The sequence below is a fragment of the Kocuria sp. SL71 genome (genome assembly GCF_026672465.1).
Taxonomy (GTDB): Bacteria; Actinomycetota; Actinomycetes; order Actinomycetales; family Micrococcaceae; genus Kocuria; species Kocuria palustris.
The window spans coordinates 795,152-852,822 of record NZ_JAPPRE010000001.1 but is presented as its reverse complement, the minus strand read 5'-3'; the positions used below and the strand labels follow the sequence as shown (position 1 = coordinate 852,822).

The 57,671-nt window shown below is 71.5% G+C and carries 48 protein-coding genes and 2 pseudogenes (2 of these 50 running past the window's edge); 9 read left to right on the top strand and 41 right to left on the bottom strand.

What is annotated here, in order from left to right:
- Positions 1-115: the 3' end of an alpha/beta hydrolase gene (locus tag OVA15_RS03950; RefSeq protein WP_268143228.1), read on the top strand. It extends 968 nt beyond the left edge of the window; only the last 115 of its 1,083 coding nucleotides appear in the window; the start codon falls outside the window, past its left edge; the stop codon is at positions 113-115.
- Between the two features lie 8 nt (positions 116-123).
- Here the strand turns inward: OVA15_RS03950 and OVA15_RS03945 are convergent, their stop codons facing one another.
- The 10 genes from OVA15_RS03945 to hrcA form a co-directional block, all read right to left on the bottom strand.
- Positions 124-909, bottom strand: a complete 786-nt coding sequence (locus OVA15_RS03945) for an isoprenyl transferase (RefSeq protein ID WP_268143226.1) — start codon at positions 907-909, stop codon at positions 124-126.
- 21 nt (positions 910-930) lie between these two features.
- Positions 931-1,686, bottom strand: a complete 756-nt coding sequence (gene recO / locus OVA15_RS03940) for a DNA repair protein RecO (protein WP_268143223.1) — start codon at positions 1,684-1,686, stop codon at positions 931-933.
- Positions 1,687-1,693: 7 nt separating this feature from the next.
- The gene (gene leuA, locus OVA15_RS03935) at positions 1,694-3,448 is read right to left on the bottom strand and encodes a 2-isopropylmalate synthase (protein WP_268143221.1); all 1,755 of its coding nucleotides are present in this window, start codon (positions 3,446-3,448) and stop codon (positions 1,694-1,696) included.
- Positions 3,449-3,703: 255 nt separating this feature from the next.
- Positions 3,704-5,242, bottom strand: a complete 1,539-nt coding sequence (locus tag OVA15_RS03930; protein ID WP_268143219.1) for an LCP family protein — start codon at positions 5,240-5,242, stop codon at positions 3,704-3,706.
- A 41-nt stretch (positions 5,243-5,283) separates the two neighbouring features.
- Positions 5,284-6,336: a GTPase Era gene (locus tag OVA15_RS03925; protein ID WP_006213241.1), complete on the bottom strand. Its 1,053-nt coding sequence runs from the start codon at positions 6,334-6,336 to the stop codon at positions 5,284-5,286.
- 67 nt (positions 6,337-6,403) lie between these two features.
- Positions 6,404-6,910 (bottom strand): rRNA maturation RNase YbeY, encoded by a 507-nt coding sequence (gene ybeY / locus OVA15_RS03920; protein ID WP_006213242.1) that lies wholly within the window; start codon positions 6,908-6,910, stop codon positions 6,404-6,406.
- Positions 6,907-7,926, bottom strand: coding sequence for a PhoH family protein (locus tag OVA15_RS03915; RefSeq protein ID WP_231861304.1), 1,020 nt, complete (start codon positions 7,924-7,926; stop codon positions 6,907-6,909). The genes ybeY and OVA15_RS03915 overlap by 4 nt, the downstream gene beginning before the upstream one ends.
- Positions 7,927-8,208: 282 nt before the next feature.
- A complete protein-coding gene (locus tag OVA15_RS03910) occupies positions 8,209-8,973 on the bottom strand; it encodes a 16S rRNA (uracil(1498)-N(3))-methyltransferase (RefSeq protein WP_058870927.1) in 765 nt (254 codons plus the stop codon).
- Between the two features lie 10 nt (positions 8,974-8,983).
- On the bottom strand, positions 8,984-10,141 hold the full coding sequence (gene dnaJ, locus OVA15_RS03905; protein WP_006213245.1) for a molecular chaperone DnaJ: 1,158 nt from the start codon (positions 10,139-10,141) through the stop codon (positions 8,984-8,986).
- Positions 10,142-10,241: 100 nt separating this feature from the next.
- Positions 10,242-11,255 carry a heat-inducible transcriptional repressor HrcA gene (gene hrcA / locus OVA15_RS03900; RefSeq protein WP_268143212.1) on the bottom strand — a complete coding sequence of 338 codons (1,014 nt, stop codon included), beginning with the start codon at positions 11,253-11,255 and terminating at the stop codon, positions 10,242-10,244.
- Positions 11,256-11,451: 196 nt separating this feature from the next.
- Between hrcA and OVA15_RS03895 the strand changes: the two are divergent.
- Positions 11,452-12,317 (top strand): annotated as a pseudogene (locus OVA15_RS03895) (DUF3097 domain-containing protein).
- Between the two features lie 147 nt (positions 12,318-12,464).
- Entirely contained in the window at positions 12,465-13,058 is a 594-nt protein-coding gene (locus tag OVA15_RS03890; protein WP_268143210.1) for a DUF4870 domain-containing protein, read from the top strand.
- A gap of 117 nt (positions 13,059-13,175) precedes the next feature.
- Here OVA15_RS03890 and hemW read toward each other — a convergent pair whose 3' ends face one another.
- The 3 genes from hemW to lepA form a co-directional block, all read right to left on the bottom strand.
- A complete protein-coding gene (gene hemW / locus OVA15_RS03885; protein WP_268143208.1) occupies positions 13,176-14,420 on the bottom strand; it encodes a radical SAM family heme chaperone HemW in 1,245 nt (414 codons plus the stop codon).
- Positions 14,421-14,508: 88 nt separating this feature from the next.
- Positions 14,509-15,363 carry a protein phosphatase 2C domain-containing protein gene (locus tag OVA15_RS03880; RefSeq protein WP_268143205.1) on the bottom strand — a complete coding sequence of 285 codons (855 nt, stop codon included), beginning with the start codon at positions 15,361-15,363 and terminating at the stop codon, positions 14,509-14,511.
- 2 nt (positions 15,364-15,365) lie between these two features.
- Positions 15,366-17,213 carry a translation elongation factor 4 gene (gene lepA, locus OVA15_RS03875; RefSeq protein WP_024290505.1) on the bottom strand — a complete coding sequence of 616 codons (1,848 nt, stop codon included), beginning with the start codon at positions 17,211-17,213 and terminating at the stop codon, positions 15,366-15,368.
- A 189-nt stretch (positions 17,214-17,402) separates the two neighbouring features.
- Here lepA and OVA15_RS03870 point away from each other — a divergent pair, with 189 nt between their 5' ends.
- Together OVA15_RS03870 and rpsT are read left to right on the top strand one after the other, a co-directional pair.
- Positions 17,403-17,993, top strand: coding sequence for a type II toxin-antitoxin system PemK/MazF family toxin (locus tag OVA15_RS03870; protein ID WP_268143203.1), 591 nt, complete (start codon positions 17,403-17,405; stop codon positions 17,991-17,993).
- Positions 17,994-18,165: 172 nt separating this feature from the next.
- A complete protein-coding gene (gene rpsT / locus OVA15_RS03865; RefSeq protein WP_058870931.1) occupies positions 18,166-18,429 on the top strand; it encodes a 30S ribosomal protein S20 in 264 nt (87 codons plus the stop codon).
- A 219-nt stretch (positions 18,430-18,648) separates the two neighbouring features.
- On the opposite strand, the gene holA is transcribed toward rpsT, so the two are convergent.
- Together holA and OVA15_RS03855 are read right to left on the bottom strand one after the other, a co-directional pair.
- On the bottom strand, positions 18,649-19,656 hold the full coding sequence (gene holA / locus OVA15_RS03860) for a DNA polymerase III subunit delta (RefSeq protein WP_268143200.1): 1,008 nt from the start codon (positions 19,654-19,656) through the stop codon (positions 18,649-18,651).
- 241 nt (positions 19,657-19,897) lie between these two features.
- Positions 19,898-22,396 (bottom strand): ComEC/Rec2 family competence protein, encoded by a 2,499-nt coding sequence (locus OVA15_RS03855; RefSeq protein ID WP_268143198.1) that lies wholly within the window; start codon positions 22,394-22,396, stop codon positions 19,898-19,900.
- 530 nt (positions 22,397-22,926) lie between these two features.
- Between OVA15_RS03855 and OVA15_RS03850 the strand changes: the two genes are divergently transcribed.
- Together OVA15_RS03850 and OVA15_RS03845 are read left to right on the top strand one after the other, a co-directional pair.
- On the top strand, positions 22,927-24,771 hold the full coding sequence (locus OVA15_RS03850; RefSeq protein ID WP_268143196.1) for a calcineurin-like phosphoesterase family protein: 1,845 nt from the start codon (positions 22,927-22,929) through the stop codon (positions 24,769-24,771).
- Between the two features lie 214 nt (positions 24,772-24,985).
- A complete protein-coding gene (locus tag OVA15_RS03845; RefSeq protein ID WP_268143194.1) occupies positions 24,986-25,198 on the top strand; it encodes a hypothetical protein in 213 nt (70 codons plus the stop codon).
- A 57-nt stretch (positions 25,199-25,255) separates the two neighbouring features.
- Here OVA15_RS03845 and OVA15_RS03840 read toward each other — a convergent pair whose 3' ends face one another.
- The 3 genes from OVA15_RS03840 to leuS all read right to left on the bottom strand — a co-directional run bounded on the left by OVA15_RS03840 (position 25,256) and on the right by leuS (position 30,006).
- Positions 25,256-26,368, bottom strand: a complete 1,113-nt coding sequence (locus OVA15_RS03840; protein WP_268143192.1) for a ComEA family DNA-binding protein — start codon at positions 26,366-26,368, stop codon at positions 25,256-25,258.
- A 133-nt stretch (positions 26,369-26,501) separates the two neighbouring features.
- Positions 26,502-27,491, bottom strand: a complete 990-nt coding sequence (locus OVA15_RS03835; protein WP_268143191.1) for a DegV family protein — start codon at positions 27,489-27,491, stop codon at positions 26,502-26,504.
- Between the two features lies 1 nt (position 27,492).
- A complete protein-coding gene (gene leuS, locus OVA15_RS03830) occupies positions 27,493-30,006 on the bottom strand; it encodes a leucine--tRNA ligase (RefSeq protein ID WP_268143189.1) in 2,514 nt (837 codons plus the stop codon).
- 235 nt (positions 30,007-30,241) lie between these two features.
- Between leuS and OVA15_RS03825 the strand changes: the two genes are divergently transcribed.
- Complete coding sequence (locus OVA15_RS03825) at positions 30,242-31,243, top strand: alpha/beta fold hydrolase (protein ID WP_268143188.1); 1,002 nt, start codon at positions 30,242-30,244, stop codon at positions 31,241-31,243.
- Positions 31,240-32,361: a glycosyltransferase family 4 protein gene (locus tag OVA15_RS03820; protein WP_268143186.1), complete on the top strand. Its 1,122-nt coding sequence runs from the start codon at positions 31,240-31,242 to the stop codon at positions 32,359-32,361. Before OVA15_RS03825 ends, OVA15_RS03820 begins: the two co-directional genes overlap by 4 nt.
- A 44-nt stretch (positions 32,362-32,405) precedes the next feature.
- Here OVA15_RS03820 and OVA15_RS03815 read toward each other — a convergent pair whose 3' ends face one another.
- The 23 genes and pseudogenes from OVA15_RS03815 to alaS form a co-directional block, all read right to left on the bottom strand.
- Positions 32,406-34,013, bottom strand: a complete 1,608-nt coding sequence (locus tag OVA15_RS03815; RefSeq protein ID WP_268143184.1) for a primosomal protein N' — start codon at positions 34,011-34,013, stop codon at positions 32,406-32,408.
- A gap of 41 nt (positions 34,014-34,054) precedes the next feature.
- Positions 34,055-34,747, bottom strand: coding sequence for a hypothetical protein (locus OVA15_RS03810; RefSeq protein WP_268143182.1), 693 nt, complete (start codon positions 34,745-34,747; stop codon positions 34,055-34,057).
- A gap of 108 nt (positions 34,748-34,855) precedes the next feature.
- Positions 34,856-36,040 carry a methionine adenosyltransferase gene (metK, locus tag OVA15_RS03805; RefSeq protein ID WP_024290517.1) on the bottom strand — a complete coding sequence of 395 codons (1,185 nt, stop codon included), beginning with the start codon at positions 36,038-36,040 and terminating at the stop codon, positions 34,856-34,858.
- Between the two features lie 124 nt (positions 36,041-36,164).
- A complete protein-coding gene (gene coaBC / locus OVA15_RS03800; RefSeq protein ID WP_268143180.1) occupies positions 36,165-37,418 on the bottom strand; it encodes a bifunctional phosphopantothenoylcysteine decarboxylase/phosphopantothenate--cysteine ligase CoaBC in 1,254 nt (417 codons plus the stop codon).
- A gap of 143 nt (positions 37,419-37,561) precedes the next feature.
- On the bottom strand, positions 37,562-38,032 hold the full coding sequence (gene rpoZ / locus OVA15_RS03795; protein ID WP_053447330.1) for a DNA-directed RNA polymerase subunit omega: 471 nt from the start codon (positions 38,030-38,032) through the stop codon (positions 37,562-37,564).
- A 119-nt stretch (positions 38,033-38,151) separates the two neighbouring features.
- Positions 38,152-38,751: a guanylate kinase gene (gene gmk / locus OVA15_RS03790; RefSeq protein WP_006213269.1), complete on the bottom strand. Its 600-nt coding sequence runs from the start codon at positions 38,749-38,751 to the stop codon at positions 38,152-38,154.
- Positions 38,752-38,905: 154 nt separating this feature from the next.
- On the bottom strand, positions 38,906-39,220 hold the full coding sequence (mihF, locus tag OVA15_RS03785; RefSeq protein WP_006213270.1) for an integration host factor, actinobacterial type: 315 nt from the start codon (positions 39,218-39,220) through the stop codon (positions 38,906-38,908).
- A 182-nt stretch (positions 39,221-39,402) separates the two neighbouring features.
- Complete coding sequence (gene pyrF / locus OVA15_RS03780; RefSeq protein WP_268143176.1) at positions 39,403-40,311, bottom strand: orotidine-5'-phosphate decarboxylase; 909 nt, start codon at positions 40,309-40,311, stop codon at positions 39,403-39,405.
- On the bottom strand, positions 40,304-43,639 hold the full coding sequence (gene carB, locus OVA15_RS03775) for a carbamoyl-phosphate synthase large subunit (protein WP_268143174.1): 3,336 nt from the start codon (positions 43,637-43,639) through the stop codon (positions 40,304-40,306). The genes pyrF and carB overlap by 8 nt, the downstream gene beginning before the upstream one ends.
- Positions 43,639-44,874 (bottom strand): glutamine-hydrolyzing carbamoyl-phosphate synthase small subunit, encoded by a 1,236-nt coding sequence (gene carA, locus OVA15_RS03770; RefSeq protein WP_268143172.1) that lies wholly within the window; start codon positions 44,872-44,874, stop codon positions 43,639-43,641. Before carA ends, carB begins: the two co-directional genes overlap by 1 nt.
- Complete coding sequence (locus OVA15_RS03765) at positions 44,871-45,431, bottom strand: PH-like domain-containing protein (protein WP_024290524.1); 561 nt, start codon at positions 45,429-45,431, stop codon at positions 44,871-44,873. The genes carA and OVA15_RS03765 overlap by 4 nt, the downstream gene beginning before the upstream one ends.
- Positions 45,432-45,436: 5 nt before the next feature.
- The gene (locus OVA15_RS03760) at positions 45,437-46,807 is read right to left on the bottom strand and encodes a dihydroorotase (RefSeq protein WP_268143170.1); all 1,371 of its coding nucleotides are present in this window, start codon (positions 46,805-46,807) and stop codon (positions 45,437-45,439) included.
- Entirely contained in the window at positions 46,804-47,805 is a 1,002-nt protein-coding gene (locus tag OVA15_RS03755) for an aspartate carbamoyltransferase catalytic subunit (protein ID WP_024290526.1), read from the bottom strand. Before OVA15_RS03755 ends, OVA15_RS03760 begins: the two co-directional genes overlap by 4 nt.
- Complete coding sequence (gene pyrR / locus OVA15_RS03750; RefSeq protein ID WP_006213277.1) at positions 47,802-48,428, bottom strand: bifunctional pyr operon transcriptional regulator/uracil phosphoribosyltransferase PyrR; 627 nt, start codon at positions 48,426-48,428, stop codon at positions 47,802-47,804. Before pyrR ends, OVA15_RS03755 begins: the two co-directional genes overlap by 4 nt.
- A 377-nt stretch (positions 48,429-48,805) precedes the next feature.
- Positions 48,806-49,213: pseudogene (gene nusB / locus OVA15_RS03745) on the bottom strand (transcription antitermination factor NusB); the annotation flags it as partial.
- Positions 49,210-49,773 carry an elongation factor P gene (gene efp / locus OVA15_RS03740; protein WP_006213279.1) on the bottom strand — a complete coding sequence of 188 codons (564 nt, stop codon included), beginning with the start codon at positions 49,771-49,773 and terminating at the stop codon, positions 49,210-49,212. The pseudogene nusB and the gene efp, both read right to left, overlap by 4 nt.
- 112 nt (positions 49,774-49,885) lie before the next feature.
- Complete coding sequence (aroB, locus tag OVA15_RS03735) at positions 49,886-50,971, bottom strand: 3-dehydroquinate synthase (protein ID WP_006213280.1); 1,086 nt, start codon at positions 50,969-50,971, stop codon at positions 49,886-49,888.
- 75 nt (positions 50,972-51,046) lie between these two features.
- Positions 51,047-51,634: a shikimate kinase gene (locus tag OVA15_RS03730; protein WP_053447324.1), complete on the bottom strand. Its 588-nt coding sequence runs from the start codon at positions 51,632-51,634 to the stop codon at positions 51,047-51,049.
- Positions 51,631-52,878 carry a chorismate synthase gene (aroC, locus tag OVA15_RS03725; RefSeq protein ID WP_137802368.1) on the bottom strand — a complete coding sequence of 416 codons (1,248 nt, stop codon included), beginning with the start codon at positions 52,876-52,878 and terminating at the stop codon, positions 51,631-51,633. The genes OVA15_RS03730 and aroC overlap by 4 nt, the downstream gene beginning before the upstream one ends.
- 99 nt (positions 52,879-52,977) lie before the next feature.
- Positions 52,978-53,868, bottom strand: a complete 891-nt coding sequence (locus tag OVA15_RS03720) for a shikimate dehydrogenase (protein ID WP_024290530.1) — start codon at positions 53,866-53,868, stop codon at positions 52,978-52,980.
- Positions 53,865-55,049: an endolytic transglycosylase MltG gene (gene mltG, locus OVA15_RS03715; protein ID WP_268143164.1), complete on the bottom strand. Its 1,185-nt coding sequence runs from the start codon at positions 55,047-55,049 to the stop codon at positions 53,865-53,867. The genes OVA15_RS03720 and mltG overlap by 4 nt, the downstream gene beginning before the upstream one ends.
- Positions 55,046-55,645, bottom strand: coding sequence for a Holliday junction resolvase RuvX (gene ruvX, locus OVA15_RS03710; RefSeq protein ID WP_053447320.1), 600 nt, complete (start codon positions 55,643-55,645; stop codon positions 55,046-55,048). The genes mltG and ruvX overlap by 4 nt, the downstream gene beginning before the upstream one ends.
- A gap of 10 nt (positions 55,646-55,655) precedes the next feature.
- Positions 55,656-57,671 carry the 3' portion of an alanine--tRNA ligase gene (alaS, locus tag OVA15_RS03705; RefSeq protein ID WP_206390135.1) on the bottom strand. 672 nt of this gene lie beyond the right edge of the window, so 2,016 of the gene's 2,688 nt are visible here — the last part of the coding sequence; its start codon lies beyond the right edge, outside the window; its stop codon occupies positions 55,656-55,658.

Genomic DNA, 57,671 nt, shown 5'->3' with positions numbered 1-57,671 from the left:
CTACGACAGCGGCCTGCACGACATCCACCGCTCCGCCCCGCAGGTGCGCGAGCGGGCCTTCGCCGATCTCAGCGGGTGGCTGCGCGAGATCGCACAGCGCCTGCCCGGCGGCTGAGGACCGGCTCAGGCGCCGCCGGTCACCTTGTCCACGGCCCCGCCGTAGCGGCGGTCGCGACGGGCGAACTCCTCGACGGCGGCCCACAGCGTCCGACGATCGACGTCCGGCCACAGGACGTCCTGGAAGACGAGCTCGGCGTAGGCCGACTGCCACAGCATGAAGTTGGAGATCCGCTGCTCTCCGGAGGAGCGCAGGAACAGATCGACGTCCGGCAGATCCGGCTCGTCGAGGTAGGCCTGAAGGGTCTTCTCGTCGATCTTTTGAGGGTTGAGGCGGCCGTCGGAGGCATCGCGGGCCATGGCGGCTGCGGCATCGGCGATCTCGGCCCGTCCGCCGTAGTTCACGCACATGGTCAGCGTGGCGACGTCGTGGTCGCGGGTCTCCCGCTCGGCGGTCTCGAGCCGGTCGATCACCGAGCGCCACAGGCGCGGCCTGCGCCCCGCCCAGCGGATCCGCACGCCCCACTCGTGGAACGTGTCGATCTGGCGCTGCATGACCTCGGCCGTGAAGTTCATGATGAAGGCGACCTCGCTGGGCGAGCGCTTCCAGTTCTCGGTCGAGAACGCGTAGGCCGAGACGTACGGGATGCCCATCTCGATGGCCCCGGCGACCACATCCACCAGGGCCCGCTCCCCCGCGCGATGGCCCTCGTTGCGCGGCAGGCCCCGCTCATTGGCCCAGCGCCCGTTGCCGTCCATCACCACGGCCACGTGCTTCGGCACGAACTGCGCGGGGATCGCCGGAGCCACGGCACCGGAGGGGTGTGCCGGGGGCGGGGAGAAGCGGCTCACAGGGGTCCTCTCGACGGGAGGTCAGTCGCGCTCGACGAGCGGCAGCGACTTCACGGCGTGCTCCAGGTGGAACTGGACGTAGGCGCCGATGATACCGGCGGCGGCCCGGGCTGTGCGGGGATCGACCGCATCCACCTGGGGCCAGTCACCGTCCAGCAGCGCCTGCAGGTGGGCGACCACACGGACGTCCGGCGACAGCGAGCCGGGCGGGCGGCAGCGATCGCAGACCATCCCGCCCAGCTGCGCGCTGAACGACCGATGCGGACCCGGGTCCCCGCACTGGGCGCAGACCGTGAACGACGGCGCCCACCCCGCCGCGGCCACGGCCCTCAGCAGGTACGAGTCCAGCAGCTGATCCGGGGCGTGCAGCCCCCGCGCCAGAGCGGAGAGGGCGCCGATCAGCAGGTCGTACTGCGGCCGGGTCTCCTGGCCGTCGTCGGTCGAGAGCTGCTCGGCCGCCTCGACCATGGCCGCTGCCGCGGTGAACCGGGAGTAGTCCGAGGCGATCGCCGTGGACCACGTCTTGCGCGCCACCGCCTGGGAGACGATGTCCAGGCTGCGGCCGTGCACGAGCTGCAGGTCCGAGAGGGTGAACGGCTCGAGCCGGGAGCCGAACTTGGAGCTCGTGCGCCGCACGCCCTTGGCCACGGCCCGGACCTGACCGTGCTCCCGCGTCAGCAGAATCACGATCCGGTCGGCCTCCCCCAGCGGGTAGGTCCGCAGCACGACCCCGGTGTCCCGATAGGACGCCGAGGCGAACGACGAGCCACGGGCCACGGCGGTCTCAGGCCTCCTGCGACGCCGCGCGGGCCGCGCGGTTGACCGCCGAGACGACGGCCTTCAGCGAGGAGCGCGTGGTCGAGGAGTCGATGCCCGCGCCCCACAGGACCTGCTCCCCCACCGCGAGCTCGACGAACGAGGCCGCGTGGGCGTCCGAGGCCGCCGAGAGCGTGTGCTCCGAGTAGTCGAGCAGGCGCAGGTCGACGCCCTCGGCGCGCAGGATCTGGATCAGGGCGTCGATCGGGCCGTTGCCGCTGGCAGTGCGCTGGCGCGCGACGCCGTCGATCTGCAGGCCGAGATCCAGGCGGGTGTCGCCGTCGCTGTCCGAATGCGTGCTGATCGAAGTCAGACGGTAGCGGCCCCAGCGGTTGCCGTCGTGATCGGCAGGCAGGTACTCGTCCTGGAAGATCTCCCAGATCTGCTCGCCGCTGATCTCGCTGCCGCTGTCCTCCGTGTGGCGCTGGACCACGCCGGAGAACTCGATCTGGGCGCGGCGCGGGAGGGTGAGCCCGTGCTCGGTCTTCAGGAGGTAGGCCACCCCGCCCTTGCCGGACTGCGAGTTCACGCGGATCACGGCCTCGTAGGACCGGCCCAGGTCCTTGGGGTCGATCGGCAGGTACGGCACGGCCCATTCGAGCTCGTCGACCGAGACGCCCTGGCGCTGAGCATCCGCCTGCATGGCGTCGAAGCCCTTGTTGATGGCGTCCTGGTGCGAGCCGGAGAACGCGGTGAAGACCAGGTCGCCGCCGTACGGGGAGCGCTCCGGTACCGGCAGCTGGTTCGCCGTCTCCACGGTGGAGCGGATGTGCGCGATGTCCGAGAAGTCGATCATGGGATCCACGCCCTGGGTGAGCATGTTCAGGCCCAGGGTCACCAGATCCACGTTGCCGGTGCGCTCGCCGTTGCCGAACAGGCAGCCCTCGATGCGATCCGCACCGGCCAGGTAGCCGAGCTCGGCGGCGGCCACGCCGGTGCCGCGGTCGTTGTGCGGGTGCAGGGACAGGATCGTCGAGTCGCGGTGGTACAGGTTGCGCGTCATCCACTCGATCGAATCGGCGTAGACGTTGGGGGTCGCCATCTCGACGGTGGCCGGCAGGTTCAGGATCATCTCTCGGTCGCCGCCGATCTCGAAGGTCTCGGCGACCTCGTTGGAGATCCGCGCCGCGAACTCGAGCTCGGTGCCGGTGAACGACTCGGGCGAGTACTCGTAGACGATCCTGGTGTCGGTCGTGGCCGCGAGCTGCTCCTCGTACTTCATGCACAGGCGCGCACCCGTCAGGGCGATGTCGACGATCCCGTCCTCATCCGAGCGGAACACCACCCGGCGCTGGAGGACCGACGTCGAGTTGTAGAGGTGCACGATCGCCTGCGGGGCGCCGGCGATGGCCTCGAACGTGCGCTGGATGAGGTGCTCGCGCGACTGGGTCAGGACCTGGATCGAGACGTCCTCGGGAATGCGGTCCTCGTCGATGAGGCGGCGCACGAAGTCGAAGTCGACCTGCGAGGCGGACGGGAAGCCGACCTCGATCTCCTTGTAGCCCATCTTCACGAGCAGCTCGAACAACATCAGCTTGCGCTGGGAGTCCATGGGGTCGATCAGGGCCTGGTTGCCGTCGCGCAGATCCACGGCGCACCAGCGCGGGGCCTGCGTGATGATCTTGTCCGGCCAGGTGCGATTCGGCAGGGAGAACGGGATCTGTTCGTGGAACGGGCGGTACTTGTGCGTGGGCATGCCCGAGGGCTTCTGGCGATTCTGCATGGGTGTACCTGTCTCTGACGCCGCGCGGGAGCACCGCGCGGCATGGGTGAGAAGTGGACCGGGCCGGGCATGACGAGCGCCGCAGCGGGATCCGGCCCTTCCTGGCGATCTCGGCGCCCCGGCGACCGTGGCGGTCAGGGGCGGGATCAGGCCAGGATCAGGACCCGCTGCGGCAGATCAGCAGTAGCTTCGCGGCCGTGCACATGGCCTCGACCGTATCACCACGGACCGGCCTCTGAGGCACTGCCCGCGGCATCACTGCTGGCAGGTGAACTGCTCGGCCGTCTGACCGCTGTACTGCTCCGGGACCTCGGAGTCGACGGCCATGGTCTCCCCCTGGGCGAAGTCCTCGCCCACCGTCAGCGAGAGGCCGCTGAGCAGGTCGTCGCCGGGGGCGATCTGCGATTCGGGGATGCCGAGCTCGTCGGCGACCTGCTCCGCGGCGCCCTGCCAGCCCATGGCGTAGTGCAGCTGGGTGCCCGGCAGGTCCTCCTCGGACTGCTCGCCGAGCTCGGCGAGGTCGTAGCCGGCCTCGCCGAGCCGGTCGACGAGCTCCTGGTCCCGATCCTCGGCGCCCGAGGCGTTGTTCACCGTCACGGGCACCGTGTCGGGGCTGAAGGCCGCGCCCGTGGGCTCGGCGGTCGCATTCCCGGTGGGTGCGGCGGTGGCTGTGGCACTGGCGCCGGCCGAGGCCGACGGCGACGCGGAGGCCTCCGGCTGCCCGTCCTCGGTCAGGGAGCCGTCCTGGCGCAGGACCTCGAAGAGCTCCTCGGCCGGCTCCTCGTCGAGCTGCAGGCGGTTGGGATCCTCCGGGTAGACCTCGGCGGGCACCGACACGAAGACCACGCGCGAGAGGTCCACATTCGCCAGCTCCCCGGCCAGCCCCACGATGCGCGTGACATTGCCCAGCTCCTGGTCCACATGGAGGTTCTGGGTCATGACATCGGCGATCTCGTAGAGCGCCGGCAGATTGCTCAGGGTGCCCTCGGCCTTCAGCTTGCGCGCCAGCGAGGACATGAACTGCTGCTGCGAGCGGATGCGGGACTCGTCGCCGCCGTCGCCGAAGGCCGCCCGGGAGCGCAGGAACGCCAGGGCCTGCTCGCCCTCCACCGTGGAGGTGCCCGCCGACAGCTCCAGTCCGGACTTGGGATCGTCGACCTCGTGGTTCACGCAGACCTCCACGCCGCCCACGCTGCGCGACAGCTCGGTCACGGCGTCGAAGTCGGCGAGCATGAAGTGATCGATGCTCAGGCCGGTGAGCTCGTTGATCGCTGCCACCGTGCAGCCGGGGCCGCCGTTCTCCCCCGCCGAGTTGAGCATGGCGGCATCCTGCGCAGGGTAGGTCTGGCCGGTCTCCGGATCCGTGCACTCGGGGATCTCCACCATCAGATCGCGGGGGAAGGACACGACCGTGACGTCCTCGCGGTCCTCCGAGATGTGGGCCAGCATCATGACGTCCGTCTTGCCGCCGCCGTTGCCCTCCTCGACCTCCCCGTAGCGGGAGTTGCCCTCACCGGCGCGGGTGTCCGAGCCGAGGATGAGGATGTCGGTGGCCCCGGAGTCCTCCGCCTCTTCCTGCCCCAGGTTCAGCGGGCTGGTGACCAGGTTCTGCTGCAGCTTGAAGATGCTCAGCCCGCCGATGCCCACCACGACGGCCAGAAGCATGGCCGCGATGATCAGTCCCCAGCGCCGCCCCTCCGGCGGCGCGGACGCGGCACTCCAGTGACGACCGAGCTGCTCCGGCTCGGTGGTGCGCTCGTCGGCTGCTGCGTCATCTCGGGGGTGTGTGCTCACGTGCTCTGTTCCGGTCGATCTGGGGGGGTGGCCTCGGGGCTTCAGAAGCCGAGCCGTGACATCTGCCGCGGGTCGCGCTGCCATTCCTTGGCCACCTTCACGTGCAGGCTGAGGTAGACCCGGGTGCCGAGCAGCCGCTCGATCGAAGCACGAGACGTGGCGCCGATCTCCCGGAGGCGGGCCCCTTGCTTGCCGATCACGATGGCCTTCTGCGACGGGCGCTCCACATACAGCGAGACGTGCACGTCCAGCATGGGATCGTCCTCGGGCCGGTCCTCGCGCGGGATCATGTCGTCGCACACGGCAGCCAGTGAGTGCGGCAGCTCGTCGCGCACGCCCTCAAGGGCCGCCTCGCGCACGAGCTCGGCCACGAGCGTCATCTCCGGCTCGTCCGTGAGGTCACCGTCCGGGTACAGGGGCGGGGAGATCGGCATGTGCGAGATCAGCAGCTCGGCCAGCTCCTCGAGCTGGAAGCTGTCGACCGCCGAGACGGGGATGACATCGGCGAATCCGATGTCCTCGGGCACCGGAGTCGGCGTGTAGTCGCGCCCGCGCTTCCTGGCCCTGATGCCCTGACGGCGCTGGAACTCCACATGCTCCGCGGTGAGCACCTCGCGACCCATGGCCTCCACGGCCATGAGCTGCTCGGCGAGCTCCCCGCGATCGACCTTGTCCGCCTTGGTGATGATCGCGACGATCGGCTTGCGCCCAGCACTGGCAAGCTGCTGGGCGATGAAGCGGTCGCCGGGGCCGATCTTCTCGTCCGCCGGGATGCAGATGCCCAGGACGTCGACCTCGCTGAGGGTCTCGCTCACGAGCTCGTTGAGCCGCTCCCCCAGCAGCGTGCGCGGGCGGTGGACCCCCGGCGTGTCGACGAGCACGAGCTGGCCGCTGTCCCGGTGCACGATCCCGCGGATGGTGTGGCGCGTGGTCTGCGGGCGGTTGGACGTGATCGCGATCTTCTCGCCGACCAGCGCATTGGTCAGCGTGGACTTGCCGACGTTGGGCCGTCCCACGAAGACGGCGAAGCCCGCGCGCGTCTGTGCGGGATCATCCCACTGCGCGGGGCCGCCGGTCCGGGTTGTCTCGCTCATCTTCAGGTGCTGCTCTCAGGTGTCGTGGTGAGGACGGGATGGCCGCTGCGGTGCGCTCGGCGGCGGTTCAGCGGATGGTCTCGGCGGGGGCCTGCCGGCCCAGGAAGCCGCTGAGCAGCTGTCGCTGCAGGGCGAACATGGTCGTGCGCTCGTCGTCCTCGGCATGGTCGTGGCCGAGCAGGTGCAGGATGCCGTGCACGGTCAGCAGGGCGAACTCGTCCTCGGTGCTGTGCCCGGCCTCGGCGGCCTGCCTGGCGGCCACCGGCGGGCACAGCACGATGTCCCCGAGCACGCCCTCGGTCGGCTCCTGGGCGGTGCCGGCGCGCAGCTCGTCCATGGGGAAGGACAGGACGTCGGTGGGCCCGGGAAGATCCATCCACTGCACGTGCAGCTCGGACATCTCGTCCTCGTCGACCACGGCGATCGACAGCTCGACGGACTTCGACAGGTGCAGCTCGCGGAAGCAGTGCTCGACCAGCTCCCGCTGCCGCGCCGGGACGTACGCCTCCCAGCTGGCGCGATCGGCGGCCGTGGCGTCCTCCGGCAGCGGGCGGATGTCGAACTCGACGCTCATGCGCCCTCCCCCTGCTGCTCCTGTGCGTCCTGCGACGTCCCGCGCTGGGCTGCGGCCTCACGACGGGCGTCCTTGCGCTCGCGGCGCTCCTGGCGCCGGCGGTTGGTCACGCCGAAGACCTCGTAGGCATCGACGATCCGCCCCACCAGCTCGTGGCGCACGACATCGTCGCTGGTCAGCTCAGGGAAGGCGATGTCCTCGACGCCGTGGAGGATGTGCTCGACCTGGCGCAGGCCCGAGGACGTGCCGCCGGGCAGGTCCACCTGGGTGATGTCGCCGGTGACCACGATCTTGGAGCCGAAGCCCAGGCGGGTGAGGAACATCTTCATCTGCTCGGGCGTGGTGTTCTGGGCCTCGTCGAGGATGATGAAGGAGTCGTTGAGCGTGCGCCCGCGCATGTAGGCCAGCGGGGCCACCTCGATGGTCCCGGCCTCCATGAGCTTGGGAATCGCGTCCGGGTCGAGCATCTCGTGCAGGGCATCGAAGAGCGGCCGCAGGTAGGGGTCGATCTTCTCGTTGAGGGAGCCGGGCAGGAAGCCCAGCCGCTCGCCGGCCTCGACCGCGGGACGCGTGAGGATCAGCCGCGAGACCTCCTTGCGCTGCAGCGCCTGCACCGCCTTGGCCATGGCCAGGTACGTCTTGCCTGTGCCGGCCGGGCCGATGCCGAAGGTCACGGTGTGGTCGTCGATGGCGTCCACGTAGAGCTTCTGGTTGATCGTCTTGGGGCGGATGGTGCGCCCGCGCGAGCTGAGGATGTCCTGGTTCAGAGCGCTCGAGGGCCGTGCCGCCGCATCCCTGCCCAGGATGCCCATCAGCTGCGCGATCACCTGCGGGGTGACGAGCGTCCCCTGGGAGGCCAGGGCTCGGATCTCCTCGAGCAGCGCGACGACGACGGCGACGTCCTCCGCGCGGCCGTCGACCGAGACGGTGAGGTCGTGGGCGCGCAGATGGGTGCCCGGACGGGCCAGCTCGATCTGGGTCAGCGCGGAATCGGCCTGGCCGATGCTGCGCACCATGGTCTCGCGGTCGTGGAAGACGACGGTGCGCCGCACGCGCTCCTGCTCCGGGGACGCGTCCTGCGCGGGTGCCCCGACGGGACGCTGCGGGTCCGCTTCGGTGTCCGAGAGGGTGCTGTGATCCATGGTGAGGGCCGTGTGGCCGCTGCCGCCTTCCGTTGCGCTGCGCGTGGTCTGCTCCGCACGGGAGGCTGCAGCTGGTGCAGGCCGAGGTGCGGTTCGAGGGCCCATGCTATCGCGCCGGTGCGACGCGCCGGCGGGCGGCTGTGCCGCCGTGGATGCTCACCAGCGCCCGAGAGCGCAGGACAGCACGGCCACGGCAGCGGCCCCTGCCGTGGAGGAGCGCAGGACCTCCGGGCCCAGCAGCATCGGCTGAGCCCCGGCCTGCACGAAGCGCTCGAGCTCCGCGTCCGAGACGCCGCCCTCCGGGCCCACGATCAGCCCGATCCCCTCCAGGTCCTCGTGGGACGCCAGCTCCGGAAGCAGCTCGGTGAGACGCTGCTGCGCGCTCTCGTGCAGGACCAGCCAGCGGGTGCCCGGCGCCTCCTCGATGAGCCGGGCCAGCGAGAAGCTCGTGACCGGCTCGCGCAGCTGCGGCCAGCGAGCCCGTCGGGACTGCTTGGCCGCCGAAGTCAGGGCGGACTCCCACTTGGCCAGCTGCTTGGCCTGGCGCTCGGGGCGCAGCTTGGCGATCGAGCGCTCGGCCTGCCACGGGATCACGGCCTCGACGCCGAGCTCGGTGCAGGACTCGACGGCCTGCAGATCACGGTCGCCCTTGGCCAGGGCCTGCACGAGGACCAGCTCGGGGCTGCGCGCCGGCTCCTGCACGGAGTCCTCGACGCGCAGCTCGATCCGGTCGCCAGCGGCGCTCACGACGCTGCCGGTGACCCGCAGCCCGCGGCCGTCGACGAGCTCGAGCCGCTCGCCGGTGCTCAGGCGCCGCACGGTGGCGGCGTGGCGGGCCTCAGGGCCGCTGAGCACGATCTGCTCCCCCGTGCCGGCGCCGAGCAGCTCGGTCTTGGCGAGGAAGACGGGCAGCGTGGTCATGTCCGGCGCCTCACTGATCCGCGAAGCGGTCGCGCAGCCGCGAGAAGAACCCGCCGCCGCCCCCGCGCTCCTGCGTGCGGCTCACGGCGGTTCCGGTGTGCTGCTCCTCGCCGCGCAGGGAGGCCAGCCGGGTGAGCAGCTCGCGCTGCTCGCCGGTGAGGTCCTCGGGGGTCTCGACCTCCAGGTGCACCACCAGATCGCCGCGCTCCCCGCTCTGGCTGCGCAGGCGGGTGGAGCCCAGGCCCTCGACCCGGCGGGTCTGACCCGACTGGGTGCCTGCGGGGATCGAGATCTCCTGGGGGCCGTCGAAGGTGTCGAGCTTGAGGGTGGTGCCCAGCGCGGCCGAGGTCATGGGGATCCGCACGGTGACGTGCAGGTCGTCGCCGTCGCGGGTGAACGTGGGGTCCTGGGTGACCTTGGTCTCCACGTACAGGTCGCCGCTGGGGCCGCCGGCCACGCCGGCCTCGCCCTGCCCCGACAGGCGGATGCGCACTCCGCTGCGCACGCCGGCGGGGATCTTGACGTTCAGCGGGCGCTTGTCGCGCACGCGCCCGTGGCCGTAGCACTCCTGGCACGGGGACTTGATGACATCGCCGTAGCCGCGGCAGGTGGGGCACTCGGCCACGGTCATCACGGTGCCCAGGGGCGAGCGGATGGGCTGGCGGACCTGGCCCTGGCCGCCGCAGTCGGTGCACTGCTCGGGGTGGGTGCCCGGCTGGCAGCAGGTGCCCTGGCACTCGGGGCACACGACCGCGGTGTCCACCGTGATCCGCTTCTGGGTGCCGAAGACGGCCTCCTGCAGGGAGACGTCCACGGTGATCAGAGCGTCCTGGCCCTGGCGCGTGCGGGACTTGGGGCCCTGGGCTCCGCCGCCCTGGAAGAAGGCGTCGAAGATGTCGCCGAAGCCCCCGAACCCGCCGCCGCCGCCGAAGCCGCCTCCGCCGAAGCCGGACTCGCCGTTCTCATTGCCGGTGGCGTCGTAGATGCGCCGCTTCTCCGGGTCGGAGAGGACGTCGTTGGCGTGGGAGACGCGCTTGAACTCATCGGCGGCATCCGGCGACGGGTTGACGTCCGGGTGCAGCTGACGGGCCTTCTTGCGGTAGGCGCGCTTGATCTCCTCGGCGGAGGCGTCCCGGGACACGCCCAGGGTCTCGTAGTGATCGCTCACAGGTCGTTCCGTCCTCGTCATCTCTGGGATTCGTGGTCTGCGCGCCCCTCGCCGGGCGCATGGCCGGGCTCAAGGAGAGCGCGAGTCTGTTCGGTGCGGCTCAGCTGGGCAGCGAGCGCGAGAGGTAGCTGGCCACGGCGCGCACCGCCGCCATGGTCTGCGGGTAGTCCATGCGGGTGGGTCCCAGCACGCCGAGCTTGGCCCTGCGCTGCGGACCGTATCCGGTGGCCACGACAGCGGTCTCGACCAGCGGGTCCGAGGAGTCCTCCGCGCCGATGCGCACGGCCACCCCGCGCTCGTCCTGCTCCATCTCCGAGAGCAGCTGCAGGAGGGTGACCTGCTCTTCGAGCGCCTCCAGCACGGGGCCGATGCTGCGGCGGAAGTCGTCGGTGGACTGGGCCAGGTTCGCGGTGCCTGCCAGCAGCATGCGCTGCCCGGACGCGCTGTCCAGCACGGCGGCCACGGCCGCGGCCGCCGCCTCCAGCAGGGGCTGCTCGGCCGGGGGCGCCTGCTGGGCCGCGGCCATCACGGCCGCACCGGCTCCGTCCAGTGGATGCCCGACGACCGCGCCCAGCAGCCTCGCCCGGGCATCCAGGACGACGGACTCGGCCACCGGCTCGGGCATGCGCAGCATCCGCTGGGAGACCCGGCCGTCGGTGGGGATCACGACCAGCAGGACCTGGTGCTCGTCCATGCGCACCAGCTCCAGGTGCCGCAGCACGGCCGAGCTCACCGACGGGTACTGCACGACCGCCACCTGGTGGGTGAGCTGCGAGAGCAGGCGCACCGTGCGCTCCATGACGTCGTCGATGCCGTCGGCGCCCTCGAGCAGGGTCTGGATCGCGCGGCGCCGGGCCGGGGTCAGCGGCTGGACCGCCGCGATCCGGTCGACGAACTCGCGATACCCCTTGGCCGTGGGGATCCGACCCGAGGAGGTGTGGGGGGCCATGATCAGGCCCTCCTCCTCCAGCACGCCCATGTCGTTGCGCACGGTCGCCGAGGACACGCCGAGGGCGTGGCGCTCGACGAGGGCCTGGGAGCCCACCGGCTCCCGGGAGTGGACATAGTCCTCCACGATGGCCTGCAGGACCTGCAGCCGCCGGGGGTGATCCATGTTCCGCTCCTTCCTGCGCTGTGCGTGCTCGCTCGGAGGACCATTCTGGCACTCGGGGGCGCACACTGCTAAGCCAGTGTAGGCGGGCTCACGCCTCCGCGCTCGCACCGGGGCATTGGTACGCTCGCCGCTGATCCGCCCGGAGGCGCCCCCTCCGGCGCGCCGCACCACCACGTCCGTCGATCTGGAGGCCGCCATGCCCCCTTCGTCCTGGGGACCGCGCTCCCTCAGCGACCTGTCCGCCTCGAACCGCCCGCCCGAGCCGCGTCAGCTGCCGGTGGCCCGCGGCATGGTCCTCGAGCAGTTCGAGACCGGCTGGGTCGGGGCCGTGGTGCGTCTGGAGACGATAGGCGGCATGCGCGTGCTCAGCCTCGAGGACCGTCGGGGCAGGATCCGCAGCTTCCCCCTGGGGCCCGGCTTCCTCTTCGAGGGCGAGCCCGTGATCGCTGCCGAGCCTCAGCGCCGCAGCGCCCCAAGGCTCCCGCGCGCACCCGCTCCGGGTCGGTCGAGGTGGAGGGCTTCCGCGCCCGCACGGCCCAGGCCTCCCGCATTTGGGTCGAGGGCAAGCACGACGCCGAGCTGGTCGCGAAGGTCTGGGGCCACGACCTGGCGGTCGAGGGCATCGTGGTCGAGCCGCTGCACGGCGTGGACGATCTGGCCGCGGCCGTCGCGGAGTTCTCCCCCGGGCCGTCGCGGCGCCTGGGCATCCTGGTCGATCACCTGGTCGCAGGCTCCAAGGAGTCCCGGATCGCCGAGGAGGCCATGCGGGTGCCGTCCGCCCCCGGCAACGTGGCGGTGCTGGGCCACCCGTACATCGACATCTGGCAGGCCGTGAAGCCCAGCGCCATGGGCATCCGCGCCTGGCCCGAGGTGCCGCGCGGGATCGATTGGAAGACCGGGATCTGCCGCGGACTGGGCTGGCCGCACGAGACCCCCGAGGACATCGGACGGGCCTGGAGCTCGATCCTCTCCCGCGTGGACACCTACGCCGATCTGGAGCCGGCGCTGCTCGGGCGCGTCGAGGAGCTCATCGACTTCGTCACGGTCCCCGGCAGCGCCTGAGCAACCCGTCACACGGGGCCTCCCACGAAGCCCTCGGAGGCCGTCAGCGGCTAGACTGTGCAGGACCCGAGCGCCTCCCCGACCCCCAGGGGACCTGCGGCGCCCGCTCGACCGGCCCTGCCGGTCACACGACCTCGAAGGTGGACAGTGGCCGTCTCCAGCAGCAGCCCCCAGCGACTCAGCGACTCCGGTGCCGAGCCGGCCGACCCCGGATCCGACGACCAGGCGGCCCTCGCGCCGAACGAGTACGAGGGGCTCAGCGCCCAGCCCGGTCCGGTCTCCGTCTCGGACGATCAGCAGCTGGCCACACTGACGCACATGCTCGGAGTGGTCGGATGCGTGCCCAGCATGAGCATCCACCGCTGGGCCAGGGGCCGCGCCCGCTTCACCGAGCAGGAGTCCCTGGAGGCCGCCAACTTCACGCTGCTGCCCACCCTCGTGGTGATCGCCGGCGCGCTGCTGGCCTTCATCCCGTGGGTCGGCTGGATCTTCGCCATCCTGGCCGCCGCAGCCTGGCTGATCCTCGCCATCTCTTCGGTCGCCGCAGCCGTCTCCGCCAACTCCGGGCGTCCGTACCGCTACCGCCTCAACTGGTACCTCTACGACGCCCTGGCGAGCCGACGCCAGGAGCGCCGCCGGGAGCGCGAGACCTCCGGTCCGGTCACAGCCCAGGGCCAGGTCGTCACCCCCAGCGGCCGCACCGCTGATGCCCCCGAGCCGGGTGCCGGCGCGCAGAACTGACCCGGACGCCCCACGGCACGCGCAGAGGGCCCCGCTTCGGCGGGGCCTTCTGCATGTCAGCCGCAGGTCTGCCCGGCCGTGGACCGGCCGTTCCGACGGGTCCGAGAGCCCTGCGGCTCAGTCGACGAGCAGCCGCCGCACCACGGCGTCCCCGAGCAGGCGGCCGCGCAGCGCGAGCACGAGCCGGCCCTGCAGCGCGCTGCGGCCGTCGATCAGCTCCTCCGCCACCAGCCCCGCGATCTGCTCGCGCCCCTCCGGACGCAGCGCCGTGAGCGGCATGCCGTCTGCGATGCGGGATTCGAGCATCACGCGCTCCATGTACCGGGTGTCGTCGTCGAGCTGCTCGCGGCCCACGGCGGGAGAGAGGCCCCTGCGCACCGTCTGCGCGTACGGCATGGGGTGCTTGCGGTTCCACCAGCGCACGCCGCCCACGTGGCTGTGGGCGCCGGGGCCGACGCCCCACCAGTCCTGGTTGTGCCAGTAGGCGAGGTTGTGCGCCGAGCGGTTCTCCAGCGCGCTGCGCCCGCCCGCGACCCGGGACCAGTTGGAGATCTCGTACCACTCGAAGCCTGCCTCGGAGAGCATCTGCTCGGCGATCCCGTACTTCTCGGCCTGGTCGTCCGGGTCCACCGGGTCCACGTCGCCGCGGCGCATCTGCGCCGCCATGCGCGTGCCGTCCTCCACGATCAGGGAGTAGGCGGAGAGGTGGTCCGGCTCCAGGGAGATGGCCTGGCGCAGCGACTCCCTCCAGTCCTCGAGCGACTCCCCCGGCGTGCCGTAGATCAGATCCGTGCTCACGGACAGCCCGGCCTCCTTGGCCCACTGCACGACCCTCGGCACGTTGGCGGGATCGTGGGTGCGCTCCAGGGTGCGCAGGACGTGCGGCACCGCGGACTGGACGCCGAAGGACACGCGGGTGAATCCTCCGTCGGCCAGCGTCTGCAGGTCCTCCCGGGTCACCGAGTCGGGATTGGCCTCGGTGGTGACCTCCGCGCCCTCCAGCAGACCGAAGCTCCCGCGGGCGCTGTCCAGGATCTCCACGAGCGCCGAGGAGGCCAGCCGGGTGGGCGTGCCCCCGCCGAAGAAGACGGTGTGCAGTCCACGGCGCGCCGCCCCGGAGCGCTCGAGCGCCTCGCGGGCGAACTCGATCTCGCGCACGGCCTCGAGGTGGTAGGCCGCCTGCGAGACGTCGGGGCCCAGCTCCAGGGCGGTGTACGTGTTGAAGTCGCAGTAGCCGCAGCGCACGGAGCAGAACGGCACGTGCACGTACAGGCTCAGGGTCCGCTCGTCGCTTCCGTGAGCGGCGGTCTCCGGGAGCAGCCCGTCCTCCGGAGGGGTCTCGCCATCGGGCAGAGAGGGCATCTTCATCCTTCGAGTTCTACTTCAGGTTTGGATTATTTGCGCGGACTTCACGTTCGATGTGAACTCCAGGGCGGAGCTCCCGTGCAGGTCAGAGCGTGATCGCCAGGCCGGTGATGTCGTCGTGCACAGTCATCCGGGGCGCGCGCACGCGGCGGGGATCCGCTCGCTCGAGCCCACGCAGGCTCTGGGCGAGGGAGCCAGCCGATCCGCTGTGCAGCGCCTCGAAGAGCCCGCGCCGACCGGTGATCGCGAAGGGATCGACCACGCGCTCCAGACCGTCGGTGAGCAGACACACGCGCCGCTGCTCGGCCCCGGGGATCAGCTCCACGCGGGCATGCTGCGCGGCCTGCGGCGAACCGCCGAGGATCCACAGCCCGTCCTCGGTGCTGCGTGTGCGCCGGTCCAGCACCTGCGCCTCGAGAAGCTCGGCGTAGGCGGCCTCAGCGCTGCGGCCCTGTGCTCGCAGCTCGTGCCAGCGGCGCAGCACTCGGGCGTCGCCGCCGGCGAACTGCGGATCGACGACCTCCAAGATCTGCCCACCGTCCTCGAGCCACAGCGGCGAGTCCCCCAGCACGAAGCACTCGAGGCCCTGGGCGGTGCGCCGGATCAGCGACAGCGTGGCCGCGGGGATCTCGGCCGCGGGCCAGCCAATCTCGATGCTGCGCTGGGCCTCGGCGCGGGCGGCCTCGACGATCTGGTGCAGGGGCTGGCTGCGCGCTCGAGCTCCGGCGTCGGCGAGGATCGCGCGCAGGGCTGCGGAGAGCCTCCAGGCGAAGCGGGCGACCTGCTCGTCGGCGCTGCAGGGGTCCTTGGCGCCCAGCGCTGTGGCCCCGTCGAGCACCCAGGCCGCCTGGAGCCGTCCGCTGGCATCGCAGCCCGTTCCCCAGGCGTCCTGCGTGCGCCGCTTCGCCGAGACGGCCACCACGGCCGGGCCGCAGGTCACGACTACTTCTTCTTCTCCGGCTCGTCAGCCGACAGCGCTGCCACGAAGGCCTCCTGGGGGACCTCCACGCGACCGACCATCTTCATGCGCTTCTTGCCCTCCTTCTGCTTCTCGAGCAGCTTGCGCTTGCGGGTGATGTCGCCGCCGTAGCACTTGGAGAGCACGTCCTTGCGGATGGCCCGGATGTTCTCTCGTGCGATGATCCGCGAGCCGATCGCCGCCTGGACGGGGACCTCGAACTGCTGGCGCGGGATGAGCTCGCGCAGCTTGTTCGCCATGGTGGTGCCGTAGGAGTAGGCCTTGTCCTTGTGCGTGATCGCGGAGAAGGCGTCCACGCGCTCCCCCTGCAGCAGGAGATCCACCTTCACGAGCTCGGAGACCTCGTCGCCGTCGGCCTTCCAGTCCAAGGAGGCGTAGCCGCGGGTCTTGGACTTCAGCTGGTCGAAGAAGCCCACCACGATCTCGGCCAGCGGCAGGCGGTAGCGCAGCTCCACGCGGTCCTCGGAGAGGTAGTCCATGCCGCCCATCTGGCCGCGCTTGGACTGGGCGAGCTCCATGATGGTGCCCACGAACTCCGATGGCGCCAGGATCGTGGCCGCGACCATCGGCTCGCGGATCTCCTTGATCTTGCCCTCGGGGAACTCGGACGGGTTGGTGACCAGCAGCTCGGTGCCGTCCTCGGTCGTGACGTCGTAGGACACCGACGGCGCCGTGGCGATCAGATCCAGGTTGTACTCGCGCTCGAGGCGCTCGCGCGTGATCTCCAGGTGCAGCAGGCCCAGGAAGCCGCAGCGGAAGCCGAAGCCCAGCGCCGTGGAGGTCTCGGGCTCCCAGACCAGGGCGGCGTCGTTGAGCTGCAGCTTCTCCAGGGCGTCGCGCAGCACCGGGTAGTCGGAGCCGTCGATCGGGAACAGCCCGGAGAAGACCATGGGCTTGGGGTCCTCGTAGCCGCCGAGCTCCTGCTCAGCGCCCTTGACGGCGGTGGTGACGGTGTCGCCCACACGGGACTGGCGGACGTCCTTCACGCCGGTGATGAGGTAGCCGGTCTCCCCCGCGGCCAGGCCGTCGGTGGGCTTGGGCTCCGGCGACATCACGCCGATCTCGAGCAGCTCGTGCTGGGCCCCGGTGGACATCATCTCGATGCGCTCGCGCGGTTTGAGGCTGCCGTCGAAGAGCCGCACGTAGGTCACCACACCGCGGTAGGTGTCGAACACGGAGTCGAAGATCATGGCACGGGCGGGAGCCTCGGGATCGCCCGACGGCGCCGGAATCTCCTCCACGATGCGGTCCAGCAGCTCCTCGACGCCCTCCCCCGTCTTGCCGGAGACCCGCAGCACGCGCTCCGGGTCCTCGCCGATCAGGTTGCCGATCTCCTCGGCGTACTTCTCCGGCTGAGCGGCCGGCAGGTCGATCTTGTTGAGCACCGGGATGATGGTGAGGTCGTTCTCCATGGCCAGGTAGAGATTGGCCAGGGTCTGCGCCTCGATCCCCTGCGCGGCGTCCACCAGCAGCAGCGCGCCCTCGCAGGCGGCCAGCGAGCGGGAGACCTCATAGGTGAAGTCCACGTGGCCCGGGGTGTCGATCATGTTCAGGGCGTAGTCGGTGCCGTTCACGCCCCAGGGCATGCGCACCGCCTGCGACTTGATCGTGATGCCGCGCTCGCGCTCGATGTCCATGCGGTCCAGGTACTGAGCCTTCATCTCGCGCGGCGTGACCACGCCGGTCGACTGCAGCATGCGATCGGCCAGCGTGGACTTGCCGTGGTCGATGTGCGCGATGATGCAGAAGTTGCGCAGCACCGACTGGTCGGTGCGCGCGGGCACCGGCGGATGGGCGGCCAGTGGGGACAAGGCGGGGCCTCTCTTGGTCGATCCGGACGCGCGACTGTTCAGTGCTCGGCGCCCGACGGGCAGGGCGGATCAATGGCCCAGTGTCTCATGTCCTCTGCGCCGCGCTCGTCGCGACGACCGCGCCCAGCCGATGCTGTGCCGGGTCGGTCGACCGGACTTCAGCCGCTCCCGGGCATCCGGCCTGGTTCAATGGCGGACATGAACATCAACTTCCAGCAGGTCGCCCGCGGTCTGCTGCGCGGCTATCGGGTCGTGCAGCGCCTCCAGCGCGAGAGCGGCCGAGCGAGTTCGGGACCCTCGACCTCCACGACCCCTCGGGACCAGCCCGGATCGCAGCAGCGCCCCGCAGCGCCGTCGTCGTCGCGCGGCTCCCGTGGCGGCCTGTCCGGCGAGTACCCCGGTGACTACCGGGGCCGTGTGGCGGTGTCCTACGCCCCGGATCCCGACGGCGAGCCGGATCCCGGGGAGATCGTGTGGACCTGGGTGCCCTACGAGGAGGACCACTCCCGCGGCAAGGACCGGCCCGTGCTGATCGTCGGCCATGACGGTCCGTACCTGCTCGTGCTGATGCTGACCTCCAAGGACCGCAACAACGCGAGCTCCTCGGATGCCGACTACCTCGACATCGGCACCGGCGCCTGGGACCGCGACGGCCGCCCGTCCGAGGTCAAGCTCGACCGAGTCATCCGGGTCCGACCCGAGGACGTGCGCCGCGAGGGCGCGGTGCTGCCGCGGGACCGGTTCGACGACGTCGCCCGAGGACTCGAGCGACGCGGCTGAGGCCTCGGGGCTCCCGGGGCCCCGCTCTGGTAGGCTTGTACGCTGTGTGTCCGCGCTGATCGCCGGGCACAGCGGCTGACTGTTGCGAGCGTCCCCACTCTCATGTCTCAGTCAGAGTCGGCCGTGAGCCCTCACCGACCCGATCAACGTGAACCTGTGAAGAGGAGTACCTGTGGCTAACATCAAGTCCCAGAAGAAGCGCATCCTGACGAACGAGAAGTCGCGTCTGCGCAACAACGCGTACAAGTCGGAGCTGAAGACCTACGTGCGCCGCCTCGACTCGGCCGTCGCCTCCGGCGACAAGTCCGCTGCCGAGACCGCACTGCGCGACGTCTCCCGCAAGTACGACAAGGCCGTCTCCAAGGGCGTCCTGCACAAGAACAACGCGGCCAACAAGAAGTCGGGCTTCGCCAAGCGCGTCGCCTCGATGGCCTGATCCGCTTCTCGGATCCGGCTGCCGCGGCCGCGGCGCTTCGTCGAATGGTCCCGCTCCCCTCGAGGGAGCGGGACCATTCGCTGTCCCCGGGCCGTGACGACGGCATGGCAACCGGCTTCGTGCGACCTCCGCCGCGAGGGGTCTCGAATGCAGGCCTTCAGGGGCGGATGGCCGGCGCGAGCGACTCCTCGCCAGCGCGCTGGGTCGAGGGCCCGCGTCTCAGCGGCGTCCGGACAGCGCGATGGTGGTGATCGCCTTCTCCACCGCGTACGGCGCGCTGCGGGACTCGCCCTTGACCTGAGCATCGGCCTCCGCCAGCGCGCGCAAGGCCTTGACCATGTCCGCCTCTGTGAAGCGACGGGCCTCCTGCTGCGCGCGCTCGACCTGCCACGGGGCTCCCCCGACCTGCCCGGCCAGCTGGTTCGCGCTGCCGCTCACACCGTGCACAGCGGCCACGAGCCGCACCTTGGCGGCCAGGGCCGCGACCATGGGCACCGGGTCCGTGCCGGTGTCCAGGGCCTGCCGCCACAGCTTCAGCGCCGCCGCCGGCTGACCGGCCAGGGCGGCGTCGGCGACCTTGAAGGCCGTGGCCTCCACGCGCCCGCCGTAGTAGGTCTCCACGACGTCGAAGGTGATGTGCTCCGGGCCGTCCGAGAGCAGCTGCGAGCACGCCGAGGCGAGCTCGGACGTGGAGTTGCCGACGGCCTGCGTCAGCGCTCGGGCGGCATCCGGGTCGATCGTACGCTGATGGGTGCGGAACTCGTGGCGCACGAACTCGACCTTGTCGCGGTCGTTCTTCAGCGGCGCGGCATCCACCACGACCGCCTTGGCCTTCAGGGCGTCGAGCAGCTTCTTGCCGCGATTGCCGCCCGAGTGCACGAAGACCACCACGACCTCGGGATCCGGCTGTCCCACGTACTCCAGGCCGTCCTTGAGCAGGTCCTCGCTCATCTGCGCGAGATCCTCGATCACGATCAGCTTGGGGTCCTCGAACAGCGACGGGCTGGCCAGCACCTGGAGCTGACCCGGCGTGTAGCCGGACGCGTCCACTCGCGAGAGCTCGATGGCCCCGCGTGATTCTTTCAGCTGGGCCCGCAGCCGGTCCACGGCGCGGGCGATCAGGAAGCCCTCCTTGCCGGTGATCAGGATCAGAGGGGCAGGCTCGACATCGCGCCAGGAGACTCCGGGGGCGGCGGCTGCGGCGGTGCGACGACGAGGCGGAGTCATGTCCCCAAGGATCGCACGAGCGGCAGACAGCAGACGCTCGCCCACAGCTGCGACGGGCATCTGCTGCTCGAGCTTCCGCGCCGCCTGGGTCCCGCCGTCTCGGACCCCCGGGAGGCTTCGGCTCGGGCGGCTCACCCGGTGGCCTGGGCCACCAGCGCACCGTCCTGCACGTGGATGGCCACCGCACCCATCCGGTCGGTGCGCGTCAGGGGGATCGAGCCCTGCGCCAGATGCTCGGTGATCACGGGATGCGGGTGGCCGTAGTCGTTGTCCGCTCCCACGGAGGCCAGCGCCAGGCTCGGTGAAGCGGCGTCGATGATCGCCACCCCGCCGTTGCGCGCGCCGTGGTGGGAGACCTTGAGCAGATCCACGTCCAGCACGGAGGGGTCCGTGCGCAGCAGGGCACCGGCCCCCGACTCCTCCAGGTCCCCCGCGGCGAGCATCGAGAAGCGCTGCGAACCGTCGGAGACCTCGGCGCGCAGGACGATCGAGGCGTTGTTCTCGTCCTCGGACTCGGGGCTGATCCGGGCCGTCGCGGGATCGGGGGCGAGCACGAGCAGCTCCAGCCCCGCGCCCTCGAAGCGCTGCCCGATCGTCGGGCGGGCGGCGCGGTCGTCCAGTCCGGCGAGCTCCTCGGGGCCCGCCCGGAGGCCGAGGACCACCACACCCGATCGATCTCCACGAACTGCCCCAGGCCCTCGGCGCCGGCCACGTGGTCGGCGTGGTCGTGGGTGAGCACCAGCAGGTCCAGGTGCTCGACCCCGGCGTCCTTCAGGCAGCCGCGCAGCGCACCCGGATCGGGCCCGGCATCGATCAGGACCGTGGACTCGCGGTCGTCCTGGCGACCGCGCAGCAGCACGGCATCGCCCTGGCCGACGTCGCAGGCCAGCACCGACCACTGCTCCGCATGCTGATCCGGCCAGCGCAGCACCGCGACGAGGGCCGCGATGCCCGTCGCGATCACGATCAGCCCGGCGCTGCGCCAGGCCCGCTCGCGTCGTCGGGCCCGGATCCAGGCAGCCTCGGAGACGGGGCCGGGTGCCGGTCCGGAGCGGACCTCGCCCACGCGGGAGCGCTCCATCCAGCGGGCATCCAAGCGGTGCAGGGCCACTACCATCCCCGCACTGAGGATCAGCATGAGCACCGGTCCAGCAGGAGGGCCCAGCCAGGGAGCTGTGGAGCCGGGAAGCCCAGCGAAGAATCGGGCCGAGCGCGCGATCACCCCCACCGCCCACGATCCCGGCTCCAGCAGCGCCGAGCCCAGCGCCTCCCCCACGGGCCCTCCGAGCCCCAGCAGGATCAGAGCTGCGAGTCCGAGCACGGTGATCAGCGGGACGACTGGGGCGGCGATCACGTTGGCGGGCACGGCATAGGTGGCCACGGTGGGCGTCAGCAGCGCCAGCACGGGCCCGCACCACAGCTGGGCTACGAGCGGAACGGCGAGCACGATCGCGAGGACCGTGGGCATGAGGTGCTCCAGGACCCGTGTCAGCGGTCGGGCGGTCACCACAATCCCTGCGGTGGCACACACGGAGAGGGCGAAGCCGAACTCGGGGCCCAGGCCCGGATCGATCACGAGCAGGACGCACATGGCCGTGGACAGCGCGGCCAGCGAGACGGGTCCGCGCCCGGAGAGGACCGCGAGCGCGGCCACGGCTCCCATCACCGCCGCGCGCAGCACGGAGGGGTCCGGTCCCACGAGCACGACGAACAGCCCGAGCGCGCCGAGACCGATCATCACGCACACCCGCCGACGGGCGCCCAGCCCCAGGGCGAGCTGGCCGGCCAGGGCCATGACCAGGGCGCAGTTGGAGCCGGAGACGGCGGTCAGATGGGTCAGGCCCGTGACCTTCATGGCCTTCTCGAGTCCGGTGTCCAGTCCGCTGCGGTCGCCGTAGGTCATCCCCGGCAGCAGCCCGGCGGCATCGGGTCCGCGGGCCTGTGCGGCCAGAGCGAAGCGCTCGGTGGCCGTCTCGAGCAGGGACGGGCGGTCCTGGGCTTCCGTCATCGGCTGCGGCGGCCCGGTGCTGCGCAGCTGCAGGTCGGTCTGCTCGATCTCGGGGGCGCTCACCACGGCCTCCGCGCGGTCCCCGCTGCGCAGGCTCGCCCACCGGCCGTCCTGGGCGAAGACGGTGGCCCGGGCTCCGCTGCTCAGCCGCACCGGCACGACGACCCCGCTGGAGGCTTCGCCGACCTCCTCCGGTCCCGGCCCGAAGCTCGAGGCGGTGGCGCTTTGCCATGTCACGGGTCGGTCGGTCACCTCGACGACCACGCGCTGCGCATCTGCGCCCATCCCGCGCATGTCCTCGGCGGCCGCCAGCTGCTGGGTGCCCGCGCGCAGCAGGACGCACGCGACGACCACCGCGCACAATGCGGCCGTCGGCAGCAGGGCGGCCAGTGTCCGGCCGCGAGGCGAGCCCGGTGCTGCTCCCCCGGGCAGTCTGCGCCCGCTCCGACGAGCGAACACGGCCTCGAGGAGGACCATGGCGAGTCCCGCTGCGACGAGCAGCAGGAGATCCACCTCGAGCACCGCTGCCAGCGCAGCGCCCACCGACTCCGGCTGCGACGTCCCCAGCAGCGCGGCTCCCCACGCGCTCAGCGCCACGGGCACAAGGCGCAGGTCCCAGGTGGGGCGCAGCGCCCTCTGGGCCGCCTCGAGGCGCTCCTCCCGGCGAGCGCTGTGTGCCAGCGCCCACCGCTCGGGCATCTCCTGCGAGCGCAGCCACAGCCGCGCGAGCACGCCTGGAGCCTCGGGACCCGCTCCGGAGGCGCCACTCGGTCTGCCCGGCTTCCGTCGGCCACGTCCCCGTTCAGATCCCGGCTCCTGCCGACCCCGTGGAGGCAGGGCGCGGGCGGGACGGCGGGAGGAGGTCACCGGCGCATTGCACCAGTGCCTCCTGCGTGGCAGTCCTCAGCTGAGGCGGGCAGAGGCCCCCCCGTCCGGCCGGCCTTCGGACGAGTCCCCTGTGGAGGCGCGAGGGCCCGACCGCTCCTCGTTGCGACAGCGACAGCGACAGCGACGCAGGTCACAGCACCGAGCCACGTGCGTCAAGACCCCCGCGCAGCTCCAGACGTCAATGCACCGAGTGTTTCCCGAGGCGTCGGCACCGGGACGGGAAGTGGTCGACTGCTGTCGACCCTCAGGTGGAGCGGAGGACATCTTCCCAGGTCAGCCTGGACCTGTCCGCCCCGCCGAGGGCCGATCAGGGTCCGCTCCCCGGCCCTGTCGAGCACGGATCTGCATCCTCCGCACCACCCGTCAGGAGCATCATGTCCCAGCACCTCTCCCACCCCAGCACTGACCGTTTCCGTGATCTTCGCCCACGACGCGCGCTCAGCGCCGCCGTCCTCACCGCGGGGCTGAGCCTCACCCTGCTCGCGCCAGCGCCAGCCCTGGCCCAGGAGCCGTCGCGATCCTCCACCTCCGCAGACGACTGGAACGGCAAGGCCTTCCGCGGCCAGGTGGACGTCACCGCCGGTCCCGATGCCGACCAGGACGTCCTGGACGGCGCCGTCTTCGACGACCGCAACCGCAACTCGCAGCAAGACCCCGGTGAGCGCGGGATCGCCGGGGTGGAGGTCTCCAACGGCCGCGAGATCGTCACCACCGATCGCCAGGGCCGCTACGAGATCTCCGTGCGCGACGGCGAGACGGTGTTCCTCACCCAGCCGGCCGGCTACCAGGTCCCCGTGGACGAGGACAACGTGGCCCAGTTCTTCTACACCCACATGCCCGCCGGCTCCCCCGAGCTGCGCTACGGCGGCATCGACCCGACCGGCCCGCTGCCCGATGCCGTCGACTTCCCGCTGGCGCGCACCACGGACACGCTCAGCCGCGATCAGCGCTGCCTGATCGGCGGCGACATCCAGACCTACACGCAGGAGGAGGTCGACTACGCCCTGCGCGGGGCCTTCGCCGACCTTGCTCAGCGCACCGACTTCACCGGCTGCGGTGCGCTGTTCATCGGCGACATCGTCGGCGATGACCTGGATCTGTACGACCAGACCCGCGAACTGACGTCGCTGCTCAACGGACCCGCCCGCTTCCTGCCGGGCAATCACGACCTGGACCTCGACGCGGACTATGACCACCGCTTCGACACCTACCGGTCCCAGTTCGGTCCGGACTACTACTCCTACGACGCCGGCGACGTGCACGTGATCTCGCTGAACACCGTGCAGTACTCGCAGGGCGCGCCCTACAACGGCACGTACGACGGCGGCATCGACGATGAGCAGCTCGCATGGCTGCGCCAGGACATCGCGAACACCCCCGAGGACAAGCTGATCGTGCTGGCCGCGCACATCCCGCTGCTGAACTGGCACGACCAGGGCTCGGACCGCCACCAGGTGGATCAGGTCCAGGCGATCCACGACATCATCGGCGACCGGCCGGCCGTCGCCTTCGGCGGTCACAGCCACACGCTGGAGGTCATGCGCGAGGGCGATTCCATGGAGGGCTGGAAGAGCCTCTACGGCGTGGACGAGCTGCCGTTCGACCACATCACCGCAGGAGCGATCTCCGGCGACTGGTACACCGGGCGCGTGACGGAGGACGGCTACCCGACCGCACTGCAGCGCGACGGCGCCGTCCCCGGCGTCTTCACGCTGGAGGCCCACGGCAACCGGTACGAGGACTCGTTCATCGGCACCGGGCGGGCGGCCTCGGAGCAGATGTCCCTGGGCTTGAACACCCCGGCCTACCGCGACTGGTACGACGCGAACCGTCGCAATGTCGGGAAGGCACCCGCCTTCGAGACCCCGCTCGAGGTCTCGGCGGACGAGCTGGGCGAGTCCTGGCTGACCACCAACGTGTGGGCCGGGGGCACGGGCACCGAGGTCTCCGTCTCGATCGACGGCCGCCCGGCTCAGCAGGCGCAGCGCACCCAGCAGCTGGAGGGCGAGGGGAAGCGAGTGGGCGCCGAGTTCTCGGATCCCGCAGCGGCCCAGGAGCAGCTGGTCCACGGCGGCTCCGTCGCGGAGGCCTCCGGCCACCTGTGGCGTCTGGATCTGCCGGAGGACCTCGCTCCGGGCGAGCACACGGCGACCGTGACGCAGACGGATCGCTACGGCGTCTCCACGACCGAGCGGATCACGTTCACGGTCACCTCCTGAGGCGGCCTCCGGCTTCGGCTGCCCTCGGGCGCTGCGGACCAGGTCACCGTCCGTTCGCCTGAGCGTCGCCGAACCGTCGTCCGGGGGTCGGCTCCGGGAGACCAGCCGTCGACGTTCCGGACACCTGCAGGGCGCATTCTGCTCCTGACCAGCAGTGCCGCCCCGCAGTGCCCGGCCCCGGCCGGGGCGTCGAGATCAGCACCCGAGGAGCATCATGACCCAGCTTCGCCTCCTGCGAATCCTGCCCCAGTCCAAGCACCAGCGGCCGCTTCAGCTCGTGACGGTCGCTGCGCTGGGGGCCGGCCTGTCCTTCACGCTGCTCACCCCCGGCGTCTCGGAGGATTCCGAGGCTCCGGCCCCCGGACCGATCACCGCCGAGGACTGGCAGACCCACGTGCAGTTCGCCCAGATGGACACCGCCCCCTGATCGAGCCTGAGCCCTCAGCGCAGGAAGAAGGCCCCGACGGATGCCGTCGGGGCCTTCTCACACGGTGACCAGCGGCGCGATGGCCTCCATCATGGCCGGACCGATGCCGGAGACGTCATCGAGCTCCTCGACCGAGCGGAATCCGCCGATCTGCTCTCGGTGCTCGACGATCCGCTGAGCCAGAACGGGTCCGACCTTCGGCAGCTCCTCGAGCTGTGCAGCCGTGGCGGTGTTGAGATCGATCGCTGCGCCCGTGGCCGCAGGCCCAGCCCCCTCCTCGGGGCTCCCGCCTGCGGCTGCCCCTGATCCTGCGGCGGCAGATCCGGCCTGAGCGCTGCCGGTGGCAGTCTGCCCGCCGGATCCCGAGGACGGCGTCGGCGGGTCCTGCTCCCACTGCTCCGCCAGTGCTTGGTCCGGGATGCCGATCTGGAGGCCGTCGGCCGCGGGGGCCGCCATGTTCACCGCATCGGTCACGGCCGACTCGCACAGCCCGCCGGCGGCCTCCACCGCATCGGCCACGCGGGACCCGGCCGGCAGCTCGACCACCCCGGGCTCGCCTACCTCCCCCACCACATGGACCGTGACCGGGCTGCCGGAGGCCGGTGCGTCGGCTGTCCCTGCGCTGGCTCCGTCTCCGGCCGCACCGAGCGCTTCCGCCCCCTCCACGGATCCGCTCTCCGCTGCCGCCTGCGAGGCACCCGCCTGCTCGTCCACGACGGGTCCTGCGGAGGACGGAGCCGAGACCACGGCGTCCTGCTCGCGCCCGCGAAGCAGGACCGAGACCACCACCAGGATCAGCACCAGACCCGCGATCCCCAGTGTGGCCCAGGGCAGACGCGCGCGGATGGGCGAGACCCAGGGCTGCTCGTCGGGATCCAGCGGCAGTGCCCTCGGCCCGAGGGGCTCCGCAGACGAGCTCGACCCCGACGCGGGCGGCGCGGCGAGCAGCCGTCGGCGCCCGGCGGCCGCCCCTCCGCTCTCGGCAGGTGCCGACTCCGCAGACTCGGTCTCGGGTGCCGAGGCAGAGTCCTCCACCCAGTCCTCGGGGCGGTCGTCGTGGGGCAGGTCGTGGCCGGTGGCGCGCAGGTCGTCATCCAGCAGTCCGCGCAGGCGCTCGACGGGCCGCTCTCGCTCCAGACGGCGCCGTCCGCGATGGGTCACAGGGGTCATGCCCCCAGTCCACTGCGGTGGCAGGATCCCGGCGGGCCGCGCAGGTGCGCAGCAGAGGCTTCACCCCGCGCTTGGGAGAATCCCGACGCTGTGGAGACGCGAGGCAGGCGCGGGGGCAGCAGAGTCGCCCGGCTCAGCCGTGGATGATCACGCTGAGCGCCCCGGCACCGGCGTGGGCGGCGAGCACCGCGGGCATGGGCACGCAGCGGGCGCGGGCGTCGGGACAGTGCTCGGCCACCAGCTGCTCGGCGAACTCCTCGGCGCGCTCCTGGCCGTGGTCGTCGAGCAGGTGGTGCACGGTGACCTCGGGGACGTCCCGGGTGGAATCCCGCAGCGCACGACCCGCTCGGCGCAGCAGCCTCGTGCGGGCGCGCTGCTCGGCCATGGGCAGCTCGGCGATCGCAAGCTGGCCGTTGACCAGACGCAGCACCGGGCGCACCTGCGGCATGGAGCCCAGCGCAGCCACGGACGGCGGGATCCTCCCGCCGCGGCGCAGCGCGTCGAGCCCGGGCACCCACAGCAGCAGCTGGCTGGCCGCGCTGCCGGCCCGCGCCGCCTCGGCCGTCTCTGCCAGATCGGCCCCTGCGCCGGCGGCCTCCCACGCCGCCATGACGCCGCGGCCCTCCGCCATGGCGATCGTGCGCGAATCGACGATCTCCACCGGGATCCCGACGGCAGCCGAGGCGATCCGGGCCGAGGTGGCGGAGCCGGAGAGCTGGGCCGAGCAGTGCACCGAGACGATGCCCTCGTAGCCCTGCGCCTCCAGCTGACGGTACTGGCGCAGCAGCTGACCCGGCGACGGCCGAGAGGTCACCGCGCTGCGCCCGGCCGCCAGAGCCTCCTCGACCACCGCGAGCCAGTCGTCGCGGTCCTGGTCGAGATCGGTGTCATCAACCGACACGGGCATGGCCGCGACGGCCAGCCCGGGACGGCCGGAGCGTGCCACGGCGCGCTCGTCCTCGTCGGTCAGCACCGACGACGCGTCCGCCGCGCCCTCCGTGCGTTCGGGGTCCTGGCCGGCGACGTCTGCGCCGGCAGTCCCGCCCGCCGGCGGGAAGACCCACTCCTGCGGCAGGGCTGCGGCGTCGTCGGTGACGACCGCTATCCTGCGCTGGCCGGACATCTCAGACCACGATGTTCACGAGCTTGGGGGCCCGCACGATGACCTTGCGGATCTCGGCGTCGCCGATCGCCCGCTGCACGGCCTCGGAGCCCAGCGCGAGCTCGCGCAGGTCGTCCTCGGCGATGTCCACGGGCACCTCCAGGCGGTCCTTCACCTTGCCCTTGACCTGCACGACGGCGGTGATCGTGTCGTCCACCAGCAGCGACTCGTCGACGACCGGCCAGCCGGCATCGATCACCGCCGAGTCGTGGCCCATGGCATGCCACATGTCCTCGGCCGTGTAGGGAGTCACCAGGGACAGCAGCACGGCCACCGCTTCGGCGCCCTCGCGCACAGCGGGATCGGCGGCACCGGCCCCGGAGTCGATCGCCTTGCGCAGCGCGTTGACCAGCTCCATCGCCTTGGCGATCACCACATTGAACTTGCGGTTCTCCAGCGCGGACTCGGCCTCGGCGACCGCGCGGTGGGTCGCCTGGCGCACGGCGACGTCGCCGGCGGCCGGATCGGCGTCGACGGCGCTGCCCGAGGCGGCGACGTCCTGACCCACGCGCCAGGCGCGGCCCAGGAACTTCTGGGCGCCGCCCGGAGAGACATCCGCCCAGTCGACGTCGTCCTCCGGCGGGGAGGCGAAGACCATGGTCAGGCGCACGGCGTCCACGCCGAAGGCGTCGAGCTGCTGGCCCAGGTCCACGCCGTTGCCCAGGGACTTGGACATGGCCTTGCCCTGATTGAGCACCTGGCCCTGGTTGAGCAGGCGGGCGAAGGGCTCGTCGTGGTCGATCATGCCAAGGTCGTACAGGACCTTGGTGTAGAAGCGGGCGTAGAGCAGGTGCAGGATCGCGTGCTCCACGCCGCCCACGTACTGATCCACCTGGCCCCAGCGGCGCACGGCCTCCGGATCGAACGGGGCCGTCTCGTCCTGCGGGGACACATAGCGGTAGTAGTACCAGGACGAGTCCACGAAGGTGTCCATGGTGTCGGTGTCGCGCAGGGCGGGCCCGCCGCACGACGGGCAGGCCACGTTCACCCAGTCCTCGACCGAGGCCAGCGGCGACTGGCCCTTGGGCGCCAGCTGCTCGCCCTTGAGATCCTCCGGAAGCAGCACGGGCAGCTGGTCCTCGGGCACCGGGACCTCGCCGCACTGCGGGCAGTGGATGATCGGGATGGGGGCGCCCCAGAAGCGCTGGCGGGACAGCAGCCAGTCGCGCAGGCGGTAGTTGATGTGCCGAGCACCGGCATCCGCGGCCTCGAGCAGCTCGATGGCCTTGTCGATCGCGGCGTCCTTGCTCAGCCCGTCGAGCTCTCCCGAGTTCATCAGGACGCCGTCGCCGCCGGTGGCCGCACCGGTCTCGGCGGGGTCCTCCGCCCCGGTGTCCACCACCGCGCGCACGGGCAGGCCGAAGGCGCGGGCGAAGTCGAGGTCGCGCTGATCGTGGGCGGGCACGCCCATGACCGCTCCGGTGCCGTAGTCGGCCAGGACGTAGTCCGTGGCGTAGACGGGCAGGCGCTCGCCGTTGAGCAGGTTCACGGCCCAGCGGCCCAGGAACACGCCGGTCTTGGTGCGGTCCGTGGCCTGGCGCTCGATGTCCGAGACGGCCTTGAGGGACTCGCGGTACTCGTCGAGCTCCTGGGCGTGCTCCTGCGCCACGAGATCCTGCGCCAGCTGCGAATCGGCTGCCACCACGAAGAACGTGGCGCCGAAGATCGTGTCCGGACGCGTGGAGAACACGGTCAGCTCGCGCTCGGCCGCCGCGTCGTCGGCGTCCCGGTCCACGATCCCGAAGGAGACGTGGGCGCCCTGCGAGCGTCCGATCCAGTTGCGCTGCATGGACAGCACGCGCTCGGGCCAGGCGCCCTCGAGCTGGTCCATGTCATCGAGCAGCCGATCGGCGTAGTCAGTGATCTTGAAGTACCACTGGTTCAGCGACTTCTTGGTCACGGGCGTGTGGCAGCGCTCGCAGGCGCCGTCGACGACCTGCTCGTTGGCCAGCACCGTCTGGTCCTTGGGGCACCAGTTCACCGGGGAGTTCTTGCGATAGGCCAGCCCGCGCTGCCAGAACTGCAGGAACAGCCACTGCGTCCAGCGGTAGTACTCGGGATCGGAGGTGTGCAGCTCCCGGGACCAGTCCACAGCGATGGCGTAGCGCTGGAACGAGGCCTTCTGGGTCTCGATGTTGCGGTAGGTCCACTCGGCCGGGTGCGCGTTGTTCTTGATCGCCGCGTTCTCCGCCGGCAGCCCGAAGGAGTCCCAGCCGATGGGGTGCAGGACGTCGAAGCCCTTCTGGCGCCAGTAGCGGGCGACCACATCCCCCATGGCGAACGCCTCGGCGTGGCCCATGTGCAGGTCGCCCGACGGGTACGGGAACATATCCAGCACGTAGCGCCGCGGCTTGGAGCCGTCGTCGAGGGGACGGAAGACCTCGTTGCGCTCCCACCAGCCCTGCCAGCGTGCCTCGAGCTCGTGGGCGTCCCAGACCTGCCCGGTCTCTTCCTGGCCATCCTGCTGCGTGCTCACGTGCCTGCCTTCATCCGCCGGGGCTGCCCCGGCTGTCTCTCGTCCGACTGCTGTGCGGTCCTGCCGGGGCACTGAGCCCGGCCGCCGTGCGCCATCCGCGCCGGGAGCCCGAAGGGGCTGCGACCATGACGCGATGACGCCGCCATCCTATCCGCGCCGGGGGTCCGCGGCGTCCGAGGCCCTCCGTAGACTCGGACCCGAGCAGTCATGGACAGATCCGCCCGGAGAGGAACGCGTGCAGCAGAATCCGCAGGCCGAGCAGCGCAGCATGAGAATCGACGGGTACAAGACCCGCTACTGGTTCTACGACATCGACACGCAGCGCAAGCCGCTGCACGTGATGGTCCACGGCTTCCGCGGCGACCACCACGGCCTGCAGCTGATCGCCGACCGCCTGCGCGATCGCTACCACGTGGTCGTGCCGGATCTGCCGGGCTTCGGACGCTCGGAGCCGTTCCCCCAGGACCCGCACGACATCCCCCACTACGTCGGCTTCCTGCGCCGGTTCATCACCGAGCTCACCGATGGCGCGGTGCATCCGCAGGGCGAGCGAGGGGTGCTGCTGCTCGGGCACTCCTTCGGCTCGGTGATCGCCTCGCACCTGGCCGCCGAGCACCCGGCCATGGTCGAGCAGCTGCTGCTGCTGAACCCCATCTGCGAGCCGGCGCTCAGCGCCCAGGACGCAGCCGCCACCAAGATCGCGGACGCCTACTACACCCTGGCCATGCGCCTGCCGAAGGCCATGGGTGAGCGCCTCCTGCGCAGCCACGCGGTCAGCGACCTCATGAGCCGGGAGATGACGGTCTCCCAGGACCCGCAGCTGCGCAGCTACGTGGAGAACCAGCACCGCGCGTACTTCGGCTCCTTCGCCGATCGCCGCGTGGTGGCCGAGGCCTACCGCGCCTCGATCTCCGGCACCGTCGCCGAGGTCGCGCCGCTGCTGTCCATGCCCGTGCTGCTCGTGGTGGGCGCCCAGGATCCGCTGGGCTCCGTCGAGGCGCAGGAGAGGATGGCCACCTGGATCCGCCGGCGCCGCCTGGTGATCCTCGACGACGTCGGCCATCTCATCCACTACGAGAAGCCCCTCGAGACCGCCGAGCTGATCCACGAGTTCGTGCAGGGCCCGGATCCCGAGCCCATCGATGTCCACGACGAGCTGCCGCCCATCGATCAGGCTCGGCCGAACACCTCGCAGTTCACGCAGCTGCTGCCGATCGTGCGCAGGGGGCGGCGATGACCGGCCCCCTGCACCTGGTGCTGGATGCCCGATACGTGCGGGTGGGACCGCACGACGGCATCTCGCGCTACAGCGCAGGACTGGCCCACGGGCTGGCGCAGCTGGCCGCGCAGGATCCCTCGCTGCGGGTCGAGCTGATGATCTCGGATCCGGCTCAGCTGCAGCACCTCCCGCGCCTCGAGTGGTTCATGGGGCCGGATCCGGTCTCGGCCGGGGAGCTGCTCACGAGCCGGCTGCTCAACCGCCGGGGTCCGGATGTGGTCTTCTCCCCCATGCAGACCATGGGGGCGCTGCGGCGGCGCTTCGGGCTGATCCTCACGTTGCATGACCTGATCTACTACGACCACCCCGCGCCCCCGCCGGAGCTGCCGCTGCCCGTTCGTCTGGGCTGGCGCGCCTTCCACCGTGCCTCATGGCCGCAGCGCCTGGCCCTGAACCGCGCCGACGCCGTGGCCACCGTCTCCCAGACCTCCGCGGGGCTGATCCAGGGCAGGCGCCTGAGCGACCGGCCCGTGCGCGTGATCCCGAATGCCGCGGCTCAGGACTCGATCGTCAGCGAACAGACCGCGCTGCAGCGACTGGACGAGCGCGACGACTCGATGGTCTACCTCGGATCCTTCATGCCGTACAAGGACGTGGAGACCCTGGCACGCATGGCGGCACGGCTTCCGCACCGGCGGCTGCACCTGCTCTCGCGGGTCGCCCCCGCCCAGCAGGAGCGCCTGGTGCAGGCCGCCGGACCCGAGGCCCGGCTCGTCTTCCACAACGGGGTCTCCGAGCAGGAGCACGCGCGTCTGCTGGCAAGAGCGGGAGTGCTCCTGCACGCCTCGCGGGCCGAGGGCTACGGCCTGCCCCTGATGGAGGCGTTCTGCGCGGGCACTCCCGTGGTGTGCACGGACATCCCGATCTTCCACGAGGTCTGCGGCCGGGCCGCCGCCTACTGCCCTGCCGGCGACGACGCTGCCTTCGCCCGCGCCGTCACCGAGCTCGAGGACCCGCAGGTGGCCCAGGCCCGCGTGCTGGCGGGGCTCGAGCGGGCGGCGTCCTGGACCTGGCGGGACTCGGCCGAGTCCCTGGTGGAGCTGGCCCGGGAGATCGAGCGCAGCCGGCGCTCCTGAAGCCGACGCAGCCGCCGTCCCGGTCTCGTCCCTGTCGCCTCGTCTCAGAGCAGGTCGGCCACGTCGCAGCGGACGTTGACCGGGGCGTGCTTGCGCTGAGCGGAGGCCTCGGCACGAGCTGCGCGCAGCCGTCGAGTGACCTCGGCGGCCTGCGAGTACGTGAAGAACAGCAGGAGGCGGTGGGCCTCGTCGTCGTCGGGAAGTCCGCCGAGGACGTCTGCGGAGGCGGCCTCTGACTGCGGGGCCTCGGCCTCCTCGTCCCAGCGCTGATGGACGGGAGCAGGGCCCACGGTGCGGACGTCGTCGGGCAGATCGACCAGCTCCAGGAAGGCCTCGAGCGCCGGCAGCGGTCCGGTCAGGGCGGCGCAGCGCACGGCCGGCGGCAGCTGCAGGGTCCGGCGCTCGGCCAGCTCGCGGGCGGCATGGCCGCGCAGGTCCCAGCGCACGAGCGAGGCCACGACACGCTCGTGCTCCGAGGTCACCACCACGGTTCCGCCGGCGCTGCCGCGGCGCACGAGCGAGGCGGCGTGCACCCACTTGCGCAGCACCTCTTCCTCCACCCGCAGCCCGGGCCGGGAGAGCATGCGATCGCCATCGAGCAGCAGCGCCGCGGCGTAGCCGCCCTCCGCCTGCGGCTCAGCCCCCGGTGTGGCCACCACGAGCGCCGGTGCCGCGGGGATCTCCCGGCGGACCTGATCGCCCGAGGACCAGCTCACCGGCACTTGCGGGAACGCCCTGCCAAGCTCCTCGGCGGTGCGCTCCGAGCCCACGGAGGAGAAGCGCCACTGGGTGGCCCCGCAGTGGCCGCAGGACCAGTTCGCCGCCTGGCGGGCGCACCAGCCGCACTGCGGCAGCCTGCCGCGGGCCGGCACCGACAGGGGTCCGTCGCAGACGGTGCAGCGCGCGACATTGCGGCAGCGCTGACAGGTCAGCGACGGGGCATATCCCGTCCTGGCCACCTGGACCAGGACCGGACCGTCGGCCAGGGCGCGACGCGCCACGCGGAACGCGGTCTCCGGCAGCCGGGCACGGCCTGCCAGGGGGTCGTGCGCCTCGTGCCAGGAGTCCGAGGTCGACTCGATCCGCGGCATGTTCGCCCGCAGGACCGGGCGCTGGGCGGCGATCGAGCTCGCCCAGCCGGTCTCCACGAGCCGCTCGGCCTCCGGAGTCACGGCCTGGCCCGTGACGAGCAGGCCGAGATCGTCGTGCTGTGCGCGCAGCAGCGCCACATCGCGCGCGTGGTGGTACGGCGCTCGGGGCTCCACGAGGCTGTGGTCGCCGTCGTCGACGACCACGATCAGGCCGAGGTCCTCCACCGGCGCCCAGACCGCCGGGCGCGTGCCGATCACGACCCGCGCGTGGCCCTCCAAGGCCTGGACGAAGGCCCGATAGCGCGGGGTCGGCTTGTCCTCGCTGTGCAGCCTCGCCACGAGCTGCGGCTCCACGACCGCCTCCACAGCGCGCTGGGCGCGCTCGAGGGTCTTGTGATCCGGGACCACCACGACGCTTCCGCGCCCCGACTCCAGCGCCGCGGCGACCGCCTGGGCGATGAGGTCGTAGAGGTCGTGCTCGGGGTGCGACGGCAGGGCCTGCACCACGGCCCGCACCCGCTGCCCGCCGCGCAGGGCCTCGATCGCCTCACGGCCGCCCACGTACTCCGACCAGGCGCTCGGGGCCGCAGGCTCGGCTGCGATCAGGGTCGGGCCCTGTGCGCCGCGGTCTCCGGGTCAGCTTCGGCCTGCGCGTCCGGGAGGGCCTCAGCGGCTTCTTCGGCACCGGAATGACCGGCTCGCTGCGCAGCACCCGGATTCACGGCGGCGACTGCTGCTGAGGCCCCGGTCGAATCGCGGGCGGCCAGAGCGGCCTTCTCGACGGAGGCCACGCGACGGGGCACCACGCAGCGCAAGACATCGGCGACCGTACCGGCGCAGCGCTGTGCCGTGAGCTCGGCGACGGCCAGCACCTGCGGCACGAGCACCGGAAGGGCGGACTGCAGCGACAGAATGGGCTGCAACCGGTCGAAGGCGACCTCCGATGACGCGCTCCGCTCGATGATCCAGCCGCGCATCTGCTGCCCGCCGAAGCGCACGCGGATGCGCGTCCCCGCCTGGGCGCCCTCGGAGAGGTCCTGGGGCACGCCGTAGTCGAACAGCCGGTCCAGGTGCGGCAGGTGCGATTCGAGCCGCACACGGGCCACCGGATCGGTCTCGGCCAGGTACGCCGGCTCGAGCGGGCCCGAGCGGTGCCGGGCGCCGCGGCCTCCGGACGCACCGCGCCCACCGGCGCGTGCGCTCCGGACGGGCTCGGCCATCAGCGCCAGCTGCTCTGGCCCCTGCTCCCCCGCCGGGGCCGGCCGCTCGGGGGCACGCCCGGGCGTGGGCGGCACCTCCTCGGGTGCACGCTCGGTCGCGAGCGGAACCCGATCTGGTGCCTGCTCGGGCGAGGATGCCGCCTGGTCGGATGCCCGCTCGGGCGTGCGGTCGGCCGGCACGGATCAGGCTCCGACCGCCGATCGCAGGGCGTCCACGCGGTCGGTCTTCTCCCAGGTGAAGTCGGGGTCCTGGCGGCCGAAGTGACCGCCGGCCGAGGTCTTGGCGTAGATGGGCCGCTGCAGCTGCAGGTCCTCGATGATCGCCAGCGGTCGCAGGTCGAAGACCTCCTCCACGGCGGACTCGATGCGCGCCGGGTCGACGGTCTCCGTGCCGAACGTATCCACGTAGACCCCCACGGGGCGGGCCTTGCCGATCGCGTAGGCCACCTGGACCTCGGCGCGCGCTGCCAGGCCCGCCGCCACGACGTTCTTGGCGACCCACCGCATGGCGTAGGCCGCCGAGCGGTCCACCTTGGACGGATCCTTGCCCGAGAAGGCGCCGCCGCCGTGGCGGGCCATTCCTCCGTAGGTGTCCACGATGATCTTGCGCCCCGTCAGACCGGCATCTCCGACCGGTCCTCCGGTGATGAAGTCCCCGGCCGGGTTCACGATGACCTTCAGCTCCGAGAGATCCAGCCCGGTCTCCTCCAGGACGGGGTCGATCACCGAGGCGCGGATGTCGTGGCGCAGCTGCTCCAGGGCGTAGTCCTCGGCGTGCTGGGCGGAGACCACGACGGTCTCCACGGCCACCGGGGTGATGCCGTCGTAGCGCAGCGTGACCTGGGTCTTGCCGTCCGGGCGCAGGTGGGGCAGCACCGCAGACTTGCGCACGCGGGTGAGCTGCTCGGAGAGGCGGTGCGCATAGTAGATCGGCGCCGGCATGAGGACATCGGTCTCATTGGAGGCGTAGCCGAACATGATTCCCTGATCGCCCGCGCCCTGGGCGTCGCGCGGATCCCGAGCAAGGCCCTCGCGGGACTCGAGGGAGTGGAAGACGCCGTCGTAGATCTCCGGGGACTGCTCCCCCACCGAGATGGAGACGCCGCAGTACTTGCCGTCGAAGCCCTGGACCGAGGAGTTGTAGCCGATGTCCAGGATGGAGCGGCGCACGATCGAGGGGATGTCGACGTAGGCCTCCGACTTGACCTCGCCTGCGACGTGGACGAGCCCGGTGGTGGCCATGGTCTCCACAGCCACCGAGGAGTTCGGGTCGTCGGTGATCAGGGCGTCGAGGATCGAGTCCGAGATGCGGTCGCAGATCTTGTCCGGGTGGCCCTCGGTCACGGATTCCGAGGTGAACAGGCTCATGCGGCCTGGCGTCTGGGCCCTGCGGGCGCTGCTGGTGGCAGAAGGCGTCGAAGTCACGCCTGCCAGGGTACCGCCAGCCCACGACGTCCCAGCGCGTCCGCAGCATCCCCGGACACGGCGCGTCTCAGTCGGCTCGGCCCACTCGCTGCGCGATGCGCCGGGCCAGTGCCGCTGCGACCTCGGCCTTGGTGCCGTCGACGGTCTCGTCCGGCGCCGCACGGCCCTGCACCGGAGCCTCCAGGATCGTCACGCGGGTCGTGTCCTGGCCGAAGACGAGGTCGGTGCCCACCTGGTTGACGCACAGCAGGTCGCATCCCTTGCGGACGAGCTTGGCCCGGCCGAACTCGAGCGGATCCGTCTGCGCATCGCCGGTCTCGGCGGCGAAGCCCACGATCAGCTGCTCCCGCCCGGAGTCGTCCCGCGCCTGGACGAGTCCGCGCAGGATGTCGGGATTGCGGGTCAGCACGATCGTGGGGGCGTCGTTGTCGTCGTCGGTCTTCTTGATCTTGGACTCGGCGATCTCCGCCGGGCGGAAATCGGCCACCGCCGCGGCCATGACCACGACGTCCGCCTCCCGCGACAGCCGCTGCATGGCCTCCTGCAGCTCGAGGGCGGTGCTGACGCGGTGCACGCTCAGTCCCTCGGCGTCCTCGGGCAGGGCGACCTCCGTGTGACCGGCCACGAGGTCCACCTGCGCACCAGCGGCCTGCAGGGCGCGGGCCACAGCCAGGCCCTGCTTGCCGGAGGAGCGGTTGCCCAGGAAGCGCACCGGGTCCAGCGGCTCCTGCGTGCCGCCCGTGGAGACGACGGCCCGCAGCCCGGACAGCGACGGCCTGGTCGGGGTCCGCGCGGGTTCGGCCACGAGCGCCAGGGCGGCGTCGCGGATCGCCTCCGGATCCGGGAGCCGTCCGGGGCCGGTGTCCTGTCCGGTCAAGCGCCCGGAGGCCGGGTCGAGCACGTGGCGGCCCTGGCGGCGCAGCGCGGCGACGTTCTCGCGCACCGCGGGGTTCTCCCACATCTGGGTGTGCATGGCCGGGGCCAGCAGCACGGGAGCCTCGGTGGCCAGCAGCGTGGTGGTGAGCAGGTCGTCGGCCAGCCCGTGCGCGGCGCGCGCCAGCAGATCCGCGGTCGCCGGCGCCACGATCACCAGGTCCGCCGCCTGGCCCTGCCGGACGTGGTTGACGGTGTCCACCCGGTCGAAGACACCGGTGCTCACCGGCTCGCCGGACAGCGCCTCCCAGGTCGGCGCGCCCACGAACTCGAGGGCCGCGCGCGTAGGCATGGGCACCACATGGTGTCCCGCCTCGGTGAGCAGCCGCAGCAGCAGCGCTGACTTGTACGCGGCGATCCCGCCGCCGATGCCCAGGACGATGCGCATGGACCGGCCCCTTCTGTTGCTCGCGTGGCGGCCGCAGTGCCGGGGCACCGCGGCGAGGGTAAGGCGACGGCCGGTCGGTAGCTGGTCCCGACCGGCCGTCGCTGTGCGCAGGCAGACTGCGCTGGGGCTGGCGCCCCGGTGGCTCAGTTCTCGGAGGGCTCGTCCGAGGGGATCTCCGCCTGCTCCTCGGCGGCCGCGGCCTCCGGAGCGGCCTCCTCGGAGCCCTGGTCCTCCGCGTTCTCGGAGAACACCATGGACGAGTCGATCTCCCCGCCCTGCTGCTCGCCGAAGTAGTCCGCGTAGAAGTCGTCGACGCCGAGCTCGCGCTCGGGAACGGCCTGGCCGTTCTCGGAGAACCCGACGTCCGAGACCTCGGTGGCCTCGATCAGGTTCTCGTCGATCTCGCGCATGGCGATCGAGAGGCTCTTCTCGTTCGGCTGGACCTCTACCAGCGGGCCGACGTACTCGAACAGGCCCTCGTGCAGCTGCGAGTAGTAGGCGTTGATCTGCCGGGCGCGACGTGCCGAGAAGATCACGAGTCCGTACTTGGAGTCGGCCTTGGTGAGCAGGCGGTCGACGGGCGGATCGGTGATGCCCTGGTGCTGAGTGGACAAGGAGTCTCTCCTGACGCTCTTTCGGTGCGGAGCAGCGGGGCTGCTCCCGTGATGTTCGCGGTGCGGGCGCGGGCGCCGCACGAAGTCTGCGATGCCGCGGGGGCGACGGGTTCGCGGCCTCAGGCGCAGGTGCGCGGGTCGAGCCCCATGAGCTCGACGAGCCTCTGCGCGGCGGTCTCCACCTGGTCGTTGACGACGGTGTGGTCGAACTCCGGCTCCGCAGCAAGCTCCATCTTAGCGGTTTCGAGGCGGACCTGCTGTTCCTCGGGACTCTCGGTGCCTCGACCGGTCAGCCGGGCGACCAGCTCCTCCCAGGTGGGAGGGGCCAGGAAGACCAGCTGCGCCTCCGGCATGGACTGCCGGACCTGGCGCGCCCCGGCCAGATCGATCTCCAGCAGGACGCGGCGCCCGGCGGCGACGGCGTCGAGCACCTTCTGCCTCGGCGTGCCGTAGCGGCTGCGGTTGTGCACCACTGCCCACTCGAGCATCTGGCCCTCGTCGACCATGCGCTGGAACTCGTCGTCGTCGACGAAGAAGTAGTGCACGCCCTCCTGCTCGCCCGGGCGCGGGGCGCGGGTGGTGGCCGAGACCGAGAGCCAGACATCCGGGCAGTGGTCGCGGATGTACGTGGAGACCGTGCCCTTCCCGACGGCCGTGGGCCCGGCCAGCACGGTGACGTGCTCGGGGGCGATGCTCGCTCCGGTGTGCTCCTGCGGCAAGGATGCTCCTCCAGCTGCTGTTCAGTCTGCGTCCTGCGGATGGGAGCCTCAGGATACCGCCGATGACGAAGGCGCCCCGCCTGCTACCGCGGATCGACGGAAGGAGGCGGGGCGCCTCGTCAGGAAGCGGCCGCAGGACCGGGCGGCCGCCGGCTCAGCGATCGAGCTGATCGATCAGCGCCTTGCGCTGGTGCACGCCCAGGCCCCGCACGCGGCGGGTCTTGGCGATGCCGATCTCCTCCATGATGGCCGCGGAGCGGACCTTGCCGATGCCCGGAGCGGACTCCAGCAGGTCGGAGACCTTCATGCGGCTCAGCGCCTCGTCCTCCTCGGCGCGCTGAAGGATCTCCGCCACCGTGATGGAGCGATCCTTCAGCTTGGCCTTCACCTCGGCGCGCACCGCGCGAGCGGCGGTCGCCTTCTCTCGGGCCGCAGCCCGTTCCTCATCTGTCAGCAGGCGCAATGCCATGACCGGTTCCTCCCTATGAACACCAGTTCTCGCTCGCCGTTCGCCCATGATCCGACCAGGATCGAGGTCGGCGCGCTCGCGCAACTGTATGCACATTCGTTGGAATGGTCATAGCGGAGGTGGTAGCGGACCTGGGCCGATACCCCGGTGGATCGGGTTCCGCGACTGGCAGCCGGGGCGGTCTAGGCGGCGGAGAGCTCGGGGGACAGCTCGGCCTGAGCAGCGCTGACGGTCCCCTGCAGGGCCTGGGGCTCGGGTCCGGCAGCGAGGATACCGCGCGAGGAGTTCACGAGCACCCGTCCTCTGACCTGGGCGAACATGGCACCGAGATCCTGAGCGGTCGCGCCCTGGGCGCCGTAGCCCGGAGCCAGGACCAGGCCGTCGAGGCCGGCCAGGTCCACTCCGACCTGCGCGATCGCCTCTCCGGTGGTCGCTCCGACGACGAGTCCGTGGGGCCCCGTAACGAAGCGGTCATAATGCGAGTCCTCACCCGGCATGACCTGCACCGACGCTGAGAGAGCCCCGGAATTGCGCTGGGAGACGGCCTCCGCGACGGCGGCTGCCACTGACTCCGGAGCCCCTCGGTGCTGCACCGAAGCGCCCTCGGGATTGGAGGTCAGGGCCAGCACGAAGGTGCCGCGACCCGTTGCCTCGGCCAGCTCGAAGGCCGGCTCGAGGGCCCCGGCGCCCAGGTACGGGCTCAGCGTCACGGCATCGGCGCGAAGCGCGGACTCCTCGGCCAGCCAGGTGCGGGCATAGGCCTGCATGGTGGAGCCGATGTCCCCGCGCTTGGCGTCGGCGATGGAGAGGATCCCGGCCTGACGGCAGGCCTCCAGGGTCTGCTCCAGGACGCCTATCCCGGAGGAGCCGTAGGCCTCGTACCAGGCCACCTGCGGCTTGATCGCGGCCACCCGGCCCTCGAGGGCCTCCACGACGCCCATGGAGAAGCGCAGCAGCCCCGCCGGGGTCTGGGGCAGCCCCCAGGCCTCCAGCAGCGAGGGATGGGCGTCGATCCCGACGCACAGCGGACCGTGCTCGGCGATCGCCGCCGCCGCGCGGGTGCCGAAGCTGGGTGCCGCCGGCTCAGCCACGGGCGGGCTCCGCCGACTCGCGGGCGGCGGCCACAGACTCGCGCAGCCGCTGCTCGTGGACCTGCAGCGGCGTGACGTCCCAGGTGTGCTCGCGCAGCGCCGTCACGGCCTGCACCACGGCACCCAGCTGGGCCACGGTGGTCACGATCGGCATGCCGACCGAAGTAGCCGCGGCTCGGATCTCGTAGCCGTCGCCGCGGGAGTCCCCGCCGCTGGAGGGCGTGTTGAAGACCAGGTCGATCTCGCCCGCCTCGATCAGGTCCACGACGGTGCGCTCCGTCGAATCGCGATCGGAGATCTTGGCGACCACCGTCGAGTCGATCCCGTTGCGGCGAAGCACCTTGGCGGTGCCGCCGGTGGTCACGATCTCGAAGCCGAGGTCGCGGAACATGCGCACATAGGCCACCGCGGCGCGCTTGTCCTTGTTCGCGACCGAGACGAAGACCCGGCCCTGCGTGGGCAGCGCCACCCCCGCGCCGGCCTGGGCCTTGGCGAAGGCGGTGTCGTAGTGCTCGTCGATGCCCATGACCTCGCCGGTCGAGCGCATCTCGGGGCCCAGCAGGGAGTCCACGGCACGGCCCTCGGCGGTGCGGAAGCGGGCGAACGGGAGCACGGCCTCCTTCACGGCCACCGCGGCGTCGTCCGGCAGGTGCGAGCCGTCGCCGTCGGGCAGCAGCGTCCCGTCGGCGCGCAGCTGCCGGATGGAGACTCCGGTGCCGATCAGCGCCGCAGCCTTGGCCAGCTGCACGCCGGTGGCCTTGGAGACGAACGGCACGGTGCGCGAGGCGCGCGGGTTGGCCTCGATGACGTAGAGGATGTCCGCGGCCAGGGCGAACTGGATGTTGATCAGCCCGCGCACCCCCACACCGGCGGCGATCGCCCCGGTGGCCTGGCGCACGCGCTCGAGCACGTCCGGGCCCAGGGTGACCGGCGGAAGGGTGCACGCCGAGTCGCCGGAGTGGATGCCGGCCTCCTCGAGGTGCTCCATGATCCCGCCGACGTACAGGCTCTGTCCGTCGTAGAGGGCGTCGACGTCGATCTCGATCGCGTCCTCGAGGAACTTGTCGATCAGCGCCGGGCGCTGCGGCGAGACCTCGGTCGCGTTCTCCAGGTAGGTGCGCAGCTGGTCATCGCCGTAGACGATCTCCATGCCGCGCCCGCCCAGCACGTACGACGGGCGCACGAGCACCGGGTAGCCGATCTCGGCCGCGATCGTGCGGGCGTCCTCGAAGGTCGAGGCCGTGCCGTTGCGCGGCTGAAGCAGCCCGGCATCATGGAGCACGCGGGCGAAGGCGCCGCGGTCCTCGGCCAGGTCGATGGCCTCCGGCGTGGTGCCCAGGATCGGGACCCCGGCGGCCTTGAGCTGCTCGGCCAGCTTCAGCGGGGTCTGACCGCCCAGCTGCACGAACACGCCCAGCAGCCCGCCGGTGGCCCGCTCCGCGGCGATGACCTCCATGACGTCCTCGAAGGTCAGCGGCTCGAAGTACAGGCGCGTGGAGATGTCGTAGTCGGTCGAGACCGTCTCCGGGTTGCAGTTGAGCATCACGGTCTCGTAGCCGGCCGCGCCCAGGGCCATCGAGGCGTGCACGCACGAGTAGTCGAACTCGATGCCCTGCCCGATGCGGTTGGGCCCGGAGCCCAGGATCAGCACGGAGTTCGCCGAGTGCTCCCCGACCTCCGTCTCCTCGTCGTAGGACGAGTAGTGGTACGGGGTGTAGGCCTCGAACTCGGCCGCGCAGGTGTCCACGGTCTTGAACACCGGGCGCACGCCCAGGGCGTGGCGCACCCCGCGCACCACGTCCTCCGAGACCAGGGCCAGCCGGCCGATCTGCTCGTCGGAGAAGCCGTGGCGCTTGGCCAGGCGCAGCGTGTCCTCGCTGAGGTCCGGATCGGCGCGCACCGTCTCGGCGACCTCGTTGAGCAGGCTGATCTGGTCCAGGTACCAGGGGTCGATCCCGGTGGCCTCGTGGACCTGGTCGATGCTCGCGCCGTTGAGCAGCGCCTGCTGCACCGCGTGGATGCGCTCGGTGGTCGAGGCGCGGGTGGCATCGATCAGGCGCTGGATCCCGTGCGGGCCCATCTCGACCTCGGGGCGGGCGAAGTCGAAGCTCGAGCCCTTCTGCTCGAGCGAGCGCATGGCCTTCTGCAGCGCCTCGGTGAAGCTGCGCCCGATGGCCATGGCCTCGCCGACCGACTTCATGGTGGTCGTCAGCGTGGGATCGGCGGCCGGGAACTTCTCGAAGGCGAAGCGCGGGCACTTCACCACGACGTAGTCGAGCGTGGGCTCGAACGACGCCGGGGTCTTCTTGGTGATGTCGTTGGGGATCTCATCGAGGGTGTAGCCCAGCGAGAGCTTGGTCGCGATCTTGGCGATCGGAAAGCCGGTCGCCTTGGAGGCCAGAGCCGAGGAGCGCGAGACGCGGGGGTTCATCTCGATGACGACCACGCGTCCGGTCTCCGGCTCGACCGCGAACTGGATGTTGCAGCCGCCGGTGTCCACGCCGACCTCGCGGATCACGGCGATCGAGATGTCGCGCAGGTTCTGGTACTCCCGGTCGGTCAGCGTCAGCGCCGGGGCCACCGTGATCGAGTCGCCGGTGTGCACGCCCACGGGGTCGAAGTTCTCGATCGAGCAGACCACCACGACGTTGTCGTTGCGGTCGCGCATCATCTCGAGCTCGTACTCCTTCCAGCCCAGGATCGACTCCTCGAGCAGGACCTCGGATGTCGGGCTGTACTGGATGCCGGCGCCGGCGATGCGGCGCAGGTCGGCCTCGTCGTAGGCCAGGCCCGAGCCCAGGCCGCCCATGGTGAACGACGGGCGCACGACCATCGGGTAGCCGAGCTCCTCGGCGGCGGCCAGGGCCTCATCCATCGAGTGGACGATGATCGAGCGGGCGGACTCGGCGCCGCAGCGCTCCACGACGCCCTTGAAGGCCTCGCGGTCCTCGCCCAGGTTGATCGCCGCGATATTCGCGCCGATCAGCTCGACGTCGTACTTCTCGAGCACGCCGTTGGCATCCAGGGCGATCGCGGTGTTCAGCGCGGTCTGCCCGCCGAGGGTGGGCAGGATCGCGTCGGGGCGCTCCTGGGCGATGATCTTCTCGACCACCTCGGGGGTGATCGGTTCGACGTAGGTGGCGTCGGCGAACTCCGGGTCCGTCATGATCGTGGCCGGGTTCGAGTTCACGAGGATGACCCGCAGGCCCTCCTCCTTGAGAACCCGCAGGGCCTGGGTCCCCGAGTAGTCGAACTCGGCTGCCTGACCGATCACGATCGGGCCGGAGCCGATGACCAGGACGCTGTTGAGATCGTTCCTGCGCGGCATCAGTTCTTGGCCTCCTGGCTGGCGGTGCTCTGGGTGGTCTCTGCGACGACGGCCTCAGCCTGCGCGCCGCCGGTGAAGGGCTCGCGGGTGCGCAGCATGTCGACGAAGCGGTCGAAGAGGTAGGCGGCGTCGTGCGGACCGGCCGCCGCCTCGGGGTGGTACTGGACGGAGAACGCGGGGATGTCCAGGCAGTTCAGGCCCTCGACCACCTGGTCGTTGAGCCCGATGTGGCTGACCTCCACGCGCCCGAAGCCGCCGGTCGGGGCCTCGACGGGCCCGTCGAGCGGGGCGTCGACGGCGAAGCCGTGGTTCTGCGCGGTGATCTCCACCTTGCCTGTGCGGCGGTCCAGCACGGGCTGGTTGATGCCGCGGTGGCCGAAGGGCAGCTTGTAGGTCCCGAAGCCCAGGGCCCGGCCCAGCAGCTGGTTGCCGAAGCAGATCCCGAAGAACGGGGTGCCCGAGCGCAGGACGTCGCGCAGGACCTCGATCTGGGCCTCGGCGGTCTCCGGGTCGCCGGGGCCGTTGGAGATGAACACGCCGTCAGCGCCCAGCTCGCGGATCTGCTCGACAGTGGTGGTTGCCGGCAGCACGTGCACGCGCAGCCCGCGCTCGGCCATGCGCCGCGGGGTCATGGACTTGATGCCGAGGTCGATCGCGGCGACGTCGCCGATGACCTCGCCGTCCCAGCCGTGCTCGGACGGCTCGATCGTGTGGGCCTGCTCGGTCGTCACGGTCTCGGCCAGGCGCTGCCCGGCCATCGAGGGCTGCTCGCGGACCTCCGCCAGCAGCTCGTCGACGGTGCGCGAGCCCAGGGCCTCGCCCGAGAAGATCCCGGCGCGCATGGACCCGGCGCTGCGCAGGTGGCGGGTCACCGCGCGGGTGTCGATGTCGCGGATGCTGACGATGCCCTGCTCGGCCAGCAGCTCGTCCAGGGTCTTCTCATTGCGCCAGTTCGAGGCCACACGGGCGGCGTCGCGCGCGGCGTAGCCGGCGACCCACACGCGGCGGGACTCGTCGTCCTGCGCGTTCGTGCCCGTGTTGCCCACGTGCGGAGCGGTCATGACCACGATCTGGCCCGCGTACGACGGGTCGGTCAGGGTCTCCTGGTAGCCGGTCATCCCGGTCGAGAACACAGCCTCGCCGAGGGTGCGGCCTTCAGCGCCCCAGGCGCTGCCGCGGAAGGTGCGCCCGTCCTCCAGGACGAGAATCGCAGGGGTGAGGGGGTGTGCGGTCACGGAGCAGTCTCCTGGTTCTGCGATGCGGAAGCGGCGCCCTCGTGGGGCGTCTCGGAAGTCTGTGCGGTGCCGTAGGCGGCCAGCGCCTCGAGCAGCCGGGGGCGATCCTGGGAGCCCTGCGGCCGGAAGCCGGTGTCCACCGGCTCGCCCGCGAAGTCCCAGGTCACCATGACGAGCCCGCCGGGCTCGACGAACTTGCCGACCATGCCGGAGCCGGTGCCGTAGTCGGTGACGCGCTCGGCGGCGATCCACACGGGCTCGGCGCCCGTCCGGTCGATGAGCAGGCCGTCCTCGTAGAGGAAGACCCGGGCCCGGGTGCGCACGCCCAGGCCGTGGCCGACCAGGCGGTCCATGGTGTTGCCGTGGCGGGTCGTGGCCACGTACATGCCGTCCACGTGCCCGAGCGGGTCGCGCTGCTCGATGTCCGAGGGCAGCTCAGGCAGCGGCGCACGGGATTCGTCGCGGTTGCGGCGACGGCGCCAGGCCAGCGCAGCCGGCACCAGGACCACGAGCACGACGGCGATGCCCCACAGGGCGGTCTGCAGCCTGACATCCATGCCGCTCACCGCCCCTGGTACGGGCCGCCGACGCTGCGGGCGGCGTCGGGATGGGGGCTGGAGAGCTCGCCGTCGAGCACGACGGGGTGCCCGCGCAGCAGGGTCGCGCGGACCGAACCGGGCAGGGTCAGGCCGCGGTAGGGGCTGTTGCGCCCCTTGCTGGCGTGGGCCTCGGGATCCACGACGGTCTCGGCGGCCGGGTCGAAGAGCACGATGTTGGCGGGCTCCCCCTCGGCCAGCGGTCGGCCCTGCTCCCCCAGTCCGCCGATGCGCGCCGGGGTCTCGGAGAGCACCCGGGCCACGTCCGCCCAGGTGAGCAGGCCGGTGTCCACGAGGGTGTGCTGAGCGATCGACAGCGCGGTCTCCAGCCCGGTCATGCCGTGGGCCGCACCGGACCACTCGCACTCCTTGTCCTGGCGCGGGTGCGGTGCGTGATCGGTGCCGATGACGTCGATCGTGCCGTCGGCGACCGCCTGGCGCACGGCCTGGACGTCCTCCTCGGTGCGCAGCGGCGGGTTGACCTTGTAGACGGGGTCGAAGGTGCGCACGAGCTCGTCGGTGAGCAGCAGGTGGTGCGGGGTGACCTCGGCCGTGACGTCGATCCCGCGCTCCTTGGCCCAGCGCACGAGCTCGACCGATCCCTTGGTGGACAGGTGGCAGATGTGCAGGCGCGAGCCCACGTGCTGCGCGAGCAGGACGTCGCGGGCGATGATCGCCTCCTCGGCGACCGCCGGCCAGCCGCCGAGGCCGAGGTCCGCCGAGACGGAGCCCTCGTTCATCTGGGCGCCCTCGGTCAGACGCGGGTCCTGCGCGTGCTGGGCGACGACGCCGTCGAAGGTCTTGACGTACTCGAGAGCCCGGCGCATCAGCAGCGGGTCGTGGACGCACTTGCCGTCATCCGAGAAGACGCGCACGGCGGCCCGCGACTCGGCCATGGCGCCGATCTCGGAGAGCTGCTCGCCGGCCAGTCCGACGGTCACGGCGCCGATGGGCTGGACCTGCGCCCAGCCGGCATCGCGGCCCAGGCCCCAGACCTGCTCGACCACGCCGGCGGTGTCGGCCACCGGGTCGGAGTTGGCCATGGCGAAGACTGCGGTGAAGCCGCCGCGGGCGGCTGCGCGCGTGCCGGTCTCCACGGTCTCGGCGTCCTCGCGTCCGGGCTCGCGCAGGTGGGTGTGGATGTCGACCAGTCCGGGCAGCGCGATCAGGCCCTGGGCCTCGATCACCCGCGCCTCGGAGTCCTCGAGACCCTCGCCGATGCGCTCGATGTGGCCGCCGGCCACGAGCAGGTCGGCCGTGCGCTCGCCCAGCAGGCTCGCGCCGCGGATCAGCCAGCGCTGCGCGCCTGTCGCGGACGGTTCGTTGGCGGGGCTCATCGGGTCTCCTCAGGGCTGAAGGGATCGGCGCCGGCGGTCTCGTCCTCGCCGGTCAGCAGCAGGTACAGGCAGGCCATGCGCACGGAGACGCCGTTGGCGACCTGGCGCAGCACGGTCGAGCGCGGCGAGTCGGCGGCCTCGGATGAGATCTCCAGGCCGCGGTTCATGGGGCCGGGGTGCATGATCGCCGTCTCCAGCCCGGCGGCATCCAGCAGCTGCAGGCGCTCGTGGGTCAGGCCCCAGGTCCGGGCGTACTCGGCCTCGGACGGGAAGAACGCCGCGTGCATGCGCTCGCGCTGGACGCGCAGCATCATCACGGCATCCGGGCCCTCGGCCAGGGCTTCGTCCAGGTCGAAGCGCACCTCGACCGGCCAGTGCTGCACGCCCACGGGCACCAGCGTGGGCGGGGCCACCAGGGTCACCCGGGCGCCGAGCGTGGACAGCAGCCACATGTTGGAGCGGACCACGCGCGAGTGCAGGACATCGCCCACGATCACCACGTGCATGCCGGCGAGGTCGGTGCCCGTGGGGTCCACCCCGGCCAGGCGGGCGCGGTGCTGGCGCAGGGTCATGGCATCGAGCAGCGCCTGGGTGGGGTGCTCGTGCTTGCCGTCTCCGGCGTTGAGCACGGCGGCGTCGATCCACCCGGAGGTCGCCAGCTGCTGCGGGGCGCCCGAGGCGCCGTGGCGGATCACCACGGCGTCGGCGTTCATGGCCATCAGGGTCTGGGCGGTGTCCTTGAGGGACTCACCCTTGGAGACCGAGGAGCCCTTGGGCGAGAAGTTCAAGACGTCGGCCGACAGGCGCTTGGCGGCGGTCTCGAAGGAGATGCGGGTGCGCGTGGAGTCCTCGAAGAACAGGTTCACGACGGTGCGGCCGCGCAGCGCCGGCAGCTTGCGCACGGACTGCTGCCCCAGCTCCCCCATCCGCTCGGCGGTGTCGAGGATCTGCAGGGCCTCGGCGCGGGTCATCTCCCGCGTGCTCAGCAGGTGCTTCATCCCTCGATCACCACCTGGTCGGTCTCCTGAGCGCTCGCCTCGGCGCTTCCGTCGATCTCGGACAGCCGCACTCGGACCCGCTCCTGGGAGGAGGTGGGGAGGTTCTTGCCGACGAAGTCGGCGCGGATCGGCAGCTGGCGGTGGCCGCGGTCGACCAGCACGGCCAGCCGCACGATCTCGGGGCGTCCCAGCTCCGTAAGGGCGTCCAGGGCCGCACGGATGGTGCGACCGGAGTAGAGGACGTCGTCCACCAGGACCACGGTGCGGCCGTCGATGCCGGCCTCGGGCAAGCGGGTGGGCCAGGGGACGCGCGAGCCGGAGGTGCGCAGGTCGTCGCGGTACATGGTGACGTCGAGCTGGCCGAGGGAGGTCTGCGGATCGAAGTCGTCGAACTGGGCGAGCTTGGCCGCCAGTCGCTGCGCCAGCGGATAGCCGCGGCGCGGGATGCCCATGAGCACGAGGCTCTCAGCGCCCCGGTTGGACTCCAGGATCTCGTGGGCGATGCGCGTCAGCGCCCTGTCGATGTCGGCCGGAGCCAGGATCCGCCGTGCGCTCGACGCGCCGCCGTCCTGCTCGCGGCCCGAGCTGTGCGTCGCCGTCTCGCGGAGGTTCTCCTCTGCCACGGTGCGCCTCCTTCCCCGCCTCTCCGGACGGACTTAAAGGGTGCTGTGCCGACGGCAACCCTAGCACCGGGGACCCTGTCCCCCGGACGGGCTCTGCCGCTCGTGCGGCCATCGGCCAGGGGCCCGGACATGCGCGCGCACCGGTGCGGGGCACCGGTGCGCGTGTGCATGTCGGCCTGGACCCGGCCTCAGGAGGCGTCGGTGCGCCCTGCGGAGCCTTCCTGCTGCTCGTCGGAGCCGGGCGCCAGGACCTGCGCGCCCTCCAGCTCGGCCTCGTCGAAATCGGGCAGGGCCACACCCTGCTCCTGCTCGGCGGACTCGGCCAGGACCTGCGCCACCGTGGGCTGGTCCGCTGCCTCGGGATCCGCCTGCTGGGCGGCCAGCAGAGTGGGCTTGATCTTCTGCAGGCGCCCGAGCAGGCCGTTGACGAAGTTCGGGGAGTCGTCGGTCGACAGCTCGCGGGCCAGCCCCACGGCCTCGGCCACGGCGACGGCGTCCGGGACGTCGTCGTTGTAGAGCAGCTCCCAGGCCCCCACGCGCAGCAGCGTGCGGTCCACGGCGGGCATCCGCTCCAGCGTCCAGCCGCGAGACCAGGTCTGCACGGCCTCGTCGATCTCCTGGCGGCGCAGCAGCACCCCGCGGATGATCTCCTCCGTGTAGGCGCCGAGCTGCTTGTCGTCGTGGGCGCGGCGCCGGCTCATGACCTCGAGCGCGGGCTCGTCGCGCTGCTCGGCCTCGAAGAGGACCTCGACAGCCCTGGTGCGGGCCCTTCCGCGTGCGCTCATTCGGAGACGCGGCCGAGGTAGTCGCCCGTGCGGGTGTCGACCTTGACGCGCGTGCCCTCCTCGACGAACAGCGGGACCTGGATCTGGTAGCCGGTCTCGACGGTGGCGGGCTTGGTGCCGCCGGTCGAGCGGTCGCCCTGCAGACCAGGGGCCGACTCGGTGATCTCGAGCACGACCGACGGGGGCAGCTCGATGTACAGCGGGGTGCCCTCGTTGAACGCGATGGTGGCGTTGGAGGCCTCGAGCATGAAGTTCTCGGCATCTCCCACCACGGCGGCCGGGATGGTCACCTGGTCGAAGGTGTCGTTGTCCATGAAGACGAAGTCCTCGCCGTCCTTGTACAGGTACTGGTACTCGGAGCGGTCGACCGTGGCGGTCTCAACCTTGGCGCCGGCGTTGAAGGTCTTGTCGACGACCTTGCCGGAGGTGATGTTGCGCATCTTGGTGCGCACGAAGGCGCCGCCCTTGCCCGGCTTGACGTGCTGGAACTCGATGACGCTCCAGAGATTGCCGTCGATCTTCAGGACGGTGCCGTTCTTGATGTCGTTCGAGGTGGCCATGCTCTCTCTCTCGTCGCCGGGGCGTCCGAAAAGCGCGGACGGGTGCGGATCGCAGGACACTCTAGCAAGGCGGGCGCCGCCGCGATCCCGGGGGCGGCGCCTGTCGGGGGCCTCAGACCGCGACCTCCTGGTACACCGCGTAGAGGATCGACGGGTCGGGCACCTCCATGATGCGGGGACGGGCGATGCCGTCCAGCACCACGAAGCGCAGCAGGCCGCCGCGGGTCTTCTTGTCCCGCTTCATGACCTCCAGCAGCTTGGGCCACTGGTCGAAGCGGTAGGCGACCGGCAGCCCCAGGGACTCCAGGATGCTGCGGTGGCGCTCCACGACCTCGTCCGAGAGCGTGCCGTTGGTGCGGCCCAGCTCAGCGGCGAACATCATGCCGACCGAGACGGCGGCGCCGTGGCGCCACTGGTAGCGCTCGTTCTGCTCGATCGCATGCCCCAGGGTGTGGCCGTAGTTGAGCATCTCGCGCTCCCCCGCCTCCCGCAGGTCCCCGGAGACGACGCCCGCCTTGACCCGGATGGTGCGCTCCACGAGCTCGCGCAGCACGGGTGAGGCCGGGTCGGTGGCCTCCTCCAGCTGCTGCTCGATCAGCTCGAGGATCCGCTCATCGGCGATGAACCCGCACTTGACCGTCTCGGCCATGCCCGTGAGCAGCTCGTTGCGCGGCAGGGTGGACAGCACGTCGAGGTCGCACAGCACGCCGGCCGGCGGATGGAACGAGCCCACGAGGTTCTTGCCCTCGGAGGTGTTGATCCCGGTCTTGCCGCCCACCGCGGCATCGACCATGCCCAGGAAGGTCGTGGGCACGTGCACCACGCGGATGCCGCGCAGCCAGGTCGCGGCCACGAAGCCGGCCAGATCGCTCACCGCTCCGCCCCCGACCGAGACGATGGCGTCGGTGCGGGTGAAGTCGGCCTGGCCCAGAGCCTGCCAGCAGAAGCCCGCGACCTCCAGGCGCTTGCCCTCCTCGGCATCCGGGATCACGGCCTGGAAGGCCTGGTAGCCCTCCCCCTGCAGCTGCTCGACGACCACCTGGCCGTTGGCCTCGAGGGCCTGCGGGTGGATGACGAGCACCTTCTGGACTCGGCTGCCCAGGATCTCGGCCAGGTGGCCCATCAGGCCTCTGCCCACGAGGACCTCGTACTCGTCCTCGGGGCGCGAGCCGGTCACGGGGATGCGTGTGGTGGTCATGGCTCTCCTTCGCTGTGCACTCCGCGCGACGAGGCGCGTCACGAGCGGTTCGTGCGGTGGTCTGTCTCGATGGTCTCAGCCGGCGGCCTGGCGGCGCAGGGCCTGGATCTCCTCGTGCAGTTCCTCGGCGATCCTGGAGATCGGGCGGTTGCCGCTGGCGTCCAGGCGGATGTCCGCCAGGGCCTCGTAGGTGTCCCGGCGCTGCGTCATCAGATCGCGCCAGCGCTGCACGGGGTCTCCCTTGAGCATGGGGCGGTTGCCCGCCCGACGCAGCCGGCGGCGCACGGAGCGCTCGTCGATCTCCAGGTAGGCGACCATCTGGTGCTGCAGCAGGGCCTCGACCGAGGCCGTCATGGGAGCGCCGCCGCCCAGCGAGAGGATCGAGTCGTCCAGCGACTCGTCCTCCAGCAGCTCGGCGATGGTCTCCGCCTCGATCCTGCGGAACTCGTCCTCGCCCCGGGCCTCGAACAGCTGCGGGATCTGCCCGTGGCGCTGCACGATCAGCGAGTCCGAGTCGGCGTAGCCGTAGCCGTAGCGCCGGGCCATGTACTTGGCCAGGTGCGATTTGCCCGCGGCCATGGGCCCGATCAGCACGATCGGGCCCTGGGAGGGCCCCAGATCCGCCTGCGGATCCGGGGCCGCGGGAGGACGACGTCGGCTCACGCGTTGCGCTCCGGCGCAGGCCCCTCCGTGCCCTCGAACGCGCCGAGCTCGCCGCTCGAGCGCAGCGCCTCCGGGATCGCGGCCAGGTAGGCGTCCTTGTTGCGCACGGTCTCGGCGATCGAGTCGCCGCCGAACTTCTCGAGCGCGGCCTCCGCGAGCACGAGCGCGACCATGGCCTCGGCCACCACGCCGGCGGCCGGCACGGCGCAGACGTCCGAGCGCTGGTGGTGGGCCCGGGAGGCATCGCGCGTGGCGATGTCCACGGTGCGCAGCGCCTTGGGGACGGTCGCGATGGGCTTCATGGCAGCCCGAACGCGCAGAACGTCTCCGATGGACATGCCGCCCTCGATGCCGCCCGCGCGGTTGGAGACGCGGTGCACGCGGCCGTCATCGCCGATCATGATCTCGTCGTGGGCCTGCGTGCCAGGACGCGCGGCGGTGAGGAAGCCGTCGCCGACCTCCACGCCCTTGATCGCCTGGATGCCCATCAGCGCACCGGCCAGGCGCGAGTCCAGGCGGCGGTCCCAGTGCACGTAGGAGCCCAGTCCCGGAGCCAGTCCGTAGGCCAGGACCTCGACGACGCCGCCGAGGGTCTCGCCGTCCTTGTGCGCGGCGTCGACTGCTTCGACCATCTTCGCCGAGGTCTCGGCGTCGTGGCAGCGCAGCGGATCGGCGTCCAGGGCCTCGACGTCGCCGGGCACCGGGCGCGCCGCGTCGATCGGGGATTCGACGCCGCCCACAGCGGTCGTGTGCGAGACCAGGCCGACCCCCAGGGCCTCGAGGATCGCAGCGGCCACGGCGCCCAGGGCCACGCGCGTGGCGGTCTCCCGGGCAGAGGCGCGCTCGAGCACCGGACGGGCCTCGTCGTGGCCGTACTTCTGCATGCCGGTGAAGTCGGCGTGGCCGGGACGCGGGCGGGTGAGCGCGGCATTGCGGGCGCGGCCCTCGAGCAGCGCAGGGTCCACGGGATCGGCGGACATGACCGTCTCCCACTTGGGCCACTCGGTGTTGGCGATCTCGATCGCCACCGGACCGCCCTGGGTCAGGCCGTGGCGCACGCCGCCCAGCAGCCGCACGCGGTCCTGCTCGAACTTCATGCGCGCGCCGCGGCCGTAGCCGAGGCGGCGTCGGGCCAGCGCGGCCTGGATGTCGGCCGAGGTCAGGCTGACCCCGGCGGGAACGCCCTCGATGATGCCCACGAGGGCCTCTCCGTGGGACTCACCAGCACTCAGCCAGCGCAGCATGTTCAGCCTCTCTTCGTCCTGGGCTCCTCGCGCGGTCGCGGGAGCATGTGGGTGATTCCTCTGCCTTCGTGCCGAGCGCAGCCCGTGCCCCGAAGGGGATCAGGAGCTGCGCAGGACCGCCTCGGCCAGCTCGGGCCGCCCGGCGGCGGTGCACAGGGCGCGGATCACCGCGTGCTCCTGGGGCAGGGTCTGATCGATCGAGCGACCGGTGAACAGCCGGATCTGATCCAGTGCCTGCAGCACGAGCATATCCAGCCCGGGGACCACCGTGCCCCCTGCCCGCTGCCAACCCCGCGCCAGCGCCGAGGGCCAGGGGTCGTAGGCGGCATCCAGCAGGGTTCCACCGGTGCTGCGCCCGGGCACCGAGGCCAGCTGCGCGGCCAAGTCATCGGCGCCGTGCGGCGGCAGGGTCGAGACCACCAGATCCGATCCGGCCAGATGCTCCGCCGCGGCATCCCAGTCCCGGATCCGCAGCGGCAGCCCGAGGCGCTCAGCGGCCTCGACCGCGCGCCCGGCGCGCTGCGGCGAGCGGACCCACAGCTCGATCTCCTCGGCACCCAGCTGCTGCAGGGCGGCCAGGGCCGCCGTGGCCGTCCCGCCGCCGCCGAGCACCGAGGCCCGCGCACCCTCCGGAACCGCGCCGGCCGCCCGCAGCGACGCAGCGATCCCGGCGACGTCCGAGTTGTGCCCCAGCAGGGAGCCGTCGGAGCGCGGGCGCAGCGTGTTGACCGTGCCGACGGCCGCCGCCTGATCGCTCAGCTCGTCGGCCAGCTCGGCGGCCTCCGACTTCAGGGGCATGGTCACCGACATCCCCTGCCAGGCCGGATCCTGACGCAGCAGCGCGATCTGCCCGGTGAGCTCGCCTTCCTCGAGGTCGTAGGCCCGGTAGTCGATCGCCTCCCCCAGCACCCGGTAGGCGGCCTCGTGCAGCCGAGGCGACAGGGAGTGGCCGATCGGATGGCCGGCCACCCCCGCGTGGGCAGTGCTCACTGGCACTTGTCCTCGTTCTCGGAGCACCACTGCTGGTACTCGTCGACGTTCTCCGCGTGCTCCTCGAGCGTGGAGGCGAACTTCGTCTCGCCGGTGTCGAGGTTGACCGTGACCCAGTAGTAGTAGTCGTTCTCCGCCGGGTTGGCCGCCGCGTCGATGGCCTCGGTGCTCGGCGAGCCGATCGGGCCCACGGGCAGGCCCGGATTGGCGTACGTGTTGTACTCGTTCGACTTGTCCTTCTTCTCCTCCTCGGAGATGTGGACGGTCGTCTCGCCCAGGCCGTAGGCCACCGAGGCGTCCGACTGGATGAGCCCGCCGGTTCCGGCGTCCGGGTTGTCCAGGCGGTTGTAGATCGCTCCCGCGACGTCGTCGTAGATGTCCGGCACGCCCTCGAACTCGACGATCGAGGCCACGGTGAGGATCTCGAACTCGTCCTCCTCGGCCACGCCTGCGTCCTCGAGCGCGCTGTTCGTGGAGTCGACCATCTCCTGGAGGATCTCCTCCGGGGTGGCATCCAGCGGGAAGCGGTACTCGCCCGGGTGCAGGTAGCCCTCGATCGTGGGGAACTCATCCGAGATGCCGTACTGCGTGGGATCCTCGGCTGCGTCCTCGAAGTCCTGCACCGAGTGCCCGGTGGACTCGGAGAGGATCAGGAACGTCTCGTCCATGCGGACCGTGCGCGGGACGGCGGCGTAGTCGGTCGCCTCCTCCTCCTGCATCAGCCTCGAGACGGCGGCATCCGAGCTCATCTGGCGATTGAGCTCGTACTCCCCCGGCTGCACGAAGTCGCCCGCATGGCCCTCGTTGAACACCTCCATGAAGCGCTCGCCGTCGGCGACGATGTCCTCCTCCTCGAGCGCGACGGCGACCTGGTCGACGGTCGCGCCCTCCTGGACGGTGAAGGTCACCGGGTCATCGCCCTCGCCGCGGTAGTCGTGGCGCTCGAACCATCCGAAGGTGGTGCCCAGCACGGTCACGGTCAGCACCACGGCCACCGTGAACAAGGCGATGGCCCCGATCAGGGACATGTTGTGCTTCTTGGTCAGGCGGCGCAGCTCGTCGGGCGAGCGGTTCTCGGCCTCGAAGGCACCCGAGATCTCGCGCGATTCGCGCCGCGGCCCCCCGCTGGTGCCGGCCGAGTCCTCGGTGTGCGCGTCAGTGCGCGGGTCCTGGTCGCTCACGACAGGTCTCCCTCCGGATGGGCGGTCGTCTCCGCGGAGGCGACCGTGGTCTGGTGTGCTCCGGAGCCGGCGTCGGCTCCGTCAGCGGGGGGAACCTCCACTCCGGCCAGCCCGCCGGAACGATGGATCATGGACAGTGCGGCCTCGAGGATGGTGACCGCCGCCTGGCGGTCCACCTTGTCCCGATGCTCGCGTCGGGACACGCCCGCTTGGAGCAGGGCGCGATGGGATTCGGTGGAGCTCCAGCGCTCGTCGAGCATGCGCACGGGCACCGACCAGCCTTTGGCCGCCAGGCGCCGCTGCAGCCCCTGGGCCCAGACGATCGCCGCGCGCGTGGAGTCGGTGTGCCTGCCGGACATGGCCAGCGGCAGCCCGACGACGACCTCGACGACCTCGTGCTCGTGGACCAGGTTGGCCGCGAGCTTGATGTCGAAGCCCTTGCGGCGGTCCCGCTCGAGCGTGGTCAGCGGGGTGGCCAGGATGCTCTCGGGGTCGGACAGGGCCACGCCCACGCGCACGGTGCCGACGTCGACGCCCAGGCGCCGACCCGGCCGGATGGCCGTCGGCGCCTGCGCGCTGAGCTGTTCGGAGGACACGGCCAAGGCCTCAGGCCCCTGCTCCGGTGCGCAGCTCGGCCTGGATGGCCTCGAGCGCAGCCCCGGTGCGGGCGGGGTCCTGGCCGCCGCCCTGGGCGAGGTCGTCCTTGCCGCCTCCGCCGCCGCCGAGCACGCCTGCGGCGGTGCGCACGAGCGCCCCGGCCTTGGCTCCGGCCGCGCGGGCGGCCTCGGTGGTGGCCACGAGCACGAGCGGACGCCCGTTGGAGGCACCGGTCACGGCCACGACGGCGGCACGATCATTCAGGCGCCCGCGCAGGTCCAGGGCCAGTGCACGCAGGTCGTCCGCTCCGGAGACCTCGCCCATGTCATGAGCCAGCACCGTCAGCGAGCCGATCTGCTGTGCCTGATCCAGCAGCGAGCCCGCCTGGGCCTGCAGCTTCTCGCGGCGCAGCTCGCCGAGCTGGCGCTCCGTCTCCTTGAGCTTGTCCAGGGTCGACTGGAGGCGCTCGGGCAGCTCCTGCGAGGACTGCACCTTGAGCATGTCGGTCAGCTGGCTGACGAGCGTGCGCTCGGCGGCCAGGTGGTTGAACGAGTCCAGGCCCACCAGGGCCTCCACGCGCCGGTTGCCCGAGCCCACGGAGCCCTCCGAGATCAGCGACAGCGAGCCGATCTGCGCGGTGTCATCGACGTGCGTGCCGCCGCACAGCTCGCGCGACCACTCGCCGTTCATCTCGACCACGCGCACGACGTCGCCGTACTTCTCGCCGAACAGGCTCATGGCGCCCAGGGCGCGGGCCTCGTCGAGCGGCATCTCGCGGGTGAGGACCTCGTGGTCGTCGTGGATCACGGCGTTGGCCAGGCCCTCGACCTCCTGCTTCTGCGCCGTGGTCAGGCCCTCGCCCCAGCTGAAGTCGAAGCGCAGGTAGCCCTCCTTGTTGAAGGAGCCGCGCTGGACAGCCTCGGGGCTGAGCACCTCGTGCAGCGCCGCGTGGACGATGTGCGTGGCCGAGTGCGCCATCTCTCCGTCGCGGCGGCGGCGGACGTCGATCGCGGCCGTGACCTCGGAGCCCACGGCGACCTCGCCGGAGACGACCTTGCCGCGGTGGACCGACAGGCCCTTGACGGGCTGCTGGACGTCCGCGACCCGGATCACGAAGCCGTCGCCGGAGATCGTGCCCGTATCTGCGGCCTGGCCGCCGGACTCGGCGTAGAACGGGGTCGTCTCGAGCACGACCTCGACCTCCTGGCCCTCGGAGGCGGCCGGAGCCGTCTGCCCGTCCACGAGCAGGGCGCGGATCGTGGTCGCGGTGGAGAACTCGTCGTAGCCGGTGAAGATCGAGCCGCGCTGCTCCTGCAGGGCGCGCAGCACCGAGAGGTCCTCGAAGCCGCCCTTCTTGGCCTTGGCATCCGCGCGAGCGCGCTGGCGCTGCTCCTCCATCAGGGAGCGGAAGGCCGTCTCGTCGACCGCGACACCGGCCTCGGCGGCCATCTCGAGGGTCAGGTCGATCGGGAAGCCGTAGGTGTCGTGCAGGGCGAAGACATCGGCACCGCCGACCGACCCGCCCTGGGCCTTGGCCGCGGAGACCGCCTGGTCCAGGCGAGCCGTGCCGGACTCGATCGTCTTCAGGAACGCCTTCTCCTCGGCGTAGGCGATCCGGGAGATGCGCTCGAAGTCGTCCTTGACCACCGGGTAGACCTTGCCCATGACCTCGGAGGAGGCCGGCAGCAGAGTCGGCAGGCAGGGCTCGGTCACGCCCAGCAGGCGCATGGCGCGGATCGCGCGGCGCAGCAGGCGGCGCAGGATGTAGCCGCGGCCCTCGTTGCCGGGCACCACGCCGTCGCCGATGAGCATCAGCGAGGAGCGCACGTGATCGGCGACCACGCGCATGCGGACGTCGTCCTCGTAGCCCTCGTCCCCGGGGTTCTCGGAGCCGCGGTACTTGCGGCCGGAGAGCTTCTCGGCGGCGTCCAGGACGGGACGGACCTGGTCGGTCTCGTAGAAGTTCTCCACGCCCTGCAGCAGCATGGCCATGCGCTCGACGCCCATGCCGGTGTCGATGTTCTT

Excerpts from the sequence above, each read along its gene's own strand:
- leuA (WP_268143221.1), bottom strand. The coding sequence starts at position 3,448 with ATGCAGAATCGCCAGAAGCCCTCGGGCATGCCCACGCACAAGTACCGC.
- OVA15_RS03925 (WP_006213241.1), bottom strand. The coding sequence starts at position 6,336 with ATGAGCGAGACAACCCGGACCGGCGGCCCCGCGCAGTGGGATGATCCC.
- ybeY (WP_006213242.1), bottom strand. The coding sequence starts at position 6,910 with ATGAGCGTCGAGTTCGACATCCGCCCGCTGCCGGAGGACGCCACGGCC.
- OVA15_RS03915 (WP_231861304.1), bottom strand. The coding sequence starts at position 7,926 with ATGGTGCGCAGCATCGGCCAGGCCGATTCCGCGCTGACCCAGATCGAG.
- OVA15_RS03910 (WP_058870927.1), bottom strand. The coding sequence starts at position 8,973 with ATGACCACGCTGCCCGTCTTCCTCGCCAAGACCGAGCTGCTCGGCGCC.
- hrcA (WP_268143212.1), bottom strand. The coding sequence starts at position 11,255 with ATGGATCACCCCCGGCGGCTGCAGGTCCTGCAGGCCATCGTGGAGGAC.
- hemW (WP_268143208.1), bottom strand. The coding sequence starts at position 14,420 with ATGCCCTCTCTGCCCGATGGCGAGACCCCTCCGGAGGACGGGCTGCTC.
- OVA15_RS03870 (WP_268143203.1), top strand. The coding sequence starts at position 17,403 with ATGGCGGACATGAACATCAACTTCCAGCAGGTCGCCCGCGGTCTGCTG.
- holA (WP_268143200.1), bottom strand. The coding sequence starts at position 19,656 with ATGACTCCGCCTCGTCGTCGCACCGCCGCAGCCGCCGCCCCCGGAGTC.
- OVA15_RS03850 (WP_268143196.1), top strand. The coding sequence starts at position 22,927 with ATGTCCCAGCACCTCTCCCACCCCAGCACTGACCGTTTCCGTGATCTT.
- OVA15_RS03845 (WP_268143194.1), top strand. The coding sequence starts at position 24,986 with ATGACCCAGCTTCGCCTCCTGCGAATCCTGCCCCAGTCCAAGCACCAG.
- OVA15_RS03840 (WP_268143192.1), bottom strand. The coding sequence starts at position 26,368 with ATGACCCCTGTGACCCATCGCGGACGGCGCCGTCTGGAGCGAGAGCGG.
- OVA15_RS03835 (WP_268143191.1), bottom strand. The coding sequence starts at position 27,491 with ATGTCCGGCCAGCGCAGGATAGCGGTCGTCACCGACGACGCCGCAGCC.
- OVA15_RS03820 (WP_268143186.1), top strand. The coding sequence starts at position 31,240 with ATGACCGGCCCCCTGCACCTGGTGCTGGATGCCCGATACGTGCGGGTG.
- metK (WP_024290517.1), bottom strand. The coding sequence starts at position 36,040 with ATGAGCCTGTTCACCTCGGAATCCGTGACCGAGGGCCACCCGGACAAG.
- coaBC (WP_268143180.1), bottom strand. The coding sequence starts at position 37,418 with ATGCGCATCGTCCTGGGCATCGGCGGCGGGATCGCCGCGTACAAGTCA.
- mihF (WP_006213270.1), bottom strand. The coding sequence starts at position 39,220 with ATGGCATTGCGCCTGCTGACAGATGAGGAACGGGCTGCGGCCCGAGAG.
- carB (WP_268143174.1), bottom strand. The coding sequence starts at position 43,639 with ATGCCGCGCAGGAACGATCTCAACAGCGTCCTGGTCATCGGCTCCGGC.
- OVA15_RS03765 (WP_024290524.1), bottom strand. The coding sequence starts at position 45,431 with ATGGATGTCAGGCTGCAGACCGCCCTGTGGGGCATCGCCGTCGTGCTC.
- OVA15_RS03760 (WP_268143170.1), bottom strand. The coding sequence starts at position 46,807 with ATGAGCCCCGCCAACGAACCGTCCGCGACAGGCGCGCAGCGCTGGCTG.
- OVA15_RS03755 (WP_024290526.1), bottom strand. The coding sequence starts at position 47,805 with ATGAAGCACCTGCTGAGCACGCGGGAGATGACCCGCGCCGAGGCCCTG.
- efp (WP_006213279.1), bottom strand. The coding sequence starts at position 49,773 with ATGGCCACCTCGAACGACATCAAGAACGGCACCGTCCTGAAGATCGAC.
- aroB (WP_006213280.1), bottom strand. The coding sequence starts at position 50,971 with ATGACCACCACACGCATCCCCGTGACCGGCTCGCGCCCCGAGGACGAG.
- aroC (WP_137802368.1), bottom strand. The coding sequence starts at position 52,878 with ATGCTGCGCTGGCTGAGTGCTGGTGAGTCCCACGGAGAGGCCCTCGTG.